At 54.8% G+C, this 57,671-nt stretch carries 47 protein-coding genes (2 of these 47 only partly in view); 17 read left to right on the top strand and 30 right to left on the bottom strand.

The features are described 5' to 3' along the window. The 7 genes from D3P08_RS16810 to D3P08_RS16780 all read right to left on the bottom strand — a co-directional run. A protein-coding gene (locus tag D3P08_RS16810; protein WP_240647583.1) for a nucleoside hydrolase crosses the window boundary here: on the bottom strand, positions 1–458 show its start. Its footprint begins 499 nt before the window's first position; only the first 458 of its 957 coding nucleotides appear in the window; its start codon is at positions 456–458; the stop codon falls past the left edge of the window. Positions 459–483: 25 nt separating this feature from the next. Beyond that, positions 484–1,416: a ribokinase gene (gene rbsK, locus D3P08_RS16805; RefSeq protein ID WP_119600858.1), complete on the bottom strand. Its 933-nt coding sequence runs from the start codon at positions 1,414–1,416 to the stop codon at positions 484–486. Continuing rightward, on the bottom strand, positions 1,413–2,333 hold the full coding sequence (locus tag D3P08_RS16800) for a nucleoside hydrolase (RefSeq protein WP_119600857.1): 921 nt from the start codon (positions 2,331–2,333) through the stop codon (positions 1,413–1,415). Before D3P08_RS16800 ends, rbsK begins: the two co-directional genes overlap by 4 nt. 14 nt (positions 2,334–2,347) lie before the next feature. Further along, entirely contained in the window at positions 2,348–3,271 is a 924-nt protein-coding gene (locus D3P08_RS16795; RefSeq protein ID WP_119600856.1) for an ABC transporter permease, read from the bottom strand. After that, positions 3,264–4,307: an ABC transporter permease gene (locus D3P08_RS16790; protein ID WP_119600855.1), complete on the bottom strand. Its 1,044-nt coding sequence runs from the start codon at positions 4,305–4,307 to the stop codon at positions 3,264–3,266. Before D3P08_RS16790 ends, D3P08_RS16795 begins: the two co-directional genes overlap by 8 nt. Beyond that, positions 4,291–5,859: an ABC transporter ATP-binding protein gene (locus tag D3P08_RS16785; protein WP_119600854.1), complete on the bottom strand. Its 1,569-nt coding sequence runs from the start codon at positions 5,857–5,859 to the stop codon at positions 4,291–4,293. Before D3P08_RS16785 ends, D3P08_RS16790 begins: the two co-directional genes overlap by 17 nt. Positions 5,860–6,000: 141 nt before the next feature. After that, positions 6,001–7,143: a BMP family ABC transporter substrate-binding protein gene (locus D3P08_RS16780; protein WP_119600853.1), complete on the bottom strand. Its 1,143-nt coding sequence runs from the start codon at positions 7,141–7,143 to the stop codon at positions 6,001–6,003. Positions 7,144–7,333: 190 nt separating this feature from the next. Between D3P08_RS16780 and D3P08_RS16775 the strand changes: the two genes are divergently transcribed. The 3 genes from D3P08_RS16775 (at position 7,334) to D3P08_RS16765 (ending at position 14,124) form a co-directional block, all read left to right on the top strand. Continuing rightward, positions 7,334–8,116, top strand: coding sequence for a helix-turn-helix transcriptional regulator (locus D3P08_RS16775; protein WP_119600852.1), 783 nt, complete (start codon positions 7,334–7,336; stop codon positions 8,114–8,116). Further along, positions 8,116–8,862: a hypothetical protein gene (locus D3P08_RS16770; protein ID WP_119600851.1), complete on the top strand. Its 747-nt coding sequence runs from the start codon at positions 8,116–8,118 to the stop codon at positions 8,860–8,862. Before D3P08_RS16775 ends, D3P08_RS16770 begins: the two co-directional genes overlap by 1 nt. A 216-nt stretch (positions 8,863–9,078) precedes the next feature. Next, the gene (locus tag D3P08_RS16765) at positions 9,079–14,124 is read left to right on the top strand and encodes an endo-1,4-beta-xylanase (protein ID WP_162848510.1); all 5,046 of its coding nucleotides are present in this window, start codon (positions 9,079–9,081) and stop codon (positions 14,122–14,124) included. Positions 14,125–14,190: 66 nt separating this feature from the next. On the opposite strand, the gene D3P08_RS16760 is transcribed toward D3P08_RS16765, so the two are convergent. The 4 genes from D3P08_RS16760 to D3P08_RS27905 all read right to left on the bottom strand — a co-directional run bounded on the left by D3P08_RS16760 (position 14,191) and on the right by D3P08_RS27905 (position 19,589). Then, entirely contained in the window at positions 14,191–15,564 is a 1,374-nt protein-coding gene (locus tag D3P08_RS16760) for a copper amine oxidase N-terminal domain-containing protein (protein ID WP_119600849.1), read from the bottom strand. 34 nt (positions 15,565–15,598) lie between these two features. After that, the gene (locus D3P08_RS16755) at positions 15,599–18,964 is read right to left on the bottom strand and encodes a glycoside hydrolase family 44 protein (protein WP_119600848.1); all 3,366 of its coding nucleotides are present in this window, start codon (positions 18,962–18,964) and stop codon (positions 15,599–15,601) included. A gap of 110 nt (positions 18,965–19,074) precedes the next feature. Then, positions 19,075–19,470, bottom strand: coding sequence for a response regulator transcription factor (locus tag D3P08_RS16750; protein WP_206098972.1), 396 nt, complete (start codon positions 19,468–19,470; stop codon positions 19,075–19,077). Next, the gene (locus D3P08_RS27905) at positions 19,458–19,589 is read right to left on the bottom strand and encodes a hypothetical protein (protein ID WP_276311164.1); all 132 of its coding nucleotides are present in this window, start codon (positions 19,587–19,589) and stop codon (positions 19,458–19,460) included. Before D3P08_RS27905 ends, D3P08_RS16750 begins: the two co-directional genes overlap by 13 nt. 105 nt (positions 19,590–19,694) lie before the next feature. Between D3P08_RS27905 and D3P08_RS16745 the strand changes: the two genes are divergently transcribed. Further along, a complete protein-coding gene (locus tag D3P08_RS16745) occupies positions 19,695–20,282 on the top strand; it encodes a response regulator transcription factor (protein WP_119600847.1) in 588 nt (195 codons plus the stop codon). Here the strand turns inward: D3P08_RS16745 and D3P08_RS16740 are convergent. Together D3P08_RS16740 and D3P08_RS16735 are read right to left on the bottom strand one after the other, a co-directional pair. Continuing rightward, a complete protein-coding gene (locus D3P08_RS16740) occupies positions 20,269–21,729 on the bottom strand; it encodes a sensor histidine kinase (protein ID WP_119600846.1) in 1,461 nt (486 codons plus the stop codon). The two genes, D3P08_RS16745 and D3P08_RS16740, sit on opposite strands and share 14 nt — an antisense overlap. A 180-nt stretch (positions 21,730–21,909) precedes the next feature. After that, entirely contained in the window at positions 21,910–22,815 is a 906-nt protein-coding gene (locus D3P08_RS16735) for an NAD(P)/FAD-dependent oxidoreductase (protein WP_119600845.1), read from the bottom strand. 171 nt (positions 22,816–22,986) lie between these two features. Between D3P08_RS16735 and D3P08_RS16730 the strand changes: the two genes are divergently transcribed. Further along, entirely contained in the window at positions 22,987–23,895 is a 909-nt protein-coding gene (locus D3P08_RS16730) for an aldo/keto reductase (protein WP_119600844.1), read from the top strand. 50 nt (positions 23,896–23,945) lie between these two features. Here the strand turns inward: D3P08_RS16730 and D3P08_RS16725 are convergent, their stop codons facing one another. From D3P08_RS16725 to D3P08_RS16710, 4 genes are all read right to left on the bottom strand, one after another. After that, entirely contained in the window at positions 23,946–24,557 is a 612-nt protein-coding gene (locus D3P08_RS16725) for a flavin reductase family protein (protein ID WP_119600843.1), read from the bottom strand. Positions 24,558–24,572: 15 nt separating this feature from the next. Then, positions 24,573–25,178 (bottom strand): alpha/beta hydrolase, encoded by a 606-nt coding sequence (locus tag D3P08_RS16720; protein ID WP_119600881.1) that lies wholly within the window; start codon positions 25,176–25,178, stop codon positions 24,573–24,575. Between the two features lie 8 nt (positions 25,179–25,186). Then, positions 25,187–26,134: a ring-cleaving dioxygenase gene (locus D3P08_RS16715; RefSeq protein WP_119600842.1), complete on the bottom strand. Its 948-nt coding sequence runs from the start codon at positions 26,132–26,134 to the stop codon at positions 25,187–25,189. Between the two features lie 111 nt (positions 26,135–26,245). Then, a complete protein-coding gene (locus D3P08_RS16710; RefSeq protein ID WP_119600841.1) occupies positions 26,246–26,698 on the bottom strand; it encodes a MarR family winged helix-turn-helix transcriptional regulator in 453 nt (150 codons plus the stop codon). A gap of 166 nt (positions 26,699–26,864) precedes the next feature. Here D3P08_RS16710 and ant(6) point away from each other — a divergent pair, with 166 nt between their 5' ends. Both ant(6) and D3P08_RS16700 read left to right on the top strand, forming a co-directional pair. Continuing rightward, a complete protein-coding gene (ant(6), locus tag D3P08_RS16705; RefSeq protein WP_119600840.1) occupies positions 26,865–27,719 on the top strand; it encodes an aminoglycoside 6-adenylyltransferase in 855 nt (284 codons plus the stop codon). A 22-nt stretch (positions 27,720–27,741) separates the two neighbouring features. After that, positions 27,742–28,305, top strand: coding sequence for a GNAT family N-acetyltransferase (locus tag D3P08_RS16700; protein ID WP_119600839.1), 564 nt, complete (start codon positions 27,742–27,744; stop codon positions 28,303–28,305). A 182-nt stretch (positions 28,306–28,487) separates the two neighbouring features. Here D3P08_RS16700 and D3P08_RS16695 read toward each other — a convergent pair whose 3' ends face one another. Then, positions 28,488–29,897, bottom strand: coding sequence for an MATE family efflux transporter (locus tag D3P08_RS16695; RefSeq protein WP_119600838.1), 1,410 nt, complete (start codon positions 29,895–29,897; stop codon positions 28,488–28,490). 179 nt (positions 29,898–30,076) lie between these two features. Next, positions 30,077–32,320, bottom strand: a complete 2,244-nt coding sequence (locus tag D3P08_RS16690) for a choice-of-anchor I family protein (RefSeq protein ID WP_119600837.1) — start codon at positions 32,318–32,320, stop codon at positions 30,077–30,079. A 644-nt stretch (positions 32,321–32,964) separates the two neighbouring features. On the opposite strand from D3P08_RS16690, the gene trpS reads away from it, so the two are divergent. Further along, positions 32,965–33,957 carry a tryptophan--tRNA ligase gene (gene trpS / locus D3P08_RS16685; RefSeq protein WP_119600836.1) on the top strand — a complete coding sequence of 331 codons (993 nt, stop codon included), beginning with the start codon at positions 32,965–32,967 and terminating at the stop codon, positions 33,955–33,957. A gap of 74 nt (positions 33,958–34,031) precedes the next feature. Here trpS and D3P08_RS27900 read toward each other — a convergent pair whose 3' ends face one another. The 4 genes from D3P08_RS27900 to D3P08_RS16670 all read right to left on the bottom strand — a co-directional run bounded on the left by D3P08_RS27900 (position 34,032) and on the right by D3P08_RS16670 (position 36,513). Further along, positions 34,032–34,154: a hypothetical protein gene (locus D3P08_RS27900; protein ID WP_276311163.1), complete on the bottom strand. Its 123-nt coding sequence runs from the start codon at positions 34,152–34,154 to the stop codon at positions 34,032–34,034. Between the two features lie 34 nt (positions 34,155–34,188). Further along, a complete protein-coding gene (locus D3P08_RS16680; RefSeq protein WP_119600835.1) occupies positions 34,189–34,683 on the bottom strand; it encodes a GNAT family N-acetyltransferase in 495 nt (164 codons plus the stop codon). 23 nt (positions 34,684–34,706) lie between these two features. Then, a complete protein-coding gene (locus D3P08_RS16675) occupies positions 34,707–35,231 on the bottom strand; it encodes a hypothetical protein (protein ID WP_119600834.1) in 525 nt (174 codons plus the stop codon). A gap of 172 nt (positions 35,232–35,403) precedes the next feature. Beyond that, positions 35,404–36,513, bottom strand: coding sequence for an MBL fold metallo-hydrolase (locus D3P08_RS16670; protein WP_119600833.1), 1,110 nt, complete (start codon positions 36,511–36,513; stop codon positions 35,404–35,406). 97 nt (positions 36,514–36,610) lie between these two features. Between D3P08_RS16670 and D3P08_RS16665 the strand changes: the two genes are divergently transcribed. Together D3P08_RS16665 and D3P08_RS16660 are read left to right on the top strand one after the other, a co-directional pair. Continuing rightward, positions 36,611–37,570 carry an N-acetylglucosamine kinase gene (locus D3P08_RS16665; RefSeq protein ID WP_119600832.1) on the top strand — a complete coding sequence of 320 codons (960 nt, stop codon included), beginning with the start codon at positions 36,611–36,613 and terminating at the stop codon, positions 37,568–37,570. 119 nt (positions 37,571–37,689) lie between these two features. Next, positions 37,690–38,112, top strand: a complete 423-nt coding sequence (locus D3P08_RS16660; RefSeq protein WP_119600831.1) for a TerB family tellurite resistance protein — start codon at positions 37,690–37,692, stop codon at positions 38,110–38,112. A 298-nt stretch (positions 38,113–38,410) separates the two neighbouring features. On the opposite strand, the gene D3P08_RS16655 is transcribed toward D3P08_RS16660, so the two are convergent. Then, a complete protein-coding gene (locus D3P08_RS16655) occupies positions 38,411–38,821 on the bottom strand; it encodes a TipAS antibiotic-recognition domain-containing protein (RefSeq protein WP_119600830.1) in 411 nt (136 codons plus the stop codon). Positions 38,822–39,136: 315 nt separating this feature from the next. On the opposite strand from D3P08_RS16655, the gene D3P08_RS27345 reads away from it, so the two are divergent. The 3 genes from D3P08_RS27345 (at position 39,137) to D3P08_RS16640 (ending at position 42,226) form a co-directional block, all read left to right on the top strand. Continuing rightward, positions 39,137–39,478 carry a hypothetical protein gene (locus D3P08_RS27345; RefSeq protein ID WP_162848509.1) on the top strand — a complete coding sequence of 114 codons (342 nt, stop codon included), beginning with the start codon at positions 39,137–39,139 and terminating at the stop codon, positions 39,476–39,478. A gap of 147 nt (positions 39,479–39,625) precedes the next feature. After that, complete coding sequence (locus tag D3P08_RS16645) at positions 39,626–40,786, top strand: hypothetical protein (protein WP_119600829.1); 1,161 nt, start codon at positions 39,626–39,628, stop codon at positions 40,784–40,786. A 6-nt stretch (positions 40,787–40,792) separates the two neighbouring features. Continuing rightward, entirely contained in the window at positions 40,793–42,226 is a 1,434-nt protein-coding gene (locus D3P08_RS16640; protein ID WP_119600828.1) for an MBOAT family O-acyltransferase, read from the top strand. A 77-nt stretch (positions 42,227–42,303) separates the two neighbouring features. Here D3P08_RS16640 and D3P08_RS16635 read toward each other — a convergent pair whose 3' ends face one another. Both D3P08_RS16635 and D3P08_RS27530 read right to left on the bottom strand, forming a co-directional pair. Next, on the bottom strand, positions 42,304–43,443 hold the full coding sequence (locus D3P08_RS16635; RefSeq protein WP_119600827.1) for a glycosyltransferase family 4 protein: 1,140 nt from the start codon (positions 43,441–43,443) through the stop codon (positions 42,304–42,306). Then, positions 43,440–45,335 carry a CotS family spore coat protein gene (locus D3P08_RS27530; protein WP_206098971.1) on the bottom strand — a complete coding sequence of 632 codons (1,896 nt, stop codon included), beginning with the start codon at positions 45,333–45,335 and terminating at the stop codon, positions 43,440–43,442. The genes D3P08_RS16635 and D3P08_RS27530 overlap by 4 nt, the downstream gene beginning before the upstream one ends. A gap of 175 nt (positions 45,336–45,510) precedes the next feature. On the opposite strand from D3P08_RS27530, the gene D3P08_RS16625 reads away from it, so the two are divergent. Then, on the top strand, positions 45,511–45,936 hold the full coding sequence (locus tag D3P08_RS16625) for an SRPBCC family protein (RefSeq protein ID WP_240647589.1): 426 nt from the start codon (positions 45,511–45,513) through the stop codon (positions 45,934–45,936). Positions 45,937–46,438: 502 nt separating this feature from the next. Here the strand turns inward: D3P08_RS16625 and D3P08_RS16620 are convergent. Then, the gene (locus D3P08_RS16620; protein WP_119600825.1) at positions 46,439–52,003 is read right to left on the bottom strand and encodes a phosphodiester glycosidase family protein; all 5,565 of its coding nucleotides are present in this window, start codon (positions 52,001–52,003) and stop codon (positions 46,439–46,441) included. 221 nt (positions 52,004–52,224) lie between these two features. Between D3P08_RS16620 and D3P08_RS16615 the strand changes: the two genes are divergently transcribed. The 3 genes from D3P08_RS16615 to D3P08_RS16605 all read left to right on the top strand — a co-directional run bounded on the left by D3P08_RS16615 (position 52,225) and on the right by D3P08_RS16605 (position 54,219). Further along, positions 52,225–52,953, top strand: coding sequence for a hypothetical protein (locus tag D3P08_RS16615; protein ID WP_119600824.1), 729 nt, complete (start codon positions 52,225–52,227; stop codon positions 52,951–52,953). A gap of 253 nt (positions 52,954–53,206) precedes the next feature. Next, entirely contained in the window at positions 53,207–53,626 is a 420-nt protein-coding gene (locus D3P08_RS16610; RefSeq protein ID WP_420819041.1) for a DoxX family protein, read from the top strand. A 125-nt stretch (positions 53,627–53,751) separates the two neighbouring features. Further along, positions 53,752–54,219 (top strand): phage tail protein, encoded by a 468-nt coding sequence (locus tag D3P08_RS16605; protein ID WP_119600822.1) that lies wholly within the window; start codon positions 53,752–53,754, stop codon positions 54,217–54,219. 44 nt (positions 54,220–54,263) lie between these two features. On the opposite strand, the gene D3P08_RS16600 is transcribed toward D3P08_RS16605, so the two are convergent. The 3 genes from D3P08_RS16600 to D3P08_RS16590 all read right to left on the bottom strand — a co-directional run. Next, positions 54,264–56,174, bottom strand: a complete 1,911-nt coding sequence (locus D3P08_RS16600; RefSeq protein WP_119600821.1) for a beta-N-acetylhexosaminidase — start codon at positions 56,172–56,174, stop codon at positions 54,264–54,266. A 170-nt stretch (positions 56,175–56,344) separates the two neighbouring features. Beyond that, positions 56,345–57,574: a pyridoxal-phosphate-dependent aminotransferase family protein gene (locus tag D3P08_RS16595; protein WP_119600820.1), complete on the bottom strand. Its 1,230-nt coding sequence runs from the start codon at positions 57,572–57,574 to the stop codon at positions 56,345–56,347. Continuing rightward, on the bottom strand, positions 57,571–57,671 hold the final stretch of the coding sequence (locus D3P08_RS16590; protein ID WP_119600819.1) for a M20 family metallo-hydrolase. Its footprint extends 1,189 nt past the window's final position; 101 of the gene's 1,290 nt are visible here — the last part of the coding sequence; its start codon lies off the right edge, out of view — the gene reads right to left on this strand; it ends in the stop codon at positions 57,571–57,573. The genes D3P08_RS16595 and D3P08_RS16590 overlap by 4 nt, the downstream gene beginning before the upstream one ends.

Raw genomic sequence — 57,671 nt, 5'->3', positions numbered from 1 at the left:
ACATAGACATGCTTGATCCGCTTGGCGAGATCAGGCTCCTTCGTCACAGCCAGCGCCAAGTTCGTCAATCGGCCAAGGGTTACAACAATAAGCTCGCCTTCCAGCTCCTTGGATTTGCGAATGATGAAATCATCCGCCCGCTCGCTTAGCGCCTCTTGGCTGGACGGCGGAATCTCCGCATCGCCGATGCCGTTCATGCCATGGACATGAGTAGCGAACTCCGGCATCCCTCTTTCGAGCGGCTGTGCCGCGCCGCGAACGACCGGCACGTCATAAGGCGCCTGCGCGAGCCGAATGATCCGCAGCGTGTTGTCGGTCGCGCGATCGACGCTAATGTTGCCGAATACGGTTGTAATGCCTTCCACCTTAATACTAGGAGACTTAAGCGCGTACAGGATGGCAAGCGCATCGTCAATTCCTGTATCCGCATCAATGATCATCTTTTTCACATGTTCCACTAAGTTGCCCTCCGGTTCCCTGTTCTTAACGCCTATTGAAGTACGCTTCGACCTCGGACATGGTCGGCATGCCATCCTGAGCGCCGAACTTCGTAACCGCAAGCGCCGATACTTTGGCCGCGAACGCAACCGATTCGGCGGTGTCATATCCGGCGCAAATGCCGTAAGCCAGCCCCGCGTTGAACGCGTCGCCCGCTCCGGTCGTATCCGCAACCTCCATCCGGTGCGCCGCTTGCCGCATAAGCCCGCCGTCCTTCTTCTTCCACGCGGCGCCTTCCGCGCCCAGCGTCGTGACGACGCAGCCGCATCCCTTCGCCAGCAGCGCGTCGACCGATTCCTCCAAGGAGCGGCCTTCGAGACCGCCGCTTGGAGCAGCTCCGGTCAGCAGCTCAAGCTCCGTCCGGTTCGGCGTAATATAGTGGACGCGTCTTAACAGCTCCTCCGGCAATTCCCTCGCCGGCGCCGGGTTGAGAACGATCCGTTTGCCGTGCTTGCTCGCAAGCTTCACGGCGTATTCGACCGCTGCAAGCGGGATTTCCAGCTGAAGCAGCACGGCGTCGGCAGCCGCGATGACCGGTTCGGCTGCCCGGATGTCTTCGTTCCGCAGCTCGGCGTTGGCCCCTTGCACGATGACGATGCTGTTGTCCTCGGGCGTCAGCGTAATGGACGCCGTGCCCGTCGGAGCCCGCTCCGTCATTTTAATATAATCGCCGTTTACGCCGCTGTCCGCCATCGCCGCAAGCAGCGTCCTGCCGAAGCTGTCAAGGCCGACCGCTCCGATCATCGACACATCCGCGCCGAGACGCGCAAGCGCGACGGCTTGATTGGCTCCTTTGCCCCCGGGAATAAAATGGATTTCATCGCCCTGTATCGTCTCGCCCCCGGCGGGAAAACGCGACGCCTTCACAACGATATCCATATTCATGCTCCCGATGACCGCAATTTTCGGGCGTTTCATCGCAAGCTCCTTGTCCGGCCGGCCGTCAGTCGTTCCATTAGAAGCGCGACCGCTCTCTTATGATCGACGTCAAGGCAGACGCTCACATTGCCCGACGGATCAAGCGTCGCAATCGTCTGACCGGTCTGAGGACGATGGTCGTATTCCACGCGTATATTCATGCGCTCGGTCCGCACGAGCGTGCGGTCGACCAGCAGCGCGATCGTCAGCGGATCATGCATATAGGAGATTTCTTCCTTCGCAAATTCGAACCATTTGCCGATCATCCGCGCCAGCGACATATTTAAAGGATCCCCCGTCTCATGAAGCTGCCGGCGTTCCTCCTCCGTAATCGTCACTTTGAGCGTGACGTCCAGACCGGCCATCACGATCGGCGCTCCGCTCCGGAACACCAGCGAAGCCGCTTCCGGATCGCAGACGATGTTGTGCTCGACGATCCGCATATGCAGCCCGTTATCGCCAAGCCGGGTAACGCCGCCCATAATGACGATTTCCTTCACCGTCTGCGCGATGCGCGGCTCGCGGATCAGGCAGGCGGCAATATTGGTCAGGGGCCCGATGGCGACAAGCGTGATTTCGCCGGGATTGCTCATTACCGTATCGATGATGAAGTCAACCGCGTGGCGATCCTCATAGACAAGCTGGTCGTCCTCTGCGAGCAGACCGTCGCCTTCATGACCCGCCATCCATATGTCGCGGTTATCAAGAAGCGTCTTGTTGAGGCCCGCATAGACGCGCACGTCCTCCCTTTTGCCGTATTGCAGCATCTTCCGCGCCATTTTGGCCCGCAGGTCCACGTTGCCGTATACGGTCGTGACCCCTTCGATGATAATCTCGGGAGAATGCATGGCAAGCGCAAGCGCCATCGCGTCGTCCACATCGCTTCCGATGTCTGTATCCAAAATGATTCGAACCATATGTCAGTCTCTCCTTAGCTGTTTTTCTTTTTCTTTCGCCTTGTCTCCGCGATTGCGTAGACAAGCAACCCGATAACCGTCGCCGCATACGGGAACGTCGCGACCAGCTCGCTCGGAATTTTCAATATTTGCAGCGCGTTCGCCATCGCGTTCGTCGCGCCGAAGATCAGCGACGCAACAAAGGTTCCAACCGTGCTGCCGCCGCCCAGCGCCTCCGCGGCGATCGCGATCCAGCCCCTTCCCGCGGTCATGTCTCTCGTGAACAAGGACAGATACCCCATTGACATAAACGCGCCGCCGAGGGACGCGAAGAAGCCGCTTAACAGCAAAGCGATCGTTTGAATTTTGACAACGCTGATGCCTACGGACTGCGCGGCCTGCGGATTCTCGCCCACCGAGCGGAGCTGCAGCCCAAGCGGCGTTCGTTTCAGCAAATAATAGACGCCCGCTACGGCCAGCAAAGAGATGTAAGTCAGCACGTTATGGCCGGACAGGATCGGGCCCAGCACCGGAATATCCTGCAGCAGAGGGATGTGCAGATTCGGCAGCACCTTGCTTTGAAGCGATGTCGAGGTGCCCTTATCTCCGCTGACCATATACAGAATAAAGACCGTGCCTCCCGAAGCGAACATGTTGATGGCGATACCGCCGAGTATAATATGCGTTTTGATTTTCAGCGTAAAATAAGCGAGCACCGCCGAGAGCAGAATGCCTGACATGACGGCCCCCAATAAGCCGACCCAAGCGCTGCCCGTATAGGCGCTGACGATAACGCCGGTAAGCGCGCCCGTCAGCATCGTGCCTTCCATGCCGATATTGACGATGCCGGCTTTATTCGAAATCAATGCGCCCAGCGCAGCCAGCAGGATCGGCGTCGTAACGCGAAGCACGGAGAAAGCAAAATCGGTCGAGAAGATGACGCTCCAGAAGCTATCCAAGTTTCTCCGCCTCCTTCAGCAGTTGTCGGTTCTTCCACATTTTCAGGAACTGCTCCGCAGAGATGAGCAATATGATAATGGCTTGAATAATCGATATAAGCTCCGCGGGCACGTCGGATAGGATGGCCATTTGGTCCGCGCCGACCCGGATATAGGCCAGGAACAGCGCCGCCCCGATAACCGACAGCGGATTGTTCTTCGCAAGAAGCGCAATAAGCGCGCCGTCGAGACCGTAGCCCGGCAAGTCCGTCCATTGGAATCTCGCATACATGCCGAGCATCTCCACCGAGCCGCCCATCCCCGCGAGGAAGCCGGCGATGAGATGGACCGTAACGATGACCCTGCCCGTCTTAATGCCGGAGAACTCGGCGAACGAGCGGTTCGAGCCTGTCATGCGAAGCTCATAGCCCCACCGCGTATGGTACATGAAATAGTGCGTCGCCAAAATGCAGAGCAGAACCAGAATCAAGCCGGTATGAATCCGCGTGCCCGGAATAATCGTCTCTAGCCGCGCGGTTTCTTGGAACTTGTAGGATACGTTCGCAAAAGCGGCCGCGTCCCTGAGATGATAGTTCAGGAAATAAAGCCCGATGCCGGCCAGAATGCTGTTGAACATGAGCGAGGTTACGAGCACGTCGGCATTCCATTTCGCCTTCATAATGCCGGGAATCGCCGACAGAAGCGCCCCGACCGCAGATCCCGCAAGGATGGCGACAGCCGGATGGATCATCGCATTCATGCTCCAATAGATGGCGATAACGGCCGCAACCAGCCCCGATATATAAAACAAGCCTTCCGCCCCGAGATTAAACAGGCCTGCGCGGAACAGAAGCACCACCGATAATCCCGTAAACATGAGCGGGATCGCGATTTCGACCACATTGCCGATCTGGGCCGAAGAAGCCAGCGGTCCCGTAATGAAGATGCCGATGGTCCCGATCGGATCGTCGCTGATGAACGCGATGATGATAAACGCGATGACAAGCGCTATTGCAACGGAGAGAAGCGTTCGGATCGCGTCAAAGTATTTCAGCATCGGTAGCTCCGCCCCTCTCTTCAGTCGAGTGTTGATTTTTCAAGCCCAGCATATACAGGCCAAGCTCCTCCTCCGTCACCTTAGACGGCTTGTCGAACTTCGCGACGAGCTCGCCTCCGTACATGACATGAAGCGTATCGCTCAGCTCCATAATTTCATTTAAATCGGCGGAAATCAGCAAAATCGCGCAGTTGCGGCTTCTCATCTCAAGCAGCTTCTGATGCACGAGCTGCGCCGCGCCAACGTCCACACCGCGCGTCGGCTGCTCCGCGATAAGCAGAATCGGATCGGTTGAGCATTCCCTCGCCACGATCACCTTCTGCATATTGCCTCCCGACAGCATGCCGATCGGCTGAGCGGGTCCCGAGCAGCGGACTTTGAAATCTTCAATGAGCTTTTCCGCCAGCTTGACGATTTTTTTGCCCCGCAGAAACAACCCGCGGTTCCACTCTCCGTTCCGGTAACGCGTGGAGATGATATTGTCGGAGATGCTTTCCTCCTTCGCCGCGCCTTGGCTCATCCGGTCTTCGGGGACGTAGGATACGCCGAGCTCGCGGATCGCCCGCATATCGGCATTCCCGATTTCCGAGCCGTTAACCGCGGCGCTGCCCTGCCGCTTGCCTTCCAAGCCGCCGGTCAGCGCTTTGACCAGCTCGGCCTGGCCGTTCCCTTCCACGCCGGCGATGCCTACGATTTCACCCGCTCTAACGGTGAGCGAGATATCGTTAAGCGCCTTTTTGCCCAGCGCGTTCACATAGGTTAGTCCGCTCACTCGCAGCACCGGCGGACCATAGAAAATTTCCTCCTTGTTGTACTTAAGCACAACATCCCGGCCGACCATCAGCCTCGAAATTTCCTGTTCGGTAATATCCGCCATATCAAATACGCCGGCAGTCGTTCCGCTCCGCATAATCGTAATGCGGTCGCAGATCGCCTTCACTTCCTTCAGCTTGTGCGAGATAAACACGATCGTATGGCCTTCGCGCTTCAGCGTCAGCAGCTGCTTGAACAGCTCCTCCGTCTCCTGAGGCGTCAAAACGGCCGTCGGCTCGTCCAAAATAAGAATTTTGGCGCCCCGTATGAGCGCTTTCAAAATTTCCACTTTTTGCTTCATGCCGACAGACAAGCTCTCCACCTTTGCCGTCGGATCGACGGCGAGCTGGTATTTATCGGAGAGCTCCTGCGTCATCCGGACCGCTTCCTCGACATGAATGCCGAGCCCTTTCTTAGGCTCCATGCCGAGCACCATGTTTTCGGCAACCGTAAAGGACGGCACAAGCATGAAATGCTGGTGAACCATGCCGATTCCTTTGCCGATCGCGTCCTGCGGGGTTTGAAAGCGGACTCGTTCGCCTCTCAGCAAAATTTCGCCCTCGCTTGGCTCCTCCATGCCGAATAAAATTTTCATTAGCGTGGACTTGCCTGCCCCGTTCTCCCCCGCTACGGCGTGAATTTCGCCTTCCTGCAGCGCGAAATCAACGTTCCGGTTTGCCGCGACGCCGTTCGGGTATACTTTTGTAATCTTGCGCATTTCCAGCAATTGTGGCTGCATTGGTTCTTCTCTCCTTGCCCGCGATATCGTGGTAGAATGCGTGAATATCGGCTGCGCTTGGGCCCGATAGCATGAAGGGAATTCTCCGCTTGCGAAGAACTCCCTGCATTTGCCTAAACATTATCCTATTGTAAGCTAGGGTTATGGCTTAACGGCATTCCGGATTTGCTCGATCTCGGAAGTTTCCATGCCGATCGCGTTGCTCACTTCGATTTCGCCTGCGATCAGCTTTTTCTCCACCTCTAGCACTTGTGCTTTTACGTCCTCGGAAACAACGGATTCGAAAATGCTGTTGCGCACAATGCCTACGCCATCTTCTTTCAAGCCGACTGTCTCCAGCTTGCCCATCTCCAGCGTACCCGCTTGGATGCCGCGAACCGCGCGCAGAATCGCTTGGTCAATCTTTTTCACCGCGGAAGTGATGATCAGATTCGCTTTATCCTCGTCGCTGTCGGCAATCATAGCCGCTTGGTCGGAATCGACGCCTACGGCATATTGGCTTTTTTCCTTCGCCGCGTCGAACACGCCAAGGCCTGTACCGCCCGCAACGTTGAAGATAACGTCTACGCCGGAGTTGTACTGCAGCAGCGACAGCTCCTTGCCTTTGCCCGGATCGGCGAAATCGCCCGCATAGGATACCGCTACCTTGATGTCAGGCACCGCGTATTTCGCGCCTTCAATATAACCGACCAGGAATTGGTTGATGCCTGGAATATCCATCCCGCCCAGGAAGCCGATTTTTTTGTCCGCGTTGACATTCGGCATATCGGATACGCTGGTTAACGCCGCAGCGGCGCCCGCCAGGAAGGATACCTCGTTCGTCGCATAAGAGATGGCATACACGTTCGAAGCCGTCTCCGGAATATCCGTGTCGTAGTTGATGAATTTTTTATCAGGATGCTGTTCCGCCGTCGCATTCAGAAGCTCCGTAATTTGCGATCCGCCGGAAATGATGACGTCCCAGTCCTGAGCCGCTACGGAGTTAAAGGTCGGCTCCCATTTGCTGGTGTCCACGCCCATCTCGATCACTTTCGTATCAGCTTGCAAAACATCGCGCACTTGCGTCAAACCGCTGTTCGCCGCGTCGAAGAAGGACTTGTCCCCCAGTGTCCCCGGAATAAGCAGGACGACCTTCAATTGATCGGATTTCGTCCCCGAACCGGTATTCGCGTCTGCGTTCGTCTCGCCGGCGTTCGAGCCGCCGTTGTTGCCGCCGTTGTTGCCGCAGGCCGCCGCCAATAGCATCACCGCTGCCAGCATCATAGCCAAAAAACTGCGTTTCATTGTTTCTCCCCCTCAAATGTTCTCATAATGGATGCGCTTTCCCCGCCGCAATGGTCTGCGGCATATTCCGGAAAGTTTATGATTTGATTCTTTCTATGCTATGATTGTAGCAAATGAAGCTCGGTATTTTTATCTGAATTCGATCATGTTTTTTATATGATTTGGCTACGATAATTGGAGGTACCCACCCGTGAACAAGCTGGACTTTCTCTTTTTTTCGAAACGCCGGGAACACCATTACATCCCTCCCCATTTCCATGAATGCTACGAGCTCGTCTATTACTACGGCAGCGGGGAGACCCGAATCGGCAAGGAGTTTTATTCGTTTCGGGAGCATACCTTTGCGCTTGTGACGCCATTCGTCGAGCATGACGAGCTGCATGCGGCGGAGTCCGACGTCCTCTTCGTCGGCTTTTTCAGCGACCGGGAAGGGCTTGCGAATTTGTCCGGGCTTTACGAGGACGATGAGAAGCGTTCCATCGAGACGATTTTGCTCCGGATGAAGGATGAATTCATGCAGCAGCGCGAGGACTTCTCGGACATGCTGAACCTGATGGCCGGCGGGCTGGCCATTCATCTCCTGCGGCATATTGGGACCAAGAAGCCGCTGAAGCAGCAAACCGACCGTATGCAATATGTGCTGAACTATATGGATGAGCATTTCCGCCAAAAAATATCGATTCCGGCTTTGGCCGACTTGGCCGGCTACAGCTACGGTCGATTCCGCCATTTATTCAAAGAAAAGTATGGCGTCGCCCCGCTTCAATATTTGTATATCAAGCGGCTCAATTACGCCAAATCTTCGCTGCTCCTTCATCCCGATAAGCTCGTCTCGGAGATCGCCCTCGATGCCGGTTTCGTAAATGACGCCCAATTCTGCAGCATGTTCAAACGGGAGAACGGCATGTCGCCGAAGCGCTACAGGCAATTGGTGAAAAGCGGAAATCTGCCGGAAACGAAGGGGAATCTGTAATGAACGGGTCACGTATCGCCGACTATCAAGAAGCCATTAGACAGCTTCCCGACCGGTCCTGGCGAAGAGAGGATCTGCTTATTCCTACGCTTCTGATGGAAACCGAAAACAGCTTGGAGCTGTATTATGCCCCTTATGATTATATCAACACGGCCGCAAAAGTCATGATCGTCGGCATTACGCCGGGCTTTACGCAGATGTCGTTATCGCTTCGCCAAGCCAAGGACGATCTGATGGCAGGCGTGCCGCATGCAGACATCGACCGCCGGGCGAAGGCGGTCGCCAGCTTTGCGGGCTCGATGCGCGTCAATCTGATCGCCATGCTGAACGAGCTGCAGCTGCACGCGCTTCTTGGGATTGACGATAGCGGGGAGCTGTTCGGCGGGCATGCGGAGCTGCTGCATACCACTTCCGTCATCCGTTACCCCCTCTTCAACAAAGGAGATAATTATACAGGCCACCAGCCGAAAATGCTATCGTCCCCATTAATCCGCCGCTACGCGCTCGCCGACTTCGCGGAGCAGCTGTCGGCCGTGCCGGACGCCGTCATTATACCTCTTGGCAAGTCCGTCTCCGACGTGCTGAGGCGGATCGCGGAGGACGAGCCCGCCGGCGGTGAAGCGCTGCTTAACCGCTGCCTGCTCGACTTCCCCCATCCTTCAGGCGCGAACGGCCACCGCAAAAAACAATTTGACGCGCTCAAGGATCGGCACAAGATTATATTGAGGAGATGGCTGGATAATTAGCCGGTATTCTTATCAAAACTGTCCTTTCGCAGGCCGAATGGGCAGTTTTTTTAGGTTGAAATACGCTTTTCCGTCATTCGACAAAAAAATTGTATAGTTTTTACAGCAACTTCTAAGTTCTCTAGGGTAGTTCCGCATGCGTTGGTGTAATACGATGTAAATGCTTTCATTTTTATGAAAGCGCTTAACCACATTAACGAGGGGGAATGCGTATCCATGAGTAGAAAGCTGAGGCAAGCTGTCACCGTTTTTCTAACGGCCGCTTTGCTTATCCCGTCAGGCTGGTTCGCGCCGGCCGCGGAAGCCGCAGATCCAGAAATTCCGGTTATTCTGTATCATCGGATTGTAGAAAACGCGACGGACGACTGGACCCATACAAGCGCAGAAAACTTCAACAAGCAAATGAAATACTTGAATGACAACGGTTATGACACGTTGTCCGCCGAACAGTATGTCAGCATCCTCGAAGGAACCGAAGAGGCTCCGGATAAACCGATACTGCTGACGTTCGACGACGCGACGCCTGATTTCGTGACGCATGCGCTTCCGGTATTAAAGCAATATGGCATGCATTCCGTTCAATTTGTTATCAGCGATTGGATCGGCGGCGGCTACAGCATGACCGCAACGCAATTAGAAGCGCTCGCGGATGAGCCTAGCGTCAGCCTGCAGAACCATTCCAAGACGCATAACCAGTCGCTTTGGACGAGCAGCATAACCAAAGAACAGGCTGCGGAAGAAATTTCCGCGGCAAATGCTTATTTGAAGGGCATCACGGGCAATGATCCTATCCTCATGGCCTATCCATACGGCGCCTTTAACGCGGACGCCGAGGCTGCGGCGCAGGAGAATGGCATCAAATACGCCTTAAAAGTAGGTTATCCGAATCAAGGCGACTTCGCGATGGGCCGTCATTATATGATGAGAAGCACAACCTTGAGCCAGTTCGCGGCAATGGTCGGCGGACCGGCGCCGGCGGAGGAGCCGGATACGGATACGGTAACCGTCTACCATGAAACCTTTGCCGCCGGCAAGGGTCTGGCCGCACAATCGGGAAGCGCAAGCTTGACGCCTGTGACCGACAAAGTATTCGCGGGCAATGACGACGGCGGAGCACTGTACGTAAGCAGCAGAGCGAACACTTGGGATGCGGCCGACTTTAAGTTCGCCGATATCGGTCTGGAGAACGGCAAAACCTACACGGTTACCGTGACGGGCTATGTCGACGCGGACGTGAACGTCCCTGAAGGCGCCCAAGCCTATCTCCAAACGGTAAACAGCTACAGCTGGCTGGCCGGCGCGGATTTTGCAGCCGGATCGGCTTTTACCATGACGAAAGAATTTACCGTCGACACCAGCAAAGATTCCGCCATCCGCGTTCAATCGAGCGAGGATGGGAAGTCGGTGCCGTTCTATATCGGTGATATCCTCATTACGGCCAAAAAAGCTGCTGCGGCGGAACGGGAAGTTTATCATGAGTCCTTCGCGAGCGGGAACGGACTTGCAACGCAATCGGGCGGCGCAAGCCTGACTCCAGTCACCGGCAAAGCATTCGCAGGCAATGACGACGGCGCCGCTTTATATGTGAGCAACAGAGCGAACACTTGGGATGCGGCTGATTTCAAATTCGCCGATATCGGCCTTGAGAACGGCAAAACCTACACGGCAACCGTTACGGGCTTTGTCGATGAGGACGTGACCATCCCAGAGGGCGCTCAAGCCTATCTGCAAACGGTAAACAGCTACACGTTCCTGGCAGGGGCAGATTTCGCCGCCGGGTCCGCTTTTACGCTGACAAAGGAATTTACCGTCGATACCGGCAAAGATTCCGCCCTGCGCGTGCAATCGAGCGAAGACGGCAAAACCGTTCCGTTCTACATTGGAGATATTCGCATCACCGAGAAGGCCTCCTCCGGCGGCGGCGAAGAAGAGCCACCGAGACCGCCGGCTCAAGATTTCAATACGATCACATTCGAGAATGAAGAGCTTGGCGGCTTTGAAGGCAGAGCAGGCACGGAAACGTTGACGATCACCAACGAGGCCAATCATACCGAAGGCGGTTCGTACGCCTTGAAGGTGGAGAACCGTTCTAACACTTGGCATGGCCCCGCTCTTCGTGTCGAGAAATATGTGGATAAAGGCTACGAGTATAAAATTTCAGTCTGGGTGAAGCTGATATCGCCTGAAAGCTCGCAGCTGCAGCTGTCCACCCAGGTCGGCAGCGCAAGCCCAAGCTACAACAACCTGACAGCCAAAACGATCAGCACGAGCGACGGCTGGGTGCTGTACGAAGGAACGTATCGGTACACCAGCGTCAGCGACGAGTTTTTAACCATCTACGTAGAAAGCTCGAACAACAGCACGGCCTCCTTCTATATTGACGATATCAGCTTTGAAAGCACAGGCTCCGGCCCGGTCGAGATCGAGAAGGATCTGGTGCCGATCAAAGATCAGTATCAGGACGATTTCCTGATCGGAAACGCCGTATCTTCGGCTGATTTGAGCGGCGTGAGGCTTGAGCTGCTGAAGATGCATCACAATGTCGTCACCGCCGAAAACGCGATGAAGCCGGACTATGCCTACGATTCGAACAGACAATTCGACTTTACCGCGGAAGACGAGCTCGTCGCCGCAATCGAGGAGCAAGGCCTCCTGCTGCACGGCCACGTGCTCGTATGGCATCAGCAAATGCCGTTGTGGCTAAGCACGGAGGCGGACGGTACGACTCCGCTCAGCCGCGACACCGCTCTTGAAAATTTGCGGACGCATATTGAGACGGTTATGGAGCATTTCGGCGATAAGGTCATCTCATGGGATGTGGTCAACGAGGCGATGAACGACAACCCGCCTAACCCGGCGGATTGGAAAGCGTCTCTGCGCAATTCCCCGTGGAAAGCCGCAATCGGGGACGACTACGTGGAGCAGGCATTCCTGATCGCAAGGGAAGTGCTTGACGCGCATCCGGAATGGGACGACATAAAACTGTACTACAACGACTATAACGATGATAATCAGAACAAAGCGACGGCTATCGCCAATATGGTCAAAGAGCTTAACGACAAGTACGCGGCGGAAAATGACGGCAAGCTGCTCATCGACGGCGTCGGCATGCAGGCGCACTATAACCTCAACACGAAGCCGGAAAATGTGGAAGCGTCGTTAAAAAGGTTTATCGACTTAGGAGTAGAAGTCAGCGTGACGGAGATCGACATAACGGCTGGAGCCGACTCGGAGCTGTCGGATAAGCAGGCGAAGGCGCAAGGCTACCTGTACGCTCAGCTCATGAAGATTTATAAGAAGTATGCCGATCACATTGCGCGGGTTACGTTCTGGGGACTGAACGACGCTACAAGCTGGAGAGCTTCCCAAAGCCCGCTGCTGTTCGACAAGGACTTGAAAGCCAAACCGGCCTATCACGGTGTCATCGACCCGGATACGTTCATCGCGGAGAATCCGCCGGAGGCGGGCAGCGTTAATCAAACGACGGCCAAATTCGGAACGCCGGTCATAGACGGTACGATTGACGGCATCTGGAGCCAGACGGCTTCCATTCCGATTAACCGGTACCAAATGGCTTGGCAGGGCGCAAACGGAACGGCGAAGGCGCTCTGGGATAACGACTACCTGTATGTTCTATTCGAGGTCAGCAACGCCGAGCTGGACAAAACCAGCGCGAACCCTTGGGAACAGGATTCCGTTGAAGTGTTCCTGGATCAGAACAACGGGAAAACCACGTCCTACCAGGAAGATGACGGCCAATACAGAGTCAACTATGACAATGAAACGTCCTTCAATCCGGCCAGCATCGCGGAGGGCTTTGTATCGGCTGCCAAAGTCTCGGGCACGAACTATACGGTTGAATTAAAAATACCGTTGAACGACGTGACGCCGGCTAAAGGCACAAAGCTTGGTTTTGACGTGCAGATCAACGACGGCAAGAACGGCGCCCGTCAAAGCGCCGCGTCCTGGAACGATACGACGGGTCAAGGCTATCAAGACACGTCCGTATTCGGCGTACTGACGCTTACCGACAATTCCGATACGCCAAGCGGCTCTATCGGAGGCGGATACACTCCGCCTGCGGGCAGCGTCGAGCAGAAGGACGGCAGCGTGACGATTAAGCCTGAAGTGAAGAACGACGGCAACCGTGTAATCGGTCATGTTTCGGGCGAAAATCTGAAAAAAGCGCTGGAGCTGGCTTCTTCGGGAGATGGCGGCATCAAGCAAATCGCCATTGAGGTGCCAAGCCAGGCTAACGCGAACGCGTACGAGGTGCAATTGCCTTCGCAAAGCTTGAAAGGTCAAGACCGCTTTATTCTTTCGGTGAAGACCGGTAACGGAACGATCGAGATTCCAAGCAACATGCTGTCCAATGTGCCGGCAAACGGGGAGCAAGTATCCATCCGCGTAGCCAAGGCACCTACAGACGGGCTTGATGCCGCGACTCGCGAGCAAATCGGCGACCGCCCTGTATTGGATTTGAGCGTCGTTGTCGGGAATGAGACTATCGCTTGGAACAATCCGGATGCCCCTGTCACGATTTCCGTTCCATACACGCCGACAGAGGAAGAGCTCAGCCATCCGGATTCAATTGTGGTATGGTATATCGCGGACAACGGCGACGTCACACCGATTCCGAACGGCCGATATAACAAGGCAACTGGCGCGGTTATTTTCAAAACGACCCATTTCAGCACCTATGCGGTAGCCTCCGTTGTGAAATCCTTCGGAGATCTGCATGACGTGCCGTGGGCGAAGCAGGCTATCGAAGCGATGGCGGCCCGCGATGTGGTCAAAGGAACATCCGCGGACAGCTTCTCGCCGCATCATGCGATTAAAAGAGCGGATTTCATCGCCCTCTTGGTGCGAGCGCTGGAGCTGCAAGCTTCCGGCGAGAATGAAGCGATGTTCAGCGATGTGCAAGCAACAGGCTATTATTACGAGGAATTGGTCATCGCCGCAGAGCTCGGAATTGCCGCCGGTTATGGCGATGGAACCTTCAAGCCGGATCAGCCGATCTCCCGCCAAGACATGATGGCGCTGACGGCGCGCGCGCTGGCTGCGGCAGGCATACAGCTGAAAGGCTCCGATGCTTTGAGCGCCTACGCTGACGCGGATACGATTGCCGAATACGCATTAGACAGCGCCGCGGCCCTGACGGAGGCCGGGATCGTAAACGGCAAGAACGGAAAAATCGCGCCGAACGACATGCTCACTCGTGCCGAAGCGGCCGTCATCTTGTACCGCATTTGGAGTCTGTAAGCTTCAAGATGCGTGAACGCCAAAGAGCCGAACCATCAAAGCGATGGTTCGGCTTCTTTGCGTTCCTTAATTCCGGTTGGGAGCGTCCGTGACGAGGATTTCTCCATCATCGTAGAACACCTTCATATCCAAGCTCTCGCTCACGAATCGTACGGGCACCAGCGTCACCTTGTTGCGGATGACCGCCGGCGCATCCAGCACCGTCGTTTCGCCGTTCACGTAAGCTTCCTTCTGATCGATGATCAGCTCGATTTTGCTGCCGTCTTTGGTCAGCGTCACCCTTCGATCCGCTGCATCCCACTCTACCTTTGCGCCAAGCGCTTCCGCGATGAAACGGATTGGAACCATTGTCCGTCCCTCCAGCTTAAACGGAGCAGCGTCCAACTTAAATGCTTTCTCGTCGATGTAAGCGTCTAGAGAATTAATCGTAAGGCCGATAGACTTGAAGCCAAATGGCGCATTGTTTACGTATTTAGACTTCGAATCTCCAAATTTGACCGGATCGGATTTCACGGTGCCGTATTGCGTTTCCACCTCGATAACGTAGTACCCGCCATCCTTAATGGATCCGTTATTGTTCGCATAGATATCAAGATCCAGCACGCCTTTGAACGAACCGATCGGCGTTGTCTCGTCCTTCTGGAAAGCCGGCGTCAGCACATTTTTGCCTTGCGCGATACCCAGGAGCCAGCCCACTCCCGCCCTGTTCGTTCTCCAAAGACCGCCGGTATCCTTGCCATTCTCATCCGTTGCGTGCAGAATAACTGCCAAAATTTCCGTCTTCTGGGCGATATGCAGCTTCATCTTGAAGTGCCCGTCCGTTGTGCCGTCCGGACCGAATTCCGCGACTCCCGTTTCGTCGGACGTCAGATCCTTCCAGACGAATTCCCGGATCGCCACCGGCGCGTAGGAAACGGCATTTTCGGCATATGGCGCGATCGGCGTTTTCGCTACGCCTTTGCCCGTCTCGATCTCCAGGTAATAATACTCTCCCGGCTTCATGCCGTTGTTGTCCGAAGCGTACAGCTCCAGCTCCGTCATCCCTTTGAACGTGCCCAGCGTGGAAGTGAACTCCGTATTGACCATCTTGCCCTCCTGTACGACGACGAGGAGGTAGCTGTTGTCCACCTTATCCGCTTTCCACGTTTTCCACATCCCGTGATTGACGTCGTTGCCCGAGCTGTCCGCCGTTTTCAACGTGATCGCTTTAACCTCTGTGCCGGCGCCCGCATCGAACAGCACGCGGAGATGTCCGTCACGCGTACCGTCCGGCCCTACGCCGTCCAGTCTAATACGGTCGTATTCTTTGTCCAGGAATTGAAATTCCTTCACTTCGATTCCCGACGCATCCGCTGCGGCGGAAGCGAGCGGCCCTCCTGCCACGATCGACATCAGCATGACGGAAGAAACGACCGCCGCTCCTAATTTTTTTCTAAACATGTGTACAGCTCCTCATCCATTTGTTCTCTTGTTTTTACTGTTCATTCTCCGAGAGGACGATGTGAGCGACGGTTAGCTTCGGAATGCTCAAGGTAAAGCGGTTGCCTTGAATGTCCGCCAGTCCTTCTCTTTCGGTAATTTGCGGACTTTGCTCGTCAAACGCCCATACCTTGGCCGTCTTGTAAGCCGTATCGCCGCCAATGGTGAATTGCGCGTTCATCGCGTGGTCAAAATTCTTGTTGATGACGATCATGTGCAGCTCGCCGTTATCTTCCTTGAAGACGGAACTATAAATCGAGCTGTTCTCGATATCGTTCGTATCCGCAAGAACGCTTGTATCGCCATATTTGGAACGGCTGCCGTCGTAATTGTTGAAAATTCGGAAGCCTGACGATAGGTACGGGATTTGGGACAGTCTTGCCGTGCCCGCCATATTCCAGTAATGGGCCATATACATTCCCTGCTCGCCGAATATGCCGAGCGTGTCCGCTTGGGCAATCCCGCCGGAGACGTGATGGCCGCCGCCGAAGTCGTATTCCGTAATCGCCAGCTTTGTGCCCGGGTTATACGTGTCGATTGAATTTTGCATAGTCGGAATGAGCGGCAGAAACTCGCTGTACCAGGTGCCAATCCATGTATCCTCCAGGTAGCTCGGATCCCATAACGATCGCGGAGCCTGAACGCGCACCTTATGCGTCTCGAGCGTGTGGTTCTCGAGTGTGGTATTCGTAATGCGGGTTCCCCCGCCCATCTCCTCGGAATACCAATGAATGTCCAGCACGTCCAGCAGACGTTTGCCTTCCTTGCGGGATTCTCTGGCCATGTTATCCAGGTAATAGTCCAGGTACCATCTGTAATTGCCTTTAATCTCGTTCCACTCCGCTTTGTTGTCTACCATATAAGCGTCGCTGAAGCCGTACGAGACGGGGCCGAACATCTCTGCGCCGGGATCCACGTTTTTGACCGCTTTGGAGAGCTCGAGCGATTTCTGCAGCACCTCTGCCCCCCTTGGCATGTCAGGATGCATATAGGGGTGCGTGTCGTCCCACAGCCCGGGCTCATTATCCATCGAATACCCTTTAATGCCGGTTGCCGATAAAGCCGGGCCGAACTTGTTGACCATGAGGTTAACAAGTTCGTCGTTGTACACGGCATTGTCATTGAGATCCGGCGTCAGGCTGAATGGCGCCCCTTTGGCCGCCTTCACCTCTACCCATCTGTTCGAAGGCGCGGTTTCTTCTTTGGTCACTCTGCCGTTCTTGTCCTTGGCGGCGTAACCCGCCATTGGCAGCGTCCATAGCGTATAGGCCCCCTGCTCCAGCGACTTCTGATGGAAGCCGACTGCCGCGCTGCCCGGAATCTCCCACTTCGCTTTCTCCGATACCGGAATTCCGCCGTAATACCATGGAACGAACGAATCGCTGACGTGGCCTTCGTCGCCGCCGGAGTTCGACGCATTGTTCTCCCAGTTATAGGCCGAGAAACGGTTGCCGCCTGCTCTGCGCGACGTTAGGTTCTCCGTGCCCGTCAAATCTTCGTTCGCCCCGTAAATGTAGGGACTGATCGGCGCTCTGTCAGCTGTAGGATCGACTTGAAACTCCACATTGAACGTGCCTTCCGGCACGCGAAGCGTGTTTACTTTTATGGCGTCGCTCCATGGACCAAGCGTTGCCCCGTCCTTCGCCCTGATCCGGTACGCATGCAGCGACGCGGGTTCAAGGCCAGCGTGGGTATAGGACAAGTCCATGCCGACCGGAACGACGATGCCGTCCACCTCAACATCATACCCGGTGACGGATTCCTTCAGCGCCTTCCAAGTAAGGGTAATGGAGCTGTCGGTCTTAGCCGCCCGAATGCCAAGCGGAACTGGGAGCTGCTGCTCTCCGGTCGTCTTGACCGTAAACGCCGAGCTCCACAAGCTGGCGGCATCTCCCTTCAGCGTCCTGATCTTAAAGGTATGGAGCGTTCCCGGCTTCAGAAAATCGTAAACGAACGAAGCGGTCGTCACGGTCGTAATGACGCCATCGGCGTACACCTCATATCCCGTCGCGTCCGGCACCTCATCCCATTCCAATGTGATCGACGTATCCGTTGCGCCGCGACGCACAGGATCCGGGAACGAAGGCAGGTCCAGAAGCTCCGGCTCCGCGCCCCATACCGGCTCACCGGCCTGATACACTACCGTCTTCACGCTTTCTGCTTCCGAAGAGGAATTCGGGTACGAATAATCGTTGGTTTGATCGAATGACGACCAATCGCTTTTGTTCATCCAGCCGCTGAATGTCAGCACTTCTGTCGGTTTGATGACACCCGCCTGCTCCTTGAAGCCTACCTCGAGGTAATGATCAGCTTGCGCTGCGGGGACCGGCATCTTCACAAATGCCGTCGTCACGTCCGATGCGGATAAAGATCTCCATTTCACCAGGCTGTAGAAGCCGATGGCGAAAGCCTTCTCTTCATCCTTGGCGAAGTCTGCCGTAAAGTAGTAGCGGATCTTTATGTCCTTAAGACTGATATCCGACTTGCTTTGATTCGTGATTTTAAATTTCGGCGTAATGGAAGACGTCTTCGCATTGTTCCCCGTCTCGGTCAGCACTTTAAATGAACCTTCCGGCGTCTCGCTTGGCGTCGCTGTTGGCGTCGGGGTCGGCGACGTTGTTGATGTTGGCGTCGGCGTCGGGGTCGGCGACGATGAAGGAGCCGAAACGCTCGCGGTGACAACAGCACTCCATGAGCCGACTTCGGCGGCGTTCTTGCCCCTGACTCTATACGAATGCGCGGTGCCCGGCTTTAAGCCTTCGTGCTTATACAAAGTTCCGCTAACCTCCGTAATCGCCCCGCCGTCTATTTCGACCTCGTAGCCCGTCGCCAGCGTCGCCGGGCTCCAGCTCACCGTTATGGAGTCCGAGGCGGGCACAGCCTTCAGGCTGCCCGGAACGCCGATCTGCTGCGTCCCTGGTGTGACGGTAATTTTCGCCGCTCCAGGGAACCACTTGCTGTCGCTTCCTTTCCAGCCTGCTCCGAATAGGCCGAAGCTAATTAAATATTCTCCGGGCGGGAGGCTGGCGGGCACGTTCCATGTCAGCGGCACGATCTTCTCCACCCCGGCCTCCAGCCGGATATTGTCCACAAGCGTTTTTCCGACATTGTTTAACTGGGAATCGAAGAACTCGACGTCCACCAGCACATCGGCCTGCGCCGAAGCGGTAACCTTGACATGAACGGTCACGCTTGTACCCGCTTCGACTCTCGAAGCAGCCGGAGCCGCAGATGCTTGGAAGGTGACCCCAGACAAGGCGCTTCCGTCTGCCCTCCCAAAGGAAAGCGTATTGAATAAGAGGAGTGCAGCCATACAAAGCAGAAACGTGTTCTTTCGAAAATGTTGTAAATGGGTTTTCATCATCCATCTCCTAATTTCTCATTTATGATAAGGTGCTTTTGGCGCCTTCATGTCCGCTGGGGCTGTAAGGACTTCTCACGAAGGCCGGCCAAAATGACGGTGTTAAAGAGTTAACCTAACACCTCTTTCACCAGCTGAAAGCGGTTTTTAACATTAATTTTTTTGTAAACCGTTCTTAGATGCTTCTTGACCGTTGCCTCGGTTACAAATAATCGTGAAGCTATATCCGCATTCGAGAGGCCTTCGACCACCAGGGATACGACTTCGCGTTCCCGTTCTGTCAAGCCATGAGACTCATACGAATACTCCCGGATTCCCTGCAGCTGGAGGCCCTGGCTTCCTTCCTGAATCGTTTCGAATCGGGGCAGTACAGCTTGGCCGTAGGTTTGACCGTTGTGATCCCTCATCAGCATAAGGATGGCCTGCATTCTCAGTTTCAGCAGCTCCTGCATCTCAAGGCCTGCCAGCATATATAAAAACTGCTCTCTCGTCTCTATCCGTTCCATTCCTTCACTCCTCCTTCGTTGCCTGGAAATCGCGGCTCCGCGATCAGCCGGATTCGCCCCGCTAACAAACCATAGCTTATCTTGCCGCCAGCGGATTGGGGAGGATGAATTTTTTTCACCCCCTCTTCCCGCGTATCCGGGTGAAAAAAAATCACCCTAGAACATAGGGTGATTCCTTTGCTATACTATGGCTAATTTATGTCTTATCGGCGGGGGGCAAACAATTGGCGCGTATAAAGGTCATGTTAGTGGAGGACGATCCGTTCTGGCAGCGCAACATTAGCTTGGATCTGGCGGAGGAGCAGGATATCGAGGTGGTAGCGGTCGCCTCAACGAAGGAGGAAGCCGTCGAGGCTGCGCTCGCGTATATGCCGGACGTCATTCTTATGGACATCAATTTGACGGGCAACAATTTGGATGGCTTGGAAGCAACGAAGGAGATCGTTTCGAAGCTGTATGAGCAGGGCATCAAGGTTATTATGCTGACCTCACTGACCGAGAGCGAAATCGTGATGAAGTCGTTCCAATTCGGGGCGCTGAACTACATCACGAAGCTGAGCTACAAGGATATCGTCCGCGCCGTCAGGGAGGCTTACGAGGATCAGTCGTCGATCCATCCCGACGCCGCCAAAATTATGCGGAACGAAATCCAACTGAGGGAGCTGTCCCCCATGGAGCGCGAGGTGTTCGAGCTGAGGAAGGAAGGGCTGAGCAAGCAGCAAATTTCCGACAAGCTTTATAAATCGACGAATACGATCAAGTCGCAGCTGAAAAGCATTAAGAACAAGCTCATCTTTTTTAAGGGCGACTAATCGTGCTCTTGTATTGGGGGGAAACGCCCGGCTGCGCCGGCAAGACAAACCGCTGCACGGGGAATTGCAGCATGACGGTGGTTCCTCTTCCCGATTCCGCACCTCCTATGTCCAGCTTTCCACCGTGCCTCCTCATGACCGACGCGCAATAAGGCAAGCCGAGGCCGTGGTTGTGGGCATTTTTTTTGGTTGTGTAAAAGGGCTCGAATACTTTGGTCAGTTGATCCTTCGGAATACCGCTTCCGTTATCCGTCACCTCGATCGTGTAATGGCGCTTGGATCGGAACGTCTTCACCGCCAGCTCGCCGCCTTCCGCATCCATCGCGTCCACGGCATTCTGAATAAGATTCGACAACGTCTCCTTAAGGTGAGTCTCATCGCCGATTAAACAGCCTTCCTCCTCCCCCGCAATCGTCACGCGGACGGAACGGCTATCCAGAAGCGGCTGCATCGGCCGCAGCACTTCAGCGAACAAGCTCCCGACATGAATCTCGCTTTCCCTCAGCACGATATCGTCAGCCTTGTCCTTTATTCTCCCAACCATATTCAGCAAATGCGCGGTAACGAAATGAATTTGTTCGATCGATTGCAGAGACTTGTCCGGCTGGCCTGCATGAATGTAGCCTTCCGTCTTCTCCGTCAAATAGTTAATCTTCTGGATCTCGTTCTTGATGGAATGGTTCAGAATGGATACCCCCATCGTCAGCGCGCGCATGGACATATCCATCTTCTCCCGCTCGATTCGAAGCTTGATCCCCATAAAGCCGTGCTTCAGCAAGTAATAAATAATAATGGCAATAAGGCCCAATATGACGAACACATTGTATTGCCAGGCGCCGTTACTCTCCAGCTCAAAGGACCACTCGCTCATGGCTAGGGAACGAAAGCCGACGAAATCGGTAATAAAGGCAAATAGCGTGCCGAACGTAAACACGATGCCGACTCTTCTTTTGCTCTTCTTCGTATAAAATTCCTTCTCCCGCTTGAATGCAATTCCGTAGAATACAAAGCTCAGCAGGAAATAGAACCCGGCAAGCAGCCGGATGCCGGCGATTTCGTAGACCCCCCACGTCCCGTGAAGCAGCTCATTGCTGCCCGCCAATATAACCGGCAGAACGAGCACGGCCGAGACAATGACCCTAGCCTTCTTGGAGAAAATCGCCCCCAGCCACAACGCGCCCATGCAAGCGGCAAAAGGAAACAGATAGAAGTAAATCGTCATGGCCGTGACGCTCGATTCATAGAGCACGGTGCTCATGAACGGCGACAGCCAGCCGCGGGGAAGCAGCAGCGGGACGATCGTAAGATGGATGGAAAACGCAAAGCTGGCCATCCCTCCGGTAAGCAGCGTCATGCCGATCCAGAAGTTGGCCTTGCGGTTATACACGAGAAAAACGACACTCATGGTCCACATGGACAGGAACATGAGAATATAAAAGTAATTCAAAACAAACCCTCCGTGCTAATCAGCTTGCATAAATCGAATTGTCCATCCTATTAACGCGCCGCACCTTCGCTTTTGTTGCATGATTTCGGTAAATTTAACAAATGCAGTTTCGGCTTTTTTACTCGTTCTAAAAAGTGTCCTACTTCATTTATCGGTTAAAATTTACCAATTGTTATACGGTTATCCGAAATCCTCGCGAACCAGGTCGGTATTGATGCCGATCGCCGCCCTGCTCCCTTCCCCCGCTGCAATAGCCGCCTGAGCCGGCGAGATGACGGATGCGTCGCCCGCCGCATAAACGCCGCTTACGCTCGTTCGGCCTAGACTATCGGTTTCAATGCCGCCCGAGGCGCTCAGCCTGCAGCCTAGCTGTTCCGCAAACTGGGTGGCGTGACGCCAATAGGGGGACACGAATCCGCCGGCGCGCTTAACGGAGGAGCCATCGGCGAACCTGACCGTCCGAAGCTGGCCCTTCTCTCCTGCGAGCTCCGTAATACGTTGATTTACGACTGGAATCCCTTTTCGGTGCAGCAGCCGAAGCTCTTCCGGAGCCAGCCGGCTTGCCGATCCATTCGTGCACACAACCAGATCTCTGCTCCACTGATAGATAAGCCTTGACAGCGTGAACGCCTGATCGCCGTCGGCGATAACGACAAGCGGCTTGTCTCTGAGCTCCCAGCCGTCGCAGTACGGACAGCTGAAAAGGCTTTTCCCATACATGCCTTGAAGACCCCGCAGGTCAGGCAGCCTTTCCTTCAAACCAGTCGCAAGCAGCAGCTTACGCGCCTCATACACCTTCCCGTCGTCTGCTTGCAGCCTGAAGCCGCCGCGAATCGGCATGATACCCGTTACTCGTCTTGACTCCAATTCGACGGACGGATATTTCCGTATGTCCTGGCGAGCCAGCCGCCGCAGCTCCTCCGGCTTCACGCCGTCCCGCGTTAGAAAGCCGTGCGTATGCGCCGTCACCGCGTTCCGCGGTTGTTTATCATCGAACAGCACAACCTTCCTTCTCGCTCTTCCGAGCACGAGCGCCGCGCTTAAGCCCGCCGGGCCTCCCCCTATAATGGCGCACTCCATCCGCATGTTCTCTTCCACCTTCCGTATCCTTTGCTCCTTCGAGCTATGGGAATAACATCTGTTTATGTATATCGAGCGGCTGATCCGATCATGCGCTCCATCCCGGCAGGAAATCGCAGCCGGCCTTATGGTATGATGAGTTGAAAAGGGGCAAATGGGTGCAGGGAGGTAGAACAGATGAAACGAAATCGTCTAGGCAAGTCGGAGCTTTACGTCAGCGAGATCGGACTCGGCTGCATGTCGCTGGGAACGGATGAGGCCAAAGCCGTCTCCATCATCCATGAGGCGTTAGAGCTCGGCATCAATTTTCTCGATACCGCCGACCTCTACGACGCGGGCCGCAACGAGGAGCTGGTCGGCAAGGCGATCCGAGGCCGGCGAGCCGACGTCATTGTGGCGACCAAGGTCGGGAACCGCCGCCAGCTAGGGCAGGAAGGCTGGACGTGGGATCCTTCCAAAGCTTACATATTATCCGCAGTCAAAGAGAGCCTGCGCAGGCTCGGAACGGACTATATCGACCTGTATCAGCTGCACGGCGGCACGATCGAGGATCCGATCGACGAGACGATCGACGCGTTCGAGGAGCTGAAGAAGGAAGGCCTGATCCGATATTACGGCATCTCCTCCATTCGGCCGAATGTCATTCGCCAATATGTAAGCCGCTCCGGTATCGTCAGCGTCATGAGCCAGTACAGCATGCTCGACAGACGTCCCGAGGAGGAGACGCTGCCTCTGCTTGCCGAGCAAGAGGTCAGCCTGATCGCGCGCGGACCGCTTGCAGGCGGCATCTTGACCGAAAGCGGCGAGAGCAAGGCCGATAAGGACTATCTCGATTACAGCCGCGAGGAGCTGCCGCCGCTCCGCCGCAAGCTGCTTGAGCTGACCGGCGGCGCGCGCACGCTTGCGCAGACCGCCATCCGGTATGCGTTGAGCGATACGGCGGTGGGCGTCGTCATTCCGGGAGCGAGCAGCATCGACCAGCTGCGGAACAACGTATCCGCCGCGGATGCGCCGCCGCTCGCCGCCGAAGAGCGGGAAGCGATTCGAGCGCTGACCAAAGCGAACCGGTACGTAGCGCACCGGTAAGTCTGTAGAAAAGCCAGCAGCCCCAGGCATGATGCCTGGGGCTGCTTCTATTATCTCGGACGCACGAGCGTAAACCGTTCGCCCAGCTTCGCGTAATCGTCGCCGGCAAGACGGCTGACCGGCTGAAGCTTATCCGGATTGATCCGGCCCTGCTCATATAACGAATCATCGATATGAAATCGGACGACACGTCCGATTAGCAGATCGCAGGATGGCGTCCCCGCTTCTCCCCCTAACGGAATGCTTTGCTCCAGCACGCATTCCATACGCACACTTGCCTCCGCTACGCCGGGGATCGAAATCCTTTCGCTTGGAACCGGCGTCAGCCCCGCAAGCTCCACCTCGCTGATCTCCTCCGGCACCGGCGCCGCCGTTTGGTTGACGGCCTCGATATAACGTTCATCCGCGATGTGCACGACGAATTCCCTGCGCGCTGCCGCATGCTTCGCCGTATCTTTTTGCTGCCCGCTCTTTCGCTGTACGGATACGGATATCATCGGCGGGTTCGCGGTCACGATATTGAAGAAGCTGAAGGGTGCTGCGTTCAGCACGCCGCTCTCCGACAACGTGGTTACAAAGGCAATCGGCCTTGGAATGATGCTGCCGATCAGCAGCTTATAGTTATCCTGAGCGCTTTGTTTATCCGGATCAATCACGACCATACCGCCGGCTCCCCCTCAAAATGTTTTCTTGAACCACTCCGCAGCCGCAGCCGCTTCCGTCCCCGTCAACTGATGGCCGAATCGCTCCCAATGCGTTTCGACTAATGCCCCCGCTCCGCTCAGCAGCTGCTCCAGCTCCCGCGTCTCGCCAGGCGCACAGATCGGATCGTTGTCGCCAGCGCCAATAAAAACAGGCAGTCCCGTCATATCCGGCAGCTCCAGCCCTCTTAGAGGCACCATCGGATGATGAAGGATAGCGCCCTTCAGCGCGTCTTTGTAGTGGAACAGCAGACTTCCCGCAATATTCGCGCCGTTGGAGTAGCCTACCGCAACGACGTTATTCCGGTCGAAGCCGTATTCCTCCGCCGCGTTATCCAAAAACTCGCTTAGCTCCTTCGTACGGAAAACAAGATCCTCGATATCGAATATGCCCTCCGCCAGCCTGCGGAAAAATCTCGGCATCCCGTTCTCCAGCACGTTGCCTCGTACGCTTAGGACGGAGGAGGAAGGCGAGATCATTTGGGCGAGCGGGAGAAGATCCCGCTCCGTCCCTCCCGTCCCGTGCAGCAGCAGCAATACCGGCGCGTCCGGATTCGAGCCTCTATGATAAAGATGCTTCATCGTCGTCGTCATTTCCCCGCCTCCAGCTCTCTGACTTCAAACGGCAACAGCAGCTGTTCGATTTCGCCGCGATGCTTCTCGTACCACTCCGGCAGCATCAGCTTCTCGCCCAGATGCTCCGGCTCTTCGTCCCGGGCGAATCCCGGAGGATCCGTCGCGATCTCGAACAAGATTCCGCCTTCCTCACGGAAGTAAAGGGCGTTGAAATATTGGCGGTCGACAATTGGCGTTGGCTGATAGCCGTTATCCGCAACGCGTTTTCTCCATTGCGCGTGCTCTTCATCATCCTTCGCCCGCCAAGCGATATGATGCACGGTTCCGTAGCCGCCATGGCCGGAAGCCATCGCCGTCGCGTTCACGTCCACAACGTTGCCGAGCTCTCCGAACGATTGGTAACGGACAAATCCAACGTCCTCGCCGATTTTCGTAAAGCCCATCACGTTCTCAAGCAGCCTGCCTGTCGATTCAGGCGCCATACTGAACAGAACCGCTCCGCCGAAGCCTTTGATCGCTTTGTCCGCCGGCACGCCGCCGAACGACCACTCGCTGTTCGCGCCCTCCTCGCGGGCTACGATTTCTGCCCGAAGACCATCCGGATCCGCAAACTGCAAATACCGCTCGCCGAACCGTTCCGTCTCCTGCGCCTCTACGCCGAAGGCTGCCAAGCGCTCCTTCCAGAAATCAAACGCTCCCGCCGGCACGACATAAGTGGTAATGCCAACCTGCCCGCCGCCGATCTTTCCTTTGCGAGACTCCGGCCAAGGGAAGAAGGTTATAATCGTTCCCGGACTGCCTGCTTGGTCGCCGAAGTACAGATGGTACACCTCCGGGGCGTCGAAGTTCACCGTTTTTTTCACGAGGCGAAGCCCCAAGATGCCTGCGTAAAAATCGGTCGTATGCTGCGGGTTGCGTACAAATGCGGTAATGTGATGAATACCTGCTGTTTGGAATGTCATTGTTCATCTCTCCTTAATTATCTTTATTTTAAGATATTGGGTTTATTGAAAGCAGCATCCCTATAGAGCCATTCCTGCGAATCCAATACTCTCGTAATAAATTCGCTTCAGCTACTTGTAGGTCTGCTGCGCGTATTTGCCCAGCTTCTTCAGCAATTCGCTCGCCGCTTGCTTCTCCTCAAGGGTCAGTCCCGCGGTTGCTTGCTCAATGACGGTAGTATGCGCCGGAAATACCGTTTCTATAAACTTGCACCCGGCATCCGTCACTTCCGCGTAGATTAACCGGCGGTCTTCCTTGGAGGTTCGCCTGCTGACCAGCCCCTTCTTCTCCAGCTTGTCGACCACATACGTGATGTTGCCGCTGCTCATGAGCACCTTCCCGCCAATCTGCTGCAGAGGCTGAGGGCCTTTATGGTACAGGAGCTCAAGAACACCGAACTCTGTCCGGTTCAGTCCGTGCTGCCGAATATCCCGGTCGGCATGCGCGTTGATCCATTGGCTGGCTCTGGACAATGCGATGTACAAATCAAGCGATTCATTCCGTCCGCTATTGTCTTTCTCCATTCCGACCCGCCTCCTTTCTTCAAAATCAATTATCTTAAATTTAAGATATCATGGTTTTAAGATAATGTCAACCGCTTCTCATCGTCTATTTTTTGAAATCGCGACAGTTTCCATTTATTATGGTAAATTACGATATATCTATTCCCGTGGAAGGAGTGATTCCTGCTTGCGATCGGAACAAGAGATGATGGATTTGCTGTTGAACTTTGCAAGGAATGACAACCGCATTCGTGCGGCCGTGCTGGAAGGGTCGCGGACAAACCGCAATATTTCTCCCGACCGGTTCCAGGACTTCGACATTTCTTATTTTGTGACCGATATGGATTCCTTTAAATCAAACGACCAATGGCTTGACTCGTTCGGAGACCGACTGATCCTGCAGAAGCCCGAGGACATGGAGCTTTTCCCCGCGGAGCTCGGCAACTGGTTCTCCTATCTTATCCTGTTCGAGGACGGGAACAAAATCGATCTGACGCTCATTCCTATTGAGGAAATCGACGATTATTTTGCGCAGAGCGACGGGCTGGTCGAGGTCTTGCTCGATAAAGACGAGCTTATTCGGGACGGGATTACCGCAACCGACCGGCAATATTGGATCCAAGAGCCGACCGCCAGATCCTTCGATGATTGCTGCAATGAGTTTTGGATGGTGTCCACCTACATTGTGAAGGGGCTGGCGCGAAAGGAAATTTTGTTCGCCATCGACCATTTGCACGAGATCGCTCGGCCTAATTTGCTGAGGATGATGGCATGGCGAATCGGTTCGGAGCATGGTTACACGTTCAGCTTGGGGAAAAATTATAAATTTATCGACCGTTACCTTCCCGCTCATGATTGGAACGCTTTTTTATCCACCTACCGTCAGAATGGCTACTCCGAAATGTGGCAGTCTTTGTTTACCTGCTATTCGTTATTCCGTGCCTACTCGAAGGCGGTTGCCGAAAGTCTCGGATACCCCTACCCGAACTATGATGAAGCCGTCACAAGATATACCCACGACATTTATCAATCCATCAAGTAAAAGCCGAAGGAGACTGAAGATCATGTTCCAATCCATCCTAGACAATGAAGTACGTTTAAGGCCTTATCGCCTTGATGATGCGCCGGAGCTGTTCGAGCTTACCGCGCAGTCCAGAAACCATCTCCGCAGGTGGCTGGGATGGGTCGATCATACGCAGACGGTTGAAGACTCGGCATCCTTTATTTCCTTTACGCTGCAAGGGACGGTCGATAACGGCGGTTATCCAAAAGTCGCCGCGATTATTTATCGGGACCGCATTGCGGGGACGATCGGATTTAACGAAGTGAATAAAACCAATCGCACCGGGACGATCGGCTATTGGCTTGGCGAGCCCTACCAGAGAAAGGGCATAATGTCGAAGGCCTTAGGCGCTTATCTCCGCTATGGTTACGAAGACCTGGGTCTTAACCGGATCGAAATCCGCGCCGCCACGGGCAATGACCGAAGCAGGGCGCTGCCTCTGCGGTTCGGCTTCAAGGAAGAAGGCACCATCCGACAAGCGGAATGGCTGTACGACCGTTACGTCGATCACGTCGTCTATGGACTGTTGAAAAGCGAGTGGCTGCAAAACCAAACCAAGCTTTAAAAAGCCGCTGCGGGGGCTGTAATACGCAAAAATCGGCTTATTGAGGCTCGCATTGGCTCGGACGGGGCTGTAACACGTAAAAATCAGCTTATCACACGGCGCATAATGACTCGGATCGGGCCCAGCAGCGCCAGAAATACAAAAACGGCTCCAACCGTTCGAAAGGTTGGAGCCGTATTTTATTACGTATGAGCCGCTATCCCCGCGTCCTTCGGAGCGTCGGGCCGCACCAATGAGTGCTTCTCCCACGCCCGGCTGCGCCAGCGGAAATAGAAGATGACGGCGCGGATCCATTCGTCCGCCGCAATGGCAAGCCAAACGCCCGGCAAGCCCATATCCAGGTGGAACACGAACAGGTATCCAAGCGACAAGCTGATGCCGACCATGGTGACCATGCCGACCCATAGCGGGTACTTCGCATCTCCGGAAGCGCGAAGCGAGTTCACGATAATGATGTTGATCGTGCGGCCCGTCTCCAGGACGATGCTGTACAGCAGCACCTGCGCGCCTAGTCTGAGCACTTCGGCGTCATCCGTGAACATGCCGACCAGCTGCTCACGGAAAACCATCACAAGCGCGACGACAACGAGCGTCCCGATGCTGGCCGAACGCACGCTCATCCATACGCGTTTATACGCGTCATCCGCGCGTCCCGCCCCGACAAACCGGCCGACCAGAATGGACGTACCGGCTCCAACGGCAAAAGCGAACAAATAGATGAACATCGAGATGTTCGACGCGTATTGCTTTGCCGCAAGCGCCGCTTCGCCCAAAAACGTCGTGTAAAAGACGAAAATGGTCTGACAGCTCTGATACATCACCTGCTCGAGGGCGGACGGGATGCCGATTTTTAAAATTTTGCCGATATACGCTTTGGATAAATTGAAATAATAGCTGATGTCGATGCGGACCGCCATCACCCGATACAGGAGCCAGAAGAATACGATCACCGCAAGGAACCGGCTGACGATGGTCGAGACCGCGGCGCCTTCGACGCCAAGCTCCGGCATGCCAAAGTGTCCAAAGATGAGACCGTAGTTCAAAATAATGTGAATCACGTTCATTCCCAGCGACACAAACATCGCTTCCTTCGTAAAGCCATGAACGCGAATAATCGCGGACAGCGAGTTGATGATCGCCTGCAGGAAGATCGCTCCGCCCACAATGCCCAGGTAGCTGTGCGCAAATTCATACACTTCGCCTGTCAGGTTCAGCGACTTCAGAAGGTAGCCGTTGAACATGACGAAGCCGATACTCATCACGATGCCGACGATCAGATTCAGCGAGACGGCAAGCGCGGATATTTTGGCCGCTTCAAAAAACTTCTTCGACCCGATGTACTGCGCGACGACGATGGACGCCCCGTTGCCGATAACCTCCAGCAGCAGAATCGCGATATGCAGATACTGATTCGCCGCCCCGACGCCCGACACCGCGTTGTCGGAAATCGCGCTCAGCATGAATGTATCCGCAATCCCCATCAGCATAAATAACGATATTTCTAAAAAAATAGGCCAGGTCAGGTTGAACAGCTTTAAATCCTTCGTGGCGTTGCCTTTCTCTGTTGATGCTTTCGCAGCATGCTCTTCCATCCTATCCACCTTCAATCTTTCTCTATATACGCCTCTATTTAGGGCGCCATCGTATCGTAGCACACAATGAAAAGCGTTGCATCAACAATTATTGGTGAAAAAGCATGTGATTTTGCTCATAACCGTCCGCACGCAAAAGCTTCCCTGCCTTAGGCGGCAAGGAAGCTTGTTAGTACCCTCTAAACTTCGTTCGAATCCGTCAAAATGGAAGCCAGGTTCACGATCATTAAAGCAGTCTGCTCGCGGGTCGCTTTCTCCTGCGGCGCGAAGCTTACGCCTGCCGCCGTTTCCTTCCCGGCGATAATGCCCGCTTTCTGCGCGGCTGCTACCGCTTCCTTCGCGTAATCGCTGATCGCGCCTTCGTCCGTGAACACAATCGGCTCGTGGACGCTTGGCAGCGCAGCGTCAGACACTGCCGCGAAGCGAACCAGGATTGCCGCCATTTGTTCGCGCGTAACGCCTTCCTCCGGCTGGAACTTGCCGTCTCCGCTGCCGTTCACGATGCCAAGCTCACTCGCCCATTCTACAGCCGCCGCATAATAAGCGTCGGCGGAAATATCCGAGTAGCTGGACTGTTCAACTTCTCCAAGCTCCGCTTCCGCAATACGGGACAGCAGCAGCGTAAAGTCCGCGCGGGTCATGCCCGACTTCGGAGCGAATTTGTCTTCGCTTACGCCGTTCATATAACCTAGAGACGCCAGCAATTCGATCGCTTCTTTGGCGTAGCTGCCTTCAATATCCGTAAAGGCTGGCGCCGGCGTTTCGGCAGCTTCCTCCGCCTCTTCGATTTCAAATACGCCGACTTTGCCGCCGACCTCAAACGCGACGATCAGCAGCGGGTTGCCGGTTGGGCTGTCCTCAGCCGGTACGAATTCCAGTCCTTCCGGAGCCGTATCGGTGTCCAGAATGACCTCGCCGTCCGCATCCGCGAACTCGCGCGTGTTCGCATAGCTGACGAACGACGGCTCCGCCGGATTCGTCACGTCGTACATCATAACGCCGCCGATCCGCTCCAGACCGATGAATGCATACGTTCTGCCGTCGATCACGCCGATTTTGACGTCCTCCGGCTCCGGTCCTTTCTTTTGGCTGCGGTCGTCCAGCTTCGCCTTGCTGTTGCTCGTATTGAAATAGTCGGGGATCAGCTCCGCCGTTATCCGCTCGAAATCGCTGCCGCTGTCGTACACCTGCTTCATTGTATCCGCTTCGTAGATCGAGAAGGAGCGTCCGCCGAGCATGTAGATGCCGTCATGCCCGCGGTCCGTCAGCGCTTCAACGCCGTCATATTCCTCTGTGTCTTGCAGAAATTGATACGCTTCTGATTTCGGATCGAGCTTGCCCTTCAACTCGCCGACCTCGCTCACATTGACGAATTTCTCCCATTCCGTCGCATCGCCTTCGTTCGCCGTCACCAGATACGTTTTGCCCGCAACCGTATAAGAAGCGATGCCGTCCGGCATGTACACACCGTAGAAAGGCACGTTCTCGAACTTGATTTCGCCATCCTTGCGAATGTCGAGCCGGTTCGCCGGGTCGTTGTAGTCCTTCATTCCGAGTCCCTTAACGGAAATAATCTCGCCTTTCGCGATATCAACCGCCGCAATCGCATTGTTCTCCTGGAGCGTAACGTAAGCCAGCTTGCCGTCTTCCGAAATCGTAATATATTCCGGCTCCATATCGTAGACCGCGCCCGCCTTTGTTCCTTTGCCTGCAATGATGCCGTCCGCATCAGCAGCGCCGCGGATATGGACATCGTCCGCAATAACCGCCTCTTTGTCAAAATACGCCTGAACCGAGGTGCCGCTCACGGTGTCGACGATCGTGACGCTGCCCTTCGGATCGGCGCCGGGAACGCCTGTCCGATGCTCGGCCTCGTCCGCCGTCAGCACATATCTGCCGTCAGCCGTCACGGTAATCATATCGGGCTGAATGCCCGCCGCAAATTCCTTCACCAGCTCGCCGTCGTAGTTCAGCGCGAGGATTTTGCCCGCTTTGCCCGCGTCCGCTTCCTGCACCGCCACGTAGACCAGATCCGTCGCCGTGCTGACGGCTACGCTGGTCAGGTCGCCGAAGACAAAGCCGTTCTTCTCGGCTAATTCCTTAACGAGCACCGTCTTTTCCTTCTTCAGCTCGCCCTGCCCGTCGCCTAATGAGACAATATCCAAGCTCGGCGGGTTGCTGGAGCCGTTAACCAGGTAGAACTTGCCGTTCTCTTTGTTGTATTTGACGATTTCCGCGACGCCGCCGTCTTCGTTATGCGCGCCTACGGAATACGAGCCGATTTTGGTAAGATTGTATGTAAGCTGCAACTCTTCCGAAGCGCCGGCTCCGTTTGCCGAAGCCACGCTCCCGCCCCATGCCGCGCCAAGCGCAAGCTGCGAGGCAAGCACGGTGGTCATAACCTTTTTGCTAACTTTCTTCAACTGTCATCCACTCCCTATTGGCTAATAAGCCAAGTGTACGAATGGTTTGTTTTCATCATGTTAATATTGGCGTTAAGTTATTGTAAAAGGATGGATAGCCGCGCTTGGAGCTGCTCGTTTTCGCGCGCTAAATCAATTCCGCTTCCCGACTTGACTCTATTCAGGATTCCCGCTATCCTATAGAACAATAAGAGAAGTTTTTGCCCAATAGAATTTCCTCTTCCGAGCACCTCGGAATTTACGGATGCTATTGCGGGAAGCGCATATTGCTACAGCTATGATGGGAAGTAGTACCCTATGGAGCGAATGCTTTTAGCGAGCCGGCGGTTGGTGAAAGGTCCGGCGCAGGAGCCCTTGGCGAATGGATCCCATCGCTTCGAACCGAACCCACGCGCCTGGCGCGGACAGTAGGCTTCGACGGATTCTCCCTCCGTTACCATAGGGAGGCATGATCGAAAGTACGCATAGGACGCGGCAGAAGCGTCTTCTTGCTCCGTTCATGGCAGAGTGCGGCTAACCTTTAGCCGAATTCGGGTGGTACCGCGGAGCAGCGCTTCGTCCCTTGCAGAGGGGGCGGGGCGTTTTTTTATTGCCTTTAACCGTCCCCTGGACACCATTAATTTGATGAAAAGAGGGGTTTATCGATGAGCAAAAGCAAACGTATTTTATCCGGCATCAAACCGAGCGGCGATCTTAATATCGGCGGCTATATTGGCGCATTGCGACAATACGTGCAGCTGCAAGACGAGTATGACGGATTCTTCTTCGTGCCGGATCTTCATGCCATTACCGTGCCTCAGGATCCGAAGGAGCTGCGCGAGCGCTCGCGTCAAATCGCCGCGCTGTATATTGCGGCGGGCGTCGACCCGAACAAGAGCACGATCTTCCTGCAGTCCCAGGTATCCGCACACGCCGAGCTCGGCTGGATTATGGAGACGCAGGCGCATTTCGGCGAGATGAGCCGCATGACGCAGTTCAAGGAGAAGTCGGAAGGCAAGGACGCCGTCAGCACCGCCTTGTTCACGTACCCTGCCTTAATGGCCGCCGACATCCTGCTTTATCAAGCAACGCACGTGCCGGTCGGCGAGGACCAGAAGCAGCACCTGGAGCTTACCCGCGATCTGGCGACCCGCTTCAACAACCGCTTCGGCGAGACGTTCACCGTACCGGAGCCGGTTATTCAGGAGGTAGGCGCGCGGGTTATGGGTCTTGACGATCCTTCCAGCAAAATGAGCAAAAGCAACCCGAACCAAAGCAGCTACGTGCTCCTGCTCGATGAGCCTGCGGCGATCCGCAAAAAGTTCTCCCGCGCCGTTACGGACTCCGACATGAGCGTGCGCTATGACTGGGACAACAAGCCGGCCGTCAGCAACCTCATCGAGATCTATTCCGTCTTCGGCGACGTGTCGATCGCCGATGTGGAGAAGCGCTTCGAAGGGCAAGGCTACGGCGCGTTCAAAAAGGAGCTCGCGGAAGTCGTAATCGCGAAGCTTACGCCGCTCCAAGAGAGATACGCTGAGCTCATTAACTCCGATGAGCTCGACCGCATCTTGCAAGAAGGCGCGCGCAAAGCGGCAGCGGTCGGCCAAAAGACGCTCGACGCCGCCAAGAGGGCGATGGGGCTGTTGGTGTATTAAGCCAATAACGAAGGGGACCGTCATCGCAAGGATAACGGTCCCCTTTCTTTTTTACCAATGGATAACGATCATCATTACTTCGCTGCAGCTGCAGCCGCAGCCGTTCTAACTTGCTCGCTTGCTTTCAGCGCCTCAAGGATGCTGATACGGGCAAAGCCGCCTTTCACTTCAGTCCAGTTGCCTCTTGAAGGATACATGGATTCACCTCCCTTTCAAAGTCTAATTTCCGCTTTACGCCCGCAATCTCAAATAGCCGAGAAGCGCTTCGAAATCGGTCTCATAGACAACTTCTTGGCCGCGCTCGCTCTCAAGCTCGCCTATTCGTTTCGCAAACTTCCCGTACAGTCTATTCAAATACGCTTGATCGCCAAGCGCGTGAAACCGGACAACCCGTACGCCGCCGCTCTCCAGCATCACTTGGCGGATCACTTCGCAGAAGCCCCGATAAAACACGCGGCTGCTGCGGTAGGCGGAGATGAGAATGGTCGAATCAATGAATACGGTCGTCCCGCTTTCGTCGTAGCGGTAATGCACGTAACCCGCCAGTTCGCCCCGCTCGTCATCGAACAGCATCAACCGGCTGCCGGGAACAGAGGTTATGATGTGGGCGATTGCATCGTATAGATTGTATTTGGGATGAAATTGATTGCAATGCGCGATAAAAAATCGGGCGAACCTCGCATAATCCTTATCCAGATCGCACGGTTTGGCGTAAAGCCGATTCATTTCATATTCCTCCTCCGAGCCGATTACGCCGGTACTCTGCGCGAGAACTTGGCTAAGTATGCGTTAAGCTCCGACACCGTCACTCGGTAGGCCAGCAAATTCCCGGAAGCCGTTCCCGGATCGCTTGTCCGACCGGCAAACTTATCGAACAGACGCATGGTGTAGTCATCGGGCTTTGTCCAAAACACAAGCTCGCTCACCTCATCCTCAAGCCAGCGGAGATGCTCGGCCAGATATTGCAATCCCCGAAGAAACAAGGTTGTCCGCCGGTGTTTGTTGTCGAGATAAGCTACTTGCAGCTGCACGATATGGCGGTCCTCATAGTTGCGCTCCCCAGTCCCATGAATATAGCCGAACGCTCCCACCGCCTCGCCGTCGTCATTCAGACATAAAAAGCATTCTCTTTCCATCAAGATTGGACTTGCCAAAAAACTGAATGCAACGGAAAAGGAATATGGCATATTCAACGCTTCGTAGTTCGCCAGCAAAAAATCGATATACTTCCGCTGGTACATCATGCTGGCGCATACGGCAAAGGATTCATTCATAGTACGAAAGCCCCTCATAAAGATTTCCATCATCTTACTCCATCTCGTTCTTACCGCCTATTAACTTTCGTTAATTTTCTTTATAAAAAAAAGCACTCGCCTCCGAAAAGAGACAAGTGCATGCTTCGTCATTCGTATCGTATTCTTTGCCGATTGGCCAGCTTTCCTCCCGCTAGGTCAAACGCCACCATTTGGATTTGGGAATGGTGCTGCCTCCAATCGTCACGCTCTCTCCGATCAGAGGCGTCGCCATACGTACGCCTCGCCGCTCGGCCTCCTTGGCCGCCCGCTCCGGAGGGTCGTTCCAATCATGGAGCGCAAGCGTAAAGCCTCCCCAATGGATCGGAATGAGCACATCGCCTTTGACATCCTTATGGGCCTGCACCGTCTGCTCCGGCAGCATATGAATGGCCGCCCATCTCTCATCGTACTGCCCGCATTCCATCATCGTCAGGTCGAAAGGACCGTAACGTTCTCCAATCTCCTTAAAATGCGGCCCGTATCCGCTGTCACCGCAAAAATACACCCGCGCGGAATGGCCGTGAAGAACCCAAGAGCACCACAAGGTGCTGTCCCGATCGCCAGTGCCTCTTCCGGAGAAATGACGCGACGGCGTACAGGCGAGCTTCAAGCCGTTCAGGTCGCGCTCCTCCCACCAATCCATCTCCGTTATTCGCTCCGGCTCAACGCCCCAGCGTATAAGATGAACGCTGACGCCGAGCGGGACGAAGAAATGGCCAACCTTGCCCTTCAGCGCTCGAACAGAGCTGTAATCCAAGTGGTCATAATGATCATGCGATAAAATGACGTAGTCGATTTGCGGCAGGTCCTCCAGCTTCATCGGCAGCTTCCCGCCGAAGCGCTTCCCTCCAATAAACGGAACAGGCGATGGCGCGATGCCGAACATCGGATCGAATAAAATCGTCAGGCCGCTCATTTGAAGCAGCGCCGCGGAATGGCCGAACCAAATGACCCGGGGATCGGACGGACGCTTAAAGTCCTCGCGGGTTAATTCAACCATCGGCAGGAGAGACGGCGCTTTACGGCTCGGGCTGCCTTTTATAAATTCCCATGCGACAGGGAACATGTCTTTGATGCTTGTGTTCATCTTGGTCGGGACCGGGTAATGGAACCTTCCACCCTTATAATGCGGCAAAGTCTCAAACTGCTTGCGCCGCTCCTTGGAGACGCGCCCGCCAAATGAGGGGACCGCTCGCTGCACAAGCGGAACGGCAATAACGATTAGAACGATAATGCCGAGTATGGTTAAAGCAACATCCATAAGGTTTCCTCCGTCTATCTCTATAATTTGTCCAGATGCTTCCAGTCATATGGTATTATTATCATCATACTCGAGCGGATAAGAGGTGTAAAATCGAATGGATTCATCCGTAGTCATTGGGATTGACGGCGGCGGCACGCATACTCGCGTGATGGTATGCGATTTGTCCGGCAACCAGCTCGCCTATCTTGAAGGAAGTGGCGCAGCTTCCTATCACAAGGACAGAAACGCCGCGCAAAATGTACAGCAAGCCATCCTCGATGCTCTTGATTCGGCAGGACGGCGAGTAGAAGATGTGCGGCAAGTAGCGGCAGGCATTGCAGGCTACGATAATCCAGAGGATTTGACGTGGATCGCGGAGCTGACGGATGTCCCCGGTCTCTCCTGCCCTAAGCTGCATGTCAATGACGCGGTATCCGCGCATGCCGGGGCACTGCTGGCGAGGCCGGGTATTGTCGCGATCTCGGGGACCGGCTCCATCATTCTGGGCATTACCGAAGCAGGCCGGCAAATTCGGAACTACGACTTCCACCATTACGCCGCCAGCGCCGCTCGGTTCATCGCTTATGATGCCGTTTTTGAAGCGCTCGCGGGTAATCGGGATGTGTCCGACGGAAGCCTGCTCCTCGCTATGCTGCGGCATTTTGAAGCCGGGAGCCTGGAACAGCTGGCGGAGCTTGCCCGGCAGGGCTTTCACAGCGACCGCAGAGAGCGGGATAAGCGGTTCGGCCAGTTCGCTCCCTATGTAACCGAAGCGGCGGAGCACGGAAGCTCCATCGCGACCCTAGTCCTTAACCGCGCGGCTGCGCAGCTGAAGACGGGGATCGAGCTGATCGCGGCGGGATTTGATAGCGATGACGTGCAGGTTGCTTTAATCGGCAGCGTTATATCCAGCCCTTATCTGTCCCGCACCTTGACGAAGCTATTGGCGGACGGCCGGAATAAACGGTATATCGTGACGCCTCCCGAGCTTGAGCCCGTCGCCGGCTCCGTGCTGCTCGCGCTCAAAGCGCTCGGTCTTCCGGCTACAACGATAACGCCCGATCCTAGACGCTGACGAACCGCTTGCCTTAGCTGCCGATTGAATTTCGCTTCATACTTTACTACACTGTACATATCTTCCTGTCCAAGCTTGGACAGCATTGAACCTGATTGTTTGAAAAGGAGTGTACGCTATTGTTTTTGCATTTTATAGAAGAACGCGCGCATAAGGAAGCTTTCCTCGAGCTTGCGCACCGCATCTCGAAATCGGACGGGTTCGTGAACCGCAATGAACGGAATATGATTCAAAGCTGGATGCATGAGCTTGGCATTGAAAAGTGGGAGCCAGGCGCAAGCTCACAGCTTACGACGGCTGAATTGGTCGGCAACTTGAAGGACGAGAGGCTTAAGCATATTTTCTTGGCGGAAATGCTGCTGCTCATTCTGGCGGACGGCAGTTATTTCGACGCGGAGATCCAAATCGCCGATGAAGTGCGCCGGCTGTTCGGCCTTGACGAAGCAGGCTTTAACAAGTTCAAGGACTGGGCCGAGCAGGTGAACAAGCTGATGGTTGAAGGCATGAAGCTGATTCTAAGCACGTCCAGCGAGCGAGTCTAGTTTAGCTGGAACAAGAAAAAGAAACCGAACCTTACGCAATGGATGCAGTGCCTTCCTTGCTGTACGGACGGTTTCTTTTTGCTTTTTTAAAGTAAGATGAGGGCAGCCCTCATTTTGCTGTTTGCGAGGCGCGCAAGGAAGAACCTGCCCTTTCGTCGGCGCCTCTGCAGCGAGCTCTCGCGCTCCAATGACGCCACTCGCCATGAGCCGCTCCTGCGGCTCTCTCTGGCGCTCCAATGGCGCTTCTCGCCATTGAGGCGGCCTCTGCGGCTCGCCCCGAGCGTCGAGAGCGAGCGCGCTACTTCTTCGCGTTGTCCGCGAAGTAGGCCATCGCGTCGCGCATGAAGACGGCCAGGCCTTCGCCGTATTCGTCAAAGGTCGCCTTGAAGCGCGGGTCAGTCACGTAGGTCTGACCGAGAATCTTAAACGCTTCCATCGAGTAATTGCCCATGCGCTGAAGCATCTTATACCACTCGCCGATGGCCTTTTGCGCCTCTGGCGAAGTCGGATCGCTGTGCCGCAAGTTGGCTAGCCGCTGATACAGAACTTCAAGCTCGTCCTCCAAGTTCCAAACTTGATTTTCCTTCAAAAGCGCATTTACCTTGGCACTTGACTCTTCGAACTTTTTCCCGCTCCAAAGATTGCTCGCTTCTTTCTCGGTAGGTTTGTTGCCTAAACGAATGACTTTGGATTTCTTTTTATTTGCCATTGTAGCCCCTCCTCTTGCGTGACGGCAGCCGGAATCCGGCGTGTAATCAGGAATAATGCGGGACTCCCGCGCTTCGTTCCCGATTCATGTCGCAGCTTCCTTCACCTTTATGTAGCGCTCTCGTCTCCCACGAACCTTTTCTATAACGTATCACGCAACGTGAGAGTCAATACAGTATTATAAACTTTTTTTTGAAAGAACGAAATCTAGTTGAAATCTGCTCTTATCCTGCTTCATCTACCCACGCCAACACGGTGCGCCTTTTATACAATATACAAGCTTTAAAAATAAGCCATCAGGTGGAGGGATTGGATCTTGTCTATTCTAAAACAAGTGAAGCGCATTTTAAAGTCGAAAGAGGTTTCGGAGCTCGTCGTGGAGTACGAAAACGGCAGCACTGAGTCTTTTTCGCTGGAAGACGGAAGCAAAGGGGCTATGAAAAAGGTTCTGAAATCCGTGGAGTGGGATGACGTCGCGGAAGTGCAATTTGTTGTAGCCGAGGAGGACGACGAAGACGAAGATGAGGATGACGAAGCCTCGGTAGCAGCGGATGACGATGACGATGACGATGATGACGACGACGATGACTTTTCTGAATTTCTGAATGATGACGATGACGATGAGGATTACGACGACGAGGACGAGGACGAAGATTAGACCCGCATGTATTCGCAGCTTTAGGCCGCCAGATTTTCTGGACGGCCTTTCTTTATGCGCAGATTCGAAAAAACGGTACAATCCCTTGGCGATTGTGATAATATATTTTTGTTAGAATACCGGTAAAAGGGGTTCATTGTATCCATCATGATTAGGAATTCGTCATCATCCACTCACGCGCCGGCAACCGACTCGAACAAGAGCCGTCTCTCCTACCGCATCATTCGCAAGAAGAGATACGGGCTCTACGGGATCGCATTTGCCGTTTTGTTTTTTGTCCTTGCGCAGATCGCTGTCAGTTACTATGTAAATTTGAACACCGTGTATAAGCACCGCCTCAACTACAACATGTTCCTGGAAGACCAAAGCATGATTGAAGTCGTTATTGAAGAAATAGCCAAAACAATCAAGCGAGACAAGCTCACCGACTACGCCATACTGATTGGAAACTCGGTAGCCTGGGGAACGAACGAAAGCTCCGAGCATTCCTTGGGCCGCTATTTGTCCGATCAAGCCGCTGCTTCGGAAACGGAGCCTCTGCAGGCCGTCTTTAACTTGTCCGCTCCGTCGATTATGGCCGGCGACGCGTATACGCTGCTCCTCATGCTGGAGGATCACGGCATTAAGACGGACAATGTGTTTATCGGCTTGTCCTACTCCGCGTTCGTTGAGCCGAAGCCGGGGCCACGACAGGTGTTCTGGCTGGGCGACTTTTTAAGGGAGCAGGACCCGGAAGCGTTCGCCGACGTGCTGCCGCATCTTCAGCAGAACCAATATGAGTATGTTACCGGCTGGGACCGTTTCGAGGAAAACATGATCGATACGCTGTTCCGCAGCATCCCGGTCGTCAAATACAAAGAGGTCATTCCCGCTTACCTGGAGCAGAAAAAGGCCGGCACCGACCTGCTAGGCGATCCGCGGCCATGGAACCAGAAGCAATTTGCGGAAAGCTGGCTGACCGATCCGCAATATTTGAGTTTTTTTGACCCCGCGCCGTTTGATATGAGCGAGAGCAACTGGGGCGTCTATTTTATGAACAAGATTATCGAGCACCAAGAAGGCAAACGCCTCCTCGTCTTCGTATCCGGAGGGAACGGCGAATTGTCCAAAAAAGAAGTGACAAACCCGGGGTATATCGAAAATATGGCTAAAATCGAAGATTATTTTACAAGCAAGAAGGTTCCGCATCTCATGATGCAGGATCTCATCCAGCCCGATCACTTTACGGACCATGTCCATTTGACGAAAGAAGGCAACGAGGAGCTTGCCGGGTTCATATGGCAAACGTGGACGGGTAAGGGGGAATAAGCAGCTATGCTATTTAATACGCCGATATTTCTCCTGTTTCTCGTCGCCGTCGTCATTCTGTATTACGCATTCCCCCGCGGGAGAATGCTTGTACTCGCGCTTGCGAACGCCGCCTTCTACGCATATGCCGGCGTAGGCTACTTCCTGTTGTTTTTCTGTATCGTCGCATCCGTCTATTTCATCTCCAAAGGACTGGGAGGGCGGCGCGGCAGGCTTGCTTTAACGGCAGGGTTAACCATCGTGCTCGGCAATCTGCTGTTCTTCAAATATTCGATGTTCCTGCTCGAGAATGTGGAGCGGATACTCGGTCTGACATTCTCGCTGCAGGGAACTGCGTTCGATGACCGCTCGATCGCTTTGCCGATCGGCATCTCGTTCTATTCGTTCCAGCTGATCGCGTATCTGGTGGACGTCTACAAGGGCAAATTAAAGCCAAGCCGCTCCTTGTTCGAGTTCTGGGTATTCATCTCGCTGTTCGCGCATTCCGCAGCGGGGCCGATTCTTCGGGGCAACGACTTCCTGCCTCAATTGCGGGCTATTCAGGCCATCCGATTCCGCACGCCGCGTGTTAAGCTGGGCCTCTCCTTTATATTGCTGGGGCTTATCAAAAAGGTCGTCATCGTCGAGCAGATCGCTCCTTACGTCAACGATTATTTCAGCAAAGCGCAAACGTTAAGCGGCGTAGAATCGTGGATCGCCTCCTATCTGTTCGCATTCCAAATCTATTTCGACTTCTCGGCGTACAGCGAGATGGCCGTCGGTATCGGCTTCCTGCTTGGTCTCCGCCTTGATTTGAACTTTAAAACGCCTTACTTAAGCTCGAATCCCGCAGAGTTCTGGAGAAGATGGCATATTACGCTGTCGCAGTGGATCCGCGATTATATCTTTATCCCGCTCGGCGGCTCGCGCGTCGCGAATTGGCGGGTATACTTCAACCTGATTGCGGCCATGACGATTTCCGGCTTATGGCACGGCGCCGCCTGGACCTTCATTATTTGGGGCTTGTACCACGGCATTCTGTCGGCGGTTCATCGGATGTACGGCAAGGGACTTGCCAAGCTGGGCTGGCAGCGGCTGACGAAGAACGGGTTTTACAAGGTCGTTTCGATCGCGGTGTTCTTCCACCTGACGGTTATCGGCTGGGTATTCTTCCGGGCAAACAGCTGGTCGGACGCCGTTTATTTGCTGAAGAAGATGACGCTGATTCACGGCGTAACGGTTACAAAGGAGCAGCTCCTGCTGATCGCCCTTATTATCGGGCTTTATCTGCTGCACATTCTGGAGTCGATTATCGTCAAAAACTTCAAACGCCTCTCGCTCGCTTGGGAGATTCGAATACCTGCCGTTATCCGAGGCGCAATCTACGCGGCCGTTGCGATCTTGCTGCTTATGCTGCTGATGCGCGGCGAAGCCAGCACATTCATCTATTTCGCGTTCTAGCCCGCGGACTTATCAAACGCATCCCAAAGAACCCTGCCGAATGCTGGCAGGGTTTCCTTCTGCCCTAGTAAGAGCCGTCAATTTCCCCATACATCCAAAATTTGGCCCGCCACGCGGTCCCATGTGAAATTTTCTTCAACCAGCTGGCGGCCATGCAGCCCCATCTGGCTAGCGCTATTTAGATTGGACAAGATGGTGTTCAAATGGGCGGCATACTCCGCGGGATCCTCAGGGTTCTGAACGATAACGCCGTTGTTATTTCGAATGACTTCCGGATTGCCGCCTCGAGCAGTCGTTATAACCGGCAATCCTGCCGCCATCGCCTCGTAATGCACGCGCGCCAGCGGCTCCTCCCAAATCGACGTACAGACGAAAACATCCGCCGCGCAGAACCATTGGTGCACTTCGCTTGCCTGAACATAGCCGGTTGTCATAACGGGTATAGGCGATTTCTCCGCAAGCGCGCGAAGATAAGCGATATAATCGCTAACCCGGTTGTCGCTGTACCACGCGGCGCCGACTATAACGAGGACAGCGTCGGAGTGGTTCAACTGGGACATCGCCCTGACCAGCACATGCGGCCCCTTATTTCGAGATAGCCGTCCGACGAACAGAATGACCTTTTTGTTGCCGAGATTGTGCGCGGAACGGATGCTGTCCCGATCCTCCTGCGCCGATTGCGACTGCCTCCATGGGGCAAATCGCGAGAGATCGACGCCGGAATAGATCGTCCGGATTTTCGATTCCGCTTGCGGATAAAATCTGCATATTTCGGAGCCGATATAGTTGCTGATCGTCACAATCGTCTCCACGCGTTCAATGACGGCCTCCCCCTCCTCCTTGCTCAGCTTCACCGGATTAAACATATCGTTGTGCATGCTGAGCACGATACGGGCGTTCGGTCTGACGGAGGATACCGGCAGGACCATCTTCGGGCGGTTAAAAATATGAATGATATCGTATTGATCAGCGCTGGTTTCCAAATACGGGATGACGTTGCTCATATAGATATCCAATAGCCCCTGCGACTCAAATCGCAGGTAGCGAATACCCCCGACTGTCTCATCATCTGGCAGGTCCGGATCAGACCTGCCTATGATGGTAATTTGATGATGTTTACTGAGAAGCTGCGAGACGCCGCCGATATACGTTTGAATGGCTCCGCCCCGTATGTTAGGCACAGGCAGCTTCTCTGTGCATATCATTAATATATTCATATCACTTTCTCCCTCATGTTAGCGCTACTTCTGAAGGCGGAGATATAGGCCTTGCCAGAAGGGGCCGCGGATGATTGAAAGAATGACTTGATTGCCGCTTTACGAATCGTTTTTGCCTTTTTCGTTTTGCGCGATGATTTCGTTTTCGATTTCAAAAGCTTCATCGCTTCTTGTCTTGCCGCTTCCGTCCTTAGGTTATTTATTGCTTTTCGCAGCTTGGAATTAGGCTGCTTTTGGGCTGCACGCGGCTGCGTTAACAGCGGTGCGGCGCTTTTTGCTGCGCTTTTTGCTGCTCTTTTGGCCTTTTTCAAGCTCTTGGCGGCTTTTACTGTTTTCGCCGGTTTTACTGGCTTTGCCGGTTTTACTGACCTTGCCGGTTTTGCCGGTTTTGCCGTTTTTTCCTGTCTGGCCGGTTGAACCGTTCTAGCCGCGCCCCGTTGCTCCTGCGGCCTTTCGGCAAAAGGCTTGTGCCTTTGTTTCGGCTGCTGCTGGCGATTGCGGACCGGCAGCGCAATGATTGGCAGCGGCAAGGCTGTCTGAGCTTTATTGCGGTTGCGCGCGGGCGCTCCAGTCTCGACCGGTTTCGGCCCTTCGAACAGCTTAACCGATCCGTCAGGCTGTACGACAAGCCGAATGATTCGACTCTCGCTCCGTTCGGCCCGCTCCGGTCTTGCCGGTTTTACCGGTTTTGCAGGTTGTGCCGTTTCTGCCTCTCTTCTCACGTAATCGCGGTAGGAATAAGGCTGGCTCGGTACCGCTTCGATCTCCGTGTAATCGCCTGCCGGATATTTTTCCATATCTTTCTCCAGCTCGCGCAGCACTTCCCACTTGTTCGCTTCCGTCATTAAGACCCGGTCCAATATGGCATCAAGCTCGGTATTCATGAATTCCACCGGGCTGAACACAACTTCCTTCACATGCTTATAAAATTCATTCGGGAACGCCATGTCGATCCATAGCAGCTCGAACGTCTCCCGATCCAGCGGATTCGCGCGATGGTACGCGTCAATTACGCCGCGAATCCATGCTAAATCCCATGTACCCATGTCATCCATCGTACTGGTTATAATCTTCCGAAGGTCGCGGATCGGCAGGTCGAAAGCCACGCCGTCCAGGTCGATAACCCAGATGCCGCCAGGACCCATCTGACCGTTTGACCAGCCGTAATCCTGATGCGCGAGACCCCAATGAGCTTCGCCTTTCCGAATCATTTTCTGGTAGGCGGAAGCTTGGAACCTCGCGAATATTTCTTTGGCTTGCGTTTCAAACGTATCGACCACTGACAGCAGCTTAGAGCTTGCCGCCGTGTCAGGATAAGCTCTCGCGATATGGCGGAACCATCCGATCTTCGTCATAATCTTTTGGTACTGGCTTTCCCATTTAAAAATGCGGGACGACTTTCCGGCTTCAAGCGGCGGTACATACCCTTTCGACCATTGGTGAAACTCGCCGAGCCCGTGTACCAGCGTCTGGGCTCCCTCCAAATCAATCTTGGCTACAGGCGTCAGCGAATCGATCCAGTCCGTCACGATCCAAAGCTTGCCGCCTGCGACAACGGAGTTTCGGCCATCTATGGTATGAATAATAGCGGGTACGCGTGCACCCTTCTTCACCACGTATTCCTGAGCGCCTACGCTGAATAAGCTTCGCGCAGGCGTCCGATGAAGCACCTTCAAGCTTCGCGGTCCATGATTCGTCTCAATGCGCCAGATCGCCCCGCCTTTATCAGGCTTTGAAGTAATAAGCTGCATACTTCGCACGTCCATTGCATAGAACTTGCAGACTTGATTGGCGAGTTCTTCCAGCTCGGGCGGAACGTATTGTTCCAGATTCATTCCGGATGATTCTTCCGTCAGCAGGTCATCCCACGGCACAATCTGATATTGTTCCAACTAAGCAACCTCCACTCTTGGGTAACGGTCAACGTTGAAGTTGTTCATTTATGTATATGTTTAGTAGATGAGCTTGGATAGGTATACCTGTGGAGTTTAATGATCTTGTAAAGAATTTGGTTATACTAGGGATAAATTTCACGTTTTCAGGTTGGAGGGGCGATTCTTGGTCGATGTGTTGACGGAGATTACCATTCGGCGGCCTTGCGGAAAGGTCTCGGAATATGCGGCAAATCCCGACCGCGCGCCGGAGTGGTACGAGAATATCAAAGAAGCCGAGTGGCGGACGCCTAAGCCGCTGCAGGTCGGCAGCTTAATTGCCTTCAAGGCGAGGTTCCTCGGCAGGGAGCTGGCTTATGTGTACGAAATCGCCGAATACGATCCCGGACGGCTGCTTGTCATGCGGACGGCGGACGGCCCGTTCCCGATGGAGACGACCTATACGTGGGAGCCTATCGAAGAAAATGCGACTCGCATGACGCTGCGCAACCGAGGCAGGCCGTCCGGCTTCTCCGCGGTGTTCGCGCCATTTATGGCTTTGATGATGCGAAGGGCGAACAACAAGGACTTGAGGCGGATTAAGCAAATATTGGAGCGGTGAAGGCCGGCGCAGTAAGCCGAGAAAATCGGCTTATTGCAGCGGATTAAGCTTCGGCGGCGGCTGTAAGCCGTGTAAATCGGCTTATTGCGACGTGGGAAGCTTCAGCGGGCGACAGTAAGCCGAGAAAATCGGCTTACTGCGACGGATGGTGCTTCGGCGGCGGCTGTAAGCCGTGAAAATCGGCTTATTGCGGCGGATGGTGCTTCGGGGCGGCTGAAGCCGAGAAAATCGGCTTATTGCGACGGACCGAGCTTCGGGTGCGACTGTAAGCCGTAAAAATCGGCTTACTGCGGCGGATGGAGCTTCAGCGGCGGCTGTATGCCGTGAAAATCGGCTTATTGCGGCGGATGGTGCTTCGGCGGCGGCTGTATGCCGTAAAAATCGGCTTATTGCGACGGGCCAAGCTTCGGGTGCGGCTGTAAGCCGTGTAAATTGGCTTACACAAAAAAGCTGCCGTGCCCGGCGAAGCTCCGGGAACGGCAGCCTGTTGGTTTACGGACTGCTACAATGCATCGATATTGCTTATGAGGCTGTGAATCAGCTTGGCGCTTTGCGCCCTCGTACCGAAGCCTTCCGGCTTGAACTGCTGGTTCGGGTAGCCCTGCATCAAGCCAAGCTCATGGGATAACGCGACAGCCTGCTTCGCCCAGTCCGGAGCGGCATCGATGTCTGCGTACGGCGCTTCGCCGCTTGCAGTCTTCTCCTCGCCGGTCGCATACGCGTAGGCGCGAACGATCATCGCCGCCATTTCCTGACGCGTTACTTCGGCATCCGGCTTGAACATGCCGCTTCCTGTGCCCGTCACGATTCCGGCCTGCGCGGCGAGCGATACCTCGCGAGCGTACCATGCGTCAGCCGGCACGTCCATGAAGCCGGCCTCAGCTTCGCTTTCAACGCCTAATGCGCGTACGAGCAGAGCCGCAAATTCGGCGCGTGTAATGCGCTCTTCGGGCGCGAACAACGCAGCTGTTACGCCTTGCGCGATATGCTGGGCCGAGAGCTCCAGAATGGCGTCCGCCGCCCAATGATCGGCCGCGACATCCTGGAACGTTTTCCGGTATTCCAGTACGGCATAGTAGCTGAAGTGAGGAATGTCGGCGGTCAGCCACCCGTCCTTCCACTGGCCTCCCATATAGGTGAGCTTCCCTTCATCAGAGATGTAGTAGAAGCCGGCCAGCTTTCTTGCCGTTTGGGCAGACGTCTTAATCGCAATGGACAGCGGCTCCTCAAAGCGGCTGACCTTCTGCTTCTCTCCGCCCGCATCGGTTACGACGAGGCTGAAGGACCAGATTTCACCGGCCTGCTTCAATTTGGCGCCGGTCTGCTCCTCGGCTTTCTTCAGCAGCTTATTGGCTTCCGGACGCGCGAGCTGCTCGATTCCAAGCGTAATTCGTCCATCCTTCCGCTGCTCCTCCGGCAATTTCGCCGCAATTTCCTTCAGCCATTCGGAAGACAAGGTTAGCTCATAATCTCCGGCTTGAATCACAACGTCGGATTTGCCAGCCAGCTCTGCCGCGTTACCCGGCAGAACAAGCTCCCGCATCGACTCATCCACCCGAAGGACGATGTCCTCACCGTCTTCGTTACCTTTCAGCTGCTCCGGCTTCACCTCGACGCGGGATGGGTCTCCCGGAGGCGCAGGTGTTGGCGTCGGGAAAGGACCAGGCGGCGGCGTTGCCGGCTTATCCTCCTTCACGATATCGAAGGTGTCAACAGTCTCGCCATCTACCGTCTTCGCCGTTATCGTAATCGTGTCTCCCTCGAACTCGACCGACGTATACACATTGACTTCATCGGCAAACACGAATTCCTGCCAATACCGCTCTGTCAGAGCGTAGAATTTCGGCCCCGTGGAGCCTCCGATCACATAGCGCGTGCCCTCTCCGGCTTCCACGATCTCTCCGCCCTTCATCGGGAACGTCCGCAGATAGACGTGATCATGACCGTTCAATACGAGGTCGACCTCATGCTTATCGAAGATCGGCACCCAATGCTCCTGCACCTGCGTATTCGTATAAATGCTTCCGTATGGACCTTGATGGAATACGATGACCTTCCATTTTTTATCCGAAGCGCTTAGGTCTTGATCCAGCCATTCTCCCTGCTCAATGAGCGCTTCCTCGGACATTTCCGTATTGAGCATAACGAAATGCGTATCCTTCATGTCGAAGGAATAACTGCTGCCTTTGGCCACATCCGCGCCGTTCTGAGGGTTATGGAAATGCGCCAAATAGTCGCCGTTTCCATTTGTCCCCATCACCTCGTGATTGCCTACTACCGTCTGCAGCGTATACTTCATGAAAATGTCTTGAGCGGCGGCGAACCAATAGTTCCACTGCTCTTGTTCATAACCATGGTCGACCATGTCGCCAGCATGGATAAGGAGTTCGGCGTCCGGCATGTCTTCTACTGCCTTAGCCAAAGCCGCTCCCCATCGCGCAAAGCCGGCTTCATCGGCCGCCTGCGAATCGCCGAAAAATAACAGCTTCAGACTGTCCCCGTCCGCCGCCGTTGTCCGGAATTCGCCTTGTTCGCTTACATGACCGGCGCCGTCCCCAACCCGGTACACATACGCCGTATCCGGTTCAAGACCGGTTATTTCCGCTTTATGGACGCGGTAGGTGCCGTCATTGTTCGAATTGTAAAGACTGCTTTCGCCTTCAGTCCTCGTGATATTGTCCGCGCCGAAATCGGTGAATTGCTCCTTCGGCGCCCATTCCACAACCGTTGCCGTTGTATCAGGATGCGTATGCCACGTCAAATGCCTTGACGTCGACGCGTCCTCGCCAACGGATACGCTGATGTTCAACGGAGCAGGCGTGCCCGTAAACGCGGCCACCGGGAACGTGATAACCGGGCTGTAGGCGTCTCCCTTCTTCGCCTGAACGGTGAAAGTACCCGTAGCCTGCGTCGCATCCGCCGTTGTGAGAATGCCGTTTGCGTCGGAGCTGGCTTCCGGCACCTCCGTTCCGTTCAGCAGCAGGGAAGCGCCCTCGACAGCTGCGCCGTTTTCGGTGATCGTGAACGACGCCGGCTGGCCTAACGCGATGCTGTAATGATTCCACAGCAGCTTCAGTTTATTTTTGACGGTCGAAGTAATCGGCGCGCCATAGGTCGGCTTCGTCGTCCCGTCCGTCAAGACAATCGAGCCGGACTGGAACTCAATCGTATGGTCGCGGGTTGCTTCTCCGCCCTTCGACTGCTCGAGTCCAAGCGGGCCGATCGCGCCGCTCTTCACCGTGTAGCGAACTTGCGCCAGCACATCGCTGTCTGTTAGGGATGCCGATTCCAGATCGGCAAACGTAATGGCGACCAAGCCCTGTGCCTCATCCACGGTCGACGCCAGCTGCGTATCGCTGAGCTTCGGTCCGCGAATCACTTCGAAGGACTGCGTGACATCCTTATCGAAGCGGTATTCCACATGCCCGCCATTCAGCAGCGCCGCCTTCTCCGCTTTGATCGTCATCTCGTACGTCGCGCCCGCAAACTGCTCCTGCGGCGTTTCATTCAGGAACAGCGGGGAACCGAGGTTCACGTTAAAATACCATTCTTTAATCGTCTGATTGCCGCTCATATCCCGAACGGCGATCTTCGCTTTATGCCGGCCTTCCGCTAAAGGCTCCGTCGGTGTATACGTAATCGTGCCCTTTGGCGGATATAGACCGTGCTGAACGAGCTGGTCATCCAAGTAGACGCGGATGGATTCCGGATGAATCAGCGTTGTAGCCGGGTGCTGCACCGGATCGTACCCGTCGTCCTCGGCGGTTGCGCTGATCGTCGGATGCGCGTTTTTGACGGTCGTGTTCTCCGCCGGCGCGATGCTGCGAATAATCGGAGGCGCAATGTCCTCTTCCACCGAGCCGTAAAGCGCGCGGATATCATCGACGTAAATCGCTCCGGCGTCCTTCTTGGCGTTGCTCGTTTCCATATAACGAACCGGCATGTCGATCGTGAACGGCGTTGTTTTGCCGGCTGGAACGTTCGCCTCGACATAACGCCAACCTGTCCAATTGACACCCGTCGTCTGTGGAGTGAAGTCCAGCGGAATCGCGGCATTGTTGCCATCCCTCATTTGCATGCGAAGCCAATGCGCCTTCCCGTCGCCGTACACCCACATGCTGATTTTTTGCGGATAGCCCGGCACGACAATTTTGTCAGCCGCGCTTGTCTGCAAATAAGCGCCAGATGTCCCGGTCTTCCCGGTAAAATCATAGGACAGCTTCAGCGAGGTCGAGCCGGAGCGGACAAAGTCCGGATTCGTCTCTTCTTCGATATTGACCGTGTTATACGCGGCGCCTCCCGCAAAATAACGGTCAAGGCCCGATTCGAAATCCTCCAGCATGACGGGAGGAATGCCTACGCTAACGTTCATCGATGCTTCCAGGTCGCCAAAAGCCGCGATGATTCGGCCCGATTGGCCGTTTTCTTCGGTTGCCGTAAACACACCGTTATCGTCGATCGTGCCGATCTCCCCCTCAACCCGCCATTCAAAGCTGCTGTTGTCCGCCTGAATGACTTGGCCGTCGCGCGTCGCTACGACCGATAACGTCTCCGACATGCCGGATTCATAAGTCTTCGCCTCGTCCGGGAATTCGATAGCCGTCAACTGATCGACCACTTCGATCTCCGCCGTCCCTTGGACGCCGTCTGCTTGAACGGTAACGACGCCCTTCCCGGCTTGATTGCCGGCTGTAAATACGCCGCCGGCATCCACCCCGCCAAGCGAGACGTCTGCCGTCCAAACTGGGGTGCCGGTTATAGCAGCCGGATGCCCGTTAGCATCGACCCCTTTTGCCTGGAGCACAATACTTGTTCCTGCTAAAACCCGTTCCGCGTTCGGCTGAACGGCCAATGCCGCGGGAGTGCCGAGCTCCGGCGCTTTATTCACCAGCAGCAGGCCGTTACCGGTTTTGCGCTCGCCGCCGTCCGATGGGCTGTTCATGACCCGGTAAGCCGTCTCGCCCGGCAGCTTCGCAACCATGGTCGACGACCCGCCGCCGTCCAGGTTCATCGCCTGCACGACGCCGAGATCCGCCATGATTGCCGCCAGCTCCTCCGTCTCGACGCCCTCGCTGAAGCCCGGCTGGCGCCCGTCGATCTCGAACAAAACGATCGAGCCGTCCGCTTTGGTGCCGATTGCGGTTCTTGGGTGGATGCCCGCCGGACCGACACCATTCTGCACAACGCCGTCCTTAATGAGCGGCCCCGTGCCGCCTATCGCGACCTCCACATCGCCCCAGCCGTCGCTTAACGTAAATTCCGCCGTCACTTCGTCGCCCGGCTGCAAGCCGGCCAGCACGGAGCGCATATTGCCTGAAGCGGACAGGACAACTTGTCCAGCTTGCAGCGGCGTATTGCCTTGACCCGCTCGCACTTCCGCAACCTGCAGCCGCAGCGGCACGCCGTGTTTCACTTCTCCCGAGATGATGTTGAGTACAACCTCATCTCCTTCGTTCGAGGTCATCGTCGATGTATAATAATCGTTTGTGTATAGAACAAGCTGATTGTCACTCCGGAAACGATTGATATGCGTAATTGGTATGACGGAGCCATCGATTGAAAGGGTCTTCGTCAGCATCGGCGTACCATAGATCGAAGTGCCATCCGCTCTTAAACCGAAAGCGTATGAGGTTGTAGAGCTGTTCAATATGCGCCCGTCTCCCATAAACAACCCGTTCGGCACGCCGGTCGCATTCCCGCTAATTTCGAAAAAATCGCCGTTAATGCCTGCAATAACGCGATTTCCTGGAGCGTCCGCATAAGCAGCCATCTGCGTTACGCCTTCCATGCCTCGTACTTTGCCGGACTTGGTGCCTGCAATGAGACCTAAATTCGGATTTTGCGGGTTAAATGTAACAAAATGCGCTTTCTGCGTCCCGCCTGATGTCTTCATGTCATACCAGGTGTATGTCGCCCCTGGCGCTAGCTCCATCTGCCGCTGATCGACGACCTTCCCGAACGTTGTGCTCGGCGGATCCATCGACCCCGCGGATACCGCCGGCGCCAGCAATGAAAACAGCATCATGATAGCAAGAATCAAGCCGGCGACGCGTTGTCGCTCCTTCATTTTCTTACCTCCTCATTGTTTTTTTTCTTCACCCTTGCGATTATAGGTGAAATAATATTTTAACAACAGTAGACTATATGAAAAAAAATATTATCTTAACACTAGCTATCCGATTTTCTTTTTTATTTACATCACGTTCATAAAAGAGACGGCGTTCATTTTGCGTTCATAGGGGTGTGCTACATTTTGATGGATACAAATGGGAGTAGGAGGCATTTTGCATGAAGAAACGTTATCTATTTGCGGCAGGCCTACTTGTCCTCGCGCTGCTTGCGGGATGCTCGAATGACAAGGAGACGCAAGCTGCCGATCAAGGAGCGGCTCCACCGGCGGAAGGCGGCGGACAAATGCAGGGGGGCGGACCGCGCGGCATAGGCGGCGGCTTCGGCTTAACCGACGAAGAAGGGAACATCGCCAGCCTGATCGGTCAAGTGAAAAGTGTCAGCGGGAATGTCATTACGGTTTACAAGTCCGCCTTTGATCCTGCCGAGATGGCGGGCATGCGCGGCGGGCCTGGAGCGCCTGGCAGCGATGGCGGGACTCCAAACGGCGAAGGAGAGATGCTGCCCCCAGCCGATGGAGCAATGCCGGAGGGCGGGGGACAGCCTCCTAGCGGTGCCGGTCAAGAAGGCGGCGCAGCTCAGGAGCCGGACGGCAGTACGGAGCGAGCGTCTGGCGGCGGTCTTAACGCAATGAATGCGTTCACGGAAGAAACAGCGGAAATTACCGTTACCGATACCACCGTCATGCATAGCGCATCCTTCGGCGAGGACGGTATCGTAATGACCGACATTCATGCCGCAGAGCTGAAAGAAGGCGATGTCCTGACCGTTTGGCTGAAGGACGGAACACAGGAGGCCCGGCAAATTCAGTTGGGCGGTATGGGAGGCTTCGGCGGCCCGGGCGGAAATGGCGGCGGTCTAAGCGCGGAGAGACAGAGCAATAGGTAAGCAGAGTTAAATAAACAAGCATCAGAGCTGCGCCCTTGCGCAGCTCTTTTTGCGCGTGCTTCCATGGGCGAAACGCTGTCCTGACGCCATCACTAACGAACAAATAATAACGTTCAACAGAATTTTTTAAAAAACGCTTGACTGGACACCAAATGGTGTCCTATAATCAATTCGACACCAAATGGTGGCCAATAAAAAATAAGCCAATGTTCACTTGAACCACATTTTAAGGAGGTATAAAAAAATGAGTAAAATGAACGCCGTAGAAACAATCGCGAAAGTAGAAACCCCGTCCCTTGGAAAGCTGAGAACGATTGCGTATTGGTCCGTCACCCTGTTACTGGCCTTCTCCATTGCGTTAAGCGGCATCGGCCAGCTCATGCGAATGGGAGGAAATGTGGACTTAGTGACGCATATCGGTTTCCCATTGTACGTCACATCCATTCTTGGAAGCTGGAAATTGCTCGGAGTCGTAGCGATCGTCGTGCCGGGTTTTCCGCGGCTTAAGGAATGGGCTTATGCCGGTCTCTTCTTCTTAATGACCGGCGCGGCATTCTCCCATGCGTTTGCTAATGATTACGGCGACGGCGGATTTAACCTTATCCTTCCGCTTATCTATGCCGCGCTGACGATCGCCTCGTGGGCGCTGCGTCCAAAGAGCCGCAAGCTTTAGAGGGCGGTTCATAAGCGGGATACGGCTGGATCAAACGGATTGACGTCTATAAGCAAATATTGGAATACTAATGACATGCAGCACTAAACCATACATCAAATTCACGAAAAGAGGAGAAATAAAAAATGTCCTATTCTGTTGATTTCAAAAAGGTATCTACGGTTGGCTTGGAGTCTTCGCCCGTTGCCGATGCGCTTGCCGGTTTGCGCGCAAATGAAGCGCGTTACTTTATGAACAAATACAAACACGAGTTTACGGTCGTACCCGCTAGCGAAAGCCAGGAAACGCTCGACTACGTGAACCGGATATTGAAAGAGGAACGCGGCATTGCGTTCGCGGCCAAACCTTTAGAAACATCCCAATTTCAGGTCGAAAACATCAAATGGACCTTCGTCTTTTATGAGGACGGTCTCGGGCTTAACGTCATGTATACCGTTGACGACCCTAAGAAGAGGGCCGTTGGGTTTAAGCTTTCCGAGGGCATGGAAGTGCCCAAGGAGCTGGAAGAGAAGAAATTCAAGTTCGCCAGACAGAAATCTAAGCTCGCCGGAACCATTCGGGGCACGTTTTTTGTCATCAAAGGCGAATATTAAAAACGAAGGAGCCGGGCTGCAGCCCGGCTCCCTTTATCTATTTGTTAGAAAGGATTGAGTACGTGGAAAAAGACGTTTGGCGACGCCATGCGGTAATAATAGCTGCACCAGCCGGCCCCTTTGTTGTTGAAGCGGTTTGTCGTGCTGTAGACGAGGCGCTCCTGCTCGAGCTCCTCAATCTGTCCGATGCGCCCTTCGACATAATCCATAATGCGCATGGAGGCCGTGTCCAAACGGTTGATGACCCCTCCGTAGCGGATATCGATGACTTCCCAGCCGAACACCTTGAACATGCTAAGCCACTGCGCGCGATGCGCTGCGCGAAGCTCCCGGACCGACTGCGCGATAGCCGGCAGCGTCTCGCTTGCCGCTTGCTTTAACGTCGCGATATCCTTCGAGTCGTATGCCCGCTTCAGCACAATGCCGATATCGCTCTTCAGCTTCAGAACGCCAGCCAGCTTCTGCGGCACCTCGAACAGATAGTCGAGCTCGGCTTCCGGATTGCGGCGTTCCGCAATCGCCTTCTCCAGCTTGGCGTAATGCTCGTTCATCGGTAGACCTTCGATTTGTTTGTCGAACAAACCAAGCAATACATCCTGATAAAGCAAAAACTTCGACGGATTGCTCTGCTTCTGGTTGTTCGGCTCCGCCCCAGGCGTTTCGTCCAAATATTTCAGCTGGAGATAAGTATCCGCATCGATTCCCGTGCAGAACTTCACGCGCTCGGCCACGACCTTCTCGTCCGGCGAGCCTTCCGTATACGCGTGCTCCGCGTAAAGCTGCAGACCAAGGAACGCGATATACGGGTTGCTCTCCATGCCGTCGTCGCCCCACATCGTGGCGTACACCTCTTTGATGCCTTCCTTCTTGCATACGGCGAGCGCCGTGTCTGTCGCAGGCAGCGACAGCCCGTAGTTGACGCCGAATGTATTGAATACCCATACCGCTCCCGCAAACACTAAGTTATTGCCAAGCGGACGATGCTTGGCGATCAGAACTTCGTAATCCTCGCTTTCGACATGGTTGTAATCCCAATATACGAGGTCGATATCCTTCGGAATGCGGCGGGCCATCTCCTCGGGGATTTGCGTGTCATGCTTGTAATAGTCCTCGCCGCTGCCCGATGCCAGCTTCAAGAACATATCGCTCCACATCATGGGCTTCAGTCCAAGCCTCCGCGTTAGGCTAAGCACCTTCTCCAGGTGCTCGGTCATAATATCAAAACGGCTGACATGGCCGTTTCGGTCGAGATATTTGCCGCGCCCGAGCTCCTCCGCTTCGTCCATGCCGATATGAATTTTGCTGCTGCGGAATGGAGAGCTGACGCTTCTTATCATATTTTCAACCAAACGATCCGTTTTTTCCGTTCCGACCAGCAAGGCGCCCTTTGTATCCTTATACTCCTTCACCGGCTCCCACTTCAGGAACTCCTCCAAATGCGCCAGCGTCTGGATGCTCGGGAACGCCTCAATGCCGAACTGGTCCGCATAGTCGTCGATTTCCTTCAGCTCCGCAGCCGAATAACGGCCCCGCATATAACCGAAATACGGCTCCCCTTCAATCTCGTAGGTATCCTCCAAATAAAGCATAACCGTATTCAAGCCCATTAAAGCCAGCTTGCGCAGCATAAACCGGAAGCTCTCTACAGTCAGCACGCCGTTGCGCGAGAGGTCGAACATCGGACCGATCGTGTCAAATTGCTGCTTCTCGCGAATTTCGAATTCCTCGCCTGTTCTGCCCTTCTGCACAAGCAAACCAAGCCCGCGGAAAAATTGATGCTTCGCTCCGTACCGGATATAAGCCTCTCCGCCTTTCAGCCCGACCAGCAGCTCGCCTTCCGACGGCGCTGCCGAAACCTTCATGCCGTCTTCCGCTAGCGTGACGCCAAGATCCTTAAGCAGCAGCTCGAGACCCGGCTTCAGTTCCGGAGCCAGTTGTTGAAAATGCAGCTTCATCGTCGATCCTCCTAAAATATTGGTTTTCGTGATCACCTTGCCGACCACCCTTTTTTTTGAGTGAAACGTTCATATATGTGTATTTTACATCAAAACTAATGATTGAATCTATCATAATTAAATAACAAAAAAGGACGATAACTATAAAAACAGCTATCGTCCTCGCGTATTTATCCCATTTTATAGACATCCATTGCCGCCTGCACGGCCGCTCCCGCTTCGAGCTTACAGCCATGCCTGAGCAGCACAGCCTCGAGCGCCCCCAGCGTCAGCAGCACATTGCGCTTGCTGCAGCTGTAGCCCATCGTGCCAATGCGCCAAATTCGCCCTTTAAGCGGACCGAACGAGCTGGCGATCTCAATGCCGAAGTCGCCGAGCAGCATGGAACGGACGGCTTCGCCATCGATGCCATCCGGAATTTCGATGCAGGTGACGACCGGCATCTTGCTCGCGGGGTCCCCGTACAGTCCGAGGCCCATCGCCTCAATGCCCGCTACGAGCGCGCGCTCCTGCAGACGATGCCGGGCGAACCGCTCCTCCAAGCCTTCCTCCAGCACGAGGCGAAGCCCTTCGCGAAGCGCGTAAAGCATCGTTGTCGCTTCCGTATGGTGATTCAGCCGCGCCGGGCTCCAGTAGTCTTGCAGCTGACTCAGATCAAGGTAGTTGCTTTGAATCGGGCGAAAAGCGGGATCTTGCGCCTCGTCTCCCATGAGCAAGCCGCGTTCGATCCGCTTGCGCTTCAAGAGCTTCGCTTCCGCGCGGCTGTTGTACGTAATTGGGGCAAGTCCGGCCGGGACGGACAAACATTTCTGCGTGCCGCCGATGACCGCATCGATCCCCCATTCATCCGCCGCTACCTTCACGCCCCCGATTGTGGCGACGGCATCCACCACAAGCAGGGCATCGGCTTCCCGGCACGCTTCGCTTATTCCTTCGAGCGGCTGCAGGCGACCCGTCGACGTCTCGCCGTGCACGACAGCAACCAGCTTCGGCCTGAACTTCCGAATCGCCGCTACGATCTCTTCAGGCGCGAATACGCTCCCCCATTCCTTCTCCAGCGTCACCACCTCGGCTCCGCATCGCTTCGAGATCTCCACGAGCAAATGGCCGAATCGGCCGTAGATGGGAACGAGCACGCGGTCGCCCGGTTCGATCAAACTGACCAGCACCGCCTCAATGCCCGATCGGGATGTCCCGTCAACGGGGTACGCCCACTTATTGTCCGTCATGAACACGCTGCGCAGCATGTCCATCGTCTCGTTCATAAGCGCCGTAAACTCGGGGTCGAACTGGCCCAATATCGGGTAGGACATCGCCCGCAGAACGCGCGGATCGACTTCCACGGGACCCGGCGTCATAATCGTGCGCGGCGGCGGCGCCAAATCTCGATAATATTTCATGATGCATGGTCCTCCTCGTACCCCAATCTATAGAGCAGCCTCGCCAATACCAGCACGCCTAGGGCAAGCCCGCGCGGCGACGTATATTCCTCGGGCG

This window comes from Paenibacillus nanensis, assembly GCF_003583765.1.
Taxonomy (GTDB): domain Bacteria; phylum Bacillota; class Bacilli; order Paenibacillales; family Paenibacillaceae; genus Pristimantibacillus; species Pristimantibacillus nanensis.
This window is presented reverse-complemented; position numbering and strand designations above follow the sequence as displayed.

What these genes read in the sequence shown, in the direction of transcription:
- rbsK (WP_119600858.1), bottom strand. Translation starts at nt 1,416, where the DNA reads ATGAAACGCCCGAAAATTGCGGTCATCGGGAGCATGAATATGGATATC.
- D3P08_RS16800 (WP_119600857.1), bottom strand. Translation starts at nt 2,333, where the DNA reads ATGGTTCGAATCATTTTGGATACAGACATCGGAAGCGATGTGGACGAC.
- D3P08_RS16790 (WP_119600855.1), bottom strand. Translation starts at nt 4,307, where the DNA reads ATGCTGAAATACTTTGACGCGATCCGAACGCTTCTCTCCGTTGCAATA.
- D3P08_RS16785 (WP_119600854.1), bottom strand. Translation starts at nt 5,859, where the DNA reads ATGCAGCCACAATTGCTGGAAATGCGCAAGATTACAAAAGTATACCCG.
- D3P08_RS16780 (WP_119600853.1), bottom strand. Translation starts at nt 7,143, where the DNA reads ATGAAACGCAGTTTTTTGGCTATGATGCTGGCAGCGGTGATGCTATTG.
- D3P08_RS16770 (WP_119600851.1), top strand. Translation starts at nt 8,116, where the DNA reads ATGAACGGGTCACGTATCGCCGACTATCAAGAAGCCATTAGACAGCTT.
- D3P08_RS16765 (WP_162848510.1), top strand. Translation starts at nt 9,079, where the DNA reads ATGAGTAGAAAGCTGAGGCAAGCTGTCACCGTTTTTCTAACGGCCGCT.
- D3P08_RS16760 (WP_119600849.1), bottom strand. Translation starts at nt 15,564, where the DNA reads ATGTTTAGAAAAAAATTAGGAGCGGCGGTCGTTTCTTCCGTCATGCTG.
- D3P08_RS16755 (WP_119600848.1), bottom strand. Translation starts at nt 18,964, where the DNA reads ATGAAAACCCATTTACAACATTTTCGAAAGAACACGTTTCTGCTTTGT.
- D3P08_RS16750 (WP_206098972.1), bottom strand. Translation starts at nt 19,470, where the DNA reads ATGGAACGGATAGAGACGAGAGAGCAGTTTTTATATATGCTGGCAGGC.
- D3P08_RS16735 (WP_119600845.1), bottom strand. Translation starts at nt 22,815, where the DNA reads ATGCGGATGGAGTGCGCCATTATAGGGGGAGGCCCGGCGGGCTTAAGC.
- D3P08_RS16730 (WP_119600844.1), top strand. Translation starts at nt 22,987, where the DNA reads ATGAAACGAAATCGTCTAGGCAAGTCGGAGCTTTACGTCAGCGAGATC.
- D3P08_RS16725 (WP_119600843.1), bottom strand. Translation starts at nt 24,557, where the DNA reads ATGGTCGTGATTGATCCGGATAAACAAAGCGCTCAGGATAACTATAAG.
- D3P08_RS16720 (WP_119600881.1), bottom strand. Translation starts at nt 25,178, where the DNA reads ATGAAGCATCTTTATCATAGAGGCTCGAATCCGGACGCGCCGGTATTG.
- D3P08_RS16715 (WP_119600842.1), bottom strand. Translation starts at nt 26,134, where the DNA reads ATGACATTCCAAACAGCAGGTATTCATCACATTACCGCATTTGTACGC.
- D3P08_RS16710 (WP_119600841.1), bottom strand. Translation starts at nt 26,698, where the DNA reads ATGGAGAAAGACAATAGCGGACGGAATGAATCGCTTGATTTGTACATC.
- D3P08_RS16700 (WP_119600839.1), top strand. Translation starts at nt 27,742, where the DNA reads ATGTTCCAATCCATCCTAGACAATGAAGTACGTTTAAGGCCTTATCGC.
- D3P08_RS16695 (WP_119600838.1), bottom strand. Translation starts at nt 29,897, where the DNA reads ATGGAAGAGCATGCTGCGAAAGCATCAACAGAGAAAGGCAACGCCACG.
- trpS (WP_119600836.1), top strand. Translation starts at nt 32,965, where the DNA reads ATGAGCAAAAGCAAACGTATTTTATCCGGCATCAAACCGAGCGGCGAT.
- D3P08_RS27900 (WP_276311163.1), bottom strand. Translation starts at nt 34,154, where the DNA reads ATGTATCCTTCAAGAGGCAACTGGACTGAAGTGAAAGGCGGCTTTGCC.
- D3P08_RS16680 (WP_119600835.1), bottom strand. Translation starts at nt 34,683, where the DNA reads ATGAATCGGCTTTACGCCAAACCGTGCGATCTGGATAAGGATTATGCG.
- D3P08_RS16675 (WP_119600834.1), bottom strand. Translation starts at nt 35,231, where the DNA reads ATGAATGAATCCTTTGCCGTATGCGCCAGCATGATGTACCAGCGGAAG.
- D3P08_RS16670 (WP_119600833.1), bottom strand. Translation starts at nt 36,513, where the DNA reads ATGGATGTTGCTTTAACCATACTCGGCATTATCGTTCTAATCGTTATT.
- D3P08_RS16665 (WP_119600832.1), top strand. Translation starts at nt 36,611, where the DNA reads ATGGATTCATCCGTAGTCATTGGGATTGACGGCGGCGGCACGCATACT.
- D3P08_RS16655 (WP_119600830.1), bottom strand. Translation starts at nt 38,821, where the DNA reads ATGGCAAATAAAAAGAAATCCAAAGTCATTCGTTTAGGCAACAAACCT.
- D3P08_RS16645 (WP_119600829.1), top strand. Translation starts at nt 39,626, where the DNA reads ATGATTAGGAATTCGTCATCATCCACTCACGCGCCGGCAACCGACTCG.
- D3P08_RS16640 (WP_119600828.1), top strand. Translation starts at nt 40,793, where the DNA reads ATGCTATTTAATACGCCGATATTTCTCCTGTTTCTCGTCGCCGTCGTC.
- D3P08_RS16635 (WP_119600827.1), bottom strand. Translation starts at nt 43,443, where the DNA reads ATGAATATATTAATGATATGCACAGAGAAGCTGCCTGTGCCTAACATA.
- D3P08_RS16620 (WP_119600825.1), bottom strand. Translation starts at nt 52,003, where the DNA reads ATGAAGGAGCGACAACGCGTCGCCGGCTTGATTCTTGCTATCATGATG.
- D3P08_RS16615 (WP_119600824.1), top strand. Translation starts at nt 52,225, where the DNA reads ATGAAGAAACGTTATCTATTTGCGGCAGGCCTACTTGTCCTCGCGCTG.
- D3P08_RS16610 (WP_420819041.1), top strand. Translation starts at nt 53,207, where the DNA reads ATGAACGCCGTAGAAACAATCGCGAAAGTAGAAACCCCGTCCCTTGGA.
- D3P08_RS16605 (WP_119600822.1), top strand. Translation starts at nt 53,752, where the DNA reads ATGTCCTATTCTGTTGATTTCAAAAAGGTATCTACGGTTGGCTTGGAG.
- D3P08_RS16600 (WP_119600821.1), bottom strand. Translation starts at nt 56,174, where the DNA reads ATGAAGCTGCATTTTCAACAACTGGCTCCGGAACTGAAGCCGGGTCTC.
- D3P08_RS16595 (WP_119600820.1), bottom strand. Translation starts at nt 57,574, where the DNA reads ATGAAATATTATCGAGATTTGGCGCCGCCGCCGCGCACGATTATGACG.